Annotated in this window: 65 protein-coding genes and 2 pseudogenes (1 of these 67 cut by a window edge); 31 read left to right on the top strand and 36 right to left on the bottom strand. The window is 69.1% G+C overall.

The window, feature by feature from the left end; translation table 11 throughout:
- Positions 1-98, top strand: a pseudogene (locus ACFY2X_RS42235) (transposase); the annotation flags it as partial.
- A gap of 301 nt (positions 99-399) precedes the next feature.
- On the opposite strand, the gene ACFY2X_RS42240 reads toward ACFY2X_RS42235, so the two are convergent.
- Positions 400-987 (bottom strand): DinB family protein, encoded by a 588-nt coding sequence (locus ACFY2X_RS42240; protein ID WP_389949456.1) that lies wholly within the window; start codon positions 985-987, stop codon positions 400-402.
- Positions 988-1461: 474 nt separating this feature from the next.
- Here ACFY2X_RS42240 and ACFY2X_RS42245 point away from each other — a divergent pair, with 474 nt between their 5' ends.
- Positions 1462-1998, top strand: coding sequence for an IS5 family transposase (locus ACFY2X_RS42245; protein WP_389949458.1), 537 nt, complete (start codon positions 1462-1464; stop codon positions 1996-1998).
- Between the two features lie 74 nt (positions 1999-2072).
- Entirely contained in the window at positions 2073-2432 is a 360-nt protein-coding gene (locus ACFY2X_RS42250) for a zinc ribbon domain-containing protein (protein ID WP_389949461.1), read from the top strand.
- A 381-nt stretch (positions 2433-2813) separates the two neighbouring features.
- Here ACFY2X_RS42250 and ACFY2X_RS42255 read toward each other — a convergent pair whose 3' ends face one another.
- Positions 2814-3296: a MarR family winged helix-turn-helix transcriptional regulator gene (locus ACFY2X_RS42255; protein WP_389949464.1), complete on the bottom strand. Its 483-nt coding sequence runs from the start codon at positions 3294-3296 to the stop codon at positions 2814-2816.
- Between the two features lie 59 nt (positions 3297-3355).
- Between ACFY2X_RS42255 and ACFY2X_RS42260 the strand changes: the two genes are divergently transcribed.
- On the top strand, positions 3356-3733 hold the full coding sequence (locus ACFY2X_RS42260) for a cupin domain-containing protein (RefSeq protein WP_389949466.1): 378 nt from the start codon (positions 3356-3358) through the stop codon (positions 3731-3733).
- Positions 3734-4227: 494 nt separating this feature from the next.
- Here the strand turns inward: ACFY2X_RS42260 and ACFY2X_RS42265 are convergent, their stop codons facing one another.
- The 4 genes from ACFY2X_RS42265 to ACFY2X_RS42280 all read right to left on the bottom strand — a co-directional run bounded on the left by ACFY2X_RS42265 (position 4228) and on the right by ACFY2X_RS42280 (position 6801).
- Positions 4228-4380, bottom strand: coding sequence for a hypothetical protein (locus tag ACFY2X_RS42265; protein ID WP_389949469.1), 153 nt, complete (start codon positions 4378-4380; stop codon positions 4228-4230).
- Positions 4380-4562: a hypothetical protein gene (locus ACFY2X_RS42270; RefSeq protein WP_389949471.1), complete on the bottom strand. Its 183-nt coding sequence runs from the start codon at positions 4560-4562 to the stop codon at positions 4380-4382. The genes ACFY2X_RS42265 and ACFY2X_RS42270 overlap by 1 nt, the downstream gene beginning before the upstream one ends.
- Positions 4563-4869: 307 nt before the next feature.
- Positions 4870-5520: a hypothetical protein gene (locus ACFY2X_RS42275; protein WP_389949474.1), complete on the bottom strand. Its 651-nt coding sequence runs from the start codon at positions 5518-5520 to the stop codon at positions 4870-4872.
- Positions 5521-5676: 156 nt separating this feature from the next.
- Positions 5677-6801: a hypothetical protein gene (locus tag ACFY2X_RS42280; protein WP_389949477.1), complete on the bottom strand. Its 1125-nt coding sequence runs from the start codon at positions 6799-6801 to the stop codon at positions 5677-5679.
- A gap of 355 nt (positions 6802-7156) precedes the next feature.
- On the opposite strand from ACFY2X_RS42280, the gene ACFY2X_RS42285 reads away from it, so the two are divergent.
- The 3 genes from ACFY2X_RS42285 (at position 7157) to ACFY2X_RS42295 (ending at position 8925) form a co-directional block, all read left to right on the top strand.
- Positions 7157-7864 (top strand): hypothetical protein, encoded by a 708-nt coding sequence (locus ACFY2X_RS42285; protein ID WP_389949480.1) that lies wholly within the window; start codon positions 7157-7159, stop codon positions 7862-7864.
- Positions 7865-8134: 270 nt separating this feature from the next.
- Positions 8135-8326 (top strand): hypothetical protein, encoded by a 192-nt coding sequence (locus tag ACFY2X_RS42290; RefSeq protein WP_389949482.1) that lies wholly within the window; start codon positions 8135-8137, stop codon positions 8324-8326.
- Positions 8327-8547: 221 nt separating this feature from the next.
- Entirely contained in the window at positions 8548-8925 is a 378-nt protein-coding gene (locus tag ACFY2X_RS42295; protein ID WP_389949667.1) for a DUF4158 domain-containing protein, read from the top strand.
- Here the strand turns inward: ACFY2X_RS42295 and ACFY2X_RS42300 are convergent.
- Positions 8889-8984, bottom strand: a pseudogene (locus tag ACFY2X_RS42300) (IS5/IS1182 family transposase); the annotation flags it as partial. The gene ACFY2X_RS42295 and the pseudogene ACFY2X_RS42300 sit on opposite strands and share 37 nt — an antisense overlap.
- Positions 8985-9083: 99 nt before the next feature.
- Positions 9084-10058, bottom strand: coding sequence for a LysR family transcriptional regulator (locus tag ACFY2X_RS42305; RefSeq protein WP_389949485.1), 975 nt, complete (start codon positions 10056-10058; stop codon positions 9084-9086).
- A gap of 113 nt (positions 10059-10171) precedes the next feature.
- Here ACFY2X_RS42305 and ACFY2X_RS42310 point away from each other — a divergent pair, with 113 nt between their 5' ends.
- The gene (locus tag ACFY2X_RS42310; RefSeq protein ID WP_389949488.1) at positions 10172-11065 is read left to right on the top strand and encodes an NAD(P)H-binding protein; all 894 of its coding nucleotides are present in this window, start codon (positions 10172-10174) and stop codon (positions 11063-11065) included.
- Between the two features lie 70 nt (positions 11066-11135).
- Positions 11136-11519, top strand: a complete 384-nt coding sequence (locus ACFY2X_RS42315) for a darcynin family protein (RefSeq protein WP_389949491.1) — start codon at positions 11136-11138, stop codon at positions 11517-11519.
- 242 nt (positions 11520-11761) lie between these two features.
- Here the strand turns inward: ACFY2X_RS42315 and ACFY2X_RS42320 are convergent, their stop codons facing one another.
- Both ACFY2X_RS42320 and ACFY2X_RS42325 read right to left on the bottom strand, forming a co-directional pair.
- Complete coding sequence (locus ACFY2X_RS42320) at positions 11762-12622, bottom strand: CU044_5270 family protein (protein ID WP_389949494.1); 861 nt, start codon at positions 12620-12622, stop codon at positions 11762-11764.
- Positions 12615-13187, bottom strand: coding sequence for an RNA polymerase sigma factor (locus ACFY2X_RS42325; RefSeq protein ID WP_389949497.1), 573 nt, complete (start codon positions 13185-13187; stop codon positions 12615-12617). Before ACFY2X_RS42325 ends, ACFY2X_RS42320 begins: the two co-directional genes overlap by 8 nt.
- Before the next feature lie 422 nt (positions 13188-13609).
- On the opposite strand from ACFY2X_RS42325, the gene ACFY2X_RS42330 reads away from it, so the two are divergent.
- On the top strand, positions 13610-14368 hold the full coding sequence (locus ACFY2X_RS42330) for a hypothetical protein (protein ID WP_389949499.1): 759 nt from the start codon (positions 13610-13612) through the stop codon (positions 14366-14368).
- 115 nt (positions 14369-14483) lie between these two features.
- Here ACFY2X_RS42330 and ACFY2X_RS42335 read toward each other — a convergent pair whose 3' ends face one another.
- The 6 genes from ACFY2X_RS42335 to ACFY2X_RS42360 all read right to left on the bottom strand — a co-directional run bounded on the left by ACFY2X_RS42335 (position 14484) and on the right by ACFY2X_RS42360 (position 21256).
- On the bottom strand, positions 14484-15392 hold the full coding sequence (locus ACFY2X_RS42335) for an aldo/keto reductase (protein ID WP_389949502.1): 909 nt from the start codon (positions 15390-15392) through the stop codon (positions 14484-14486).
- A 652-nt stretch (positions 15393-16044) separates the two neighbouring features.
- Entirely contained in the window at positions 16045-16977 is a 933-nt protein-coding gene (locus ACFY2X_RS42340; RefSeq protein WP_389949504.1) for an MBL fold metallo-hydrolase, read from the bottom strand.
- 23 nt (positions 16978-17000) lie between these two features.
- Complete coding sequence (locus tag ACFY2X_RS42345; protein ID WP_389949507.1) at positions 17001-17666, bottom strand: TetR/AcrR family transcriptional regulator; 666 nt, start codon at positions 17664-17666, stop codon at positions 17001-17003.
- Between the two features lie 95 nt (positions 17667-17761).
- Positions 17762-19102: an FAD-dependent oxidoreductase gene (locus ACFY2X_RS42350; RefSeq protein WP_389949510.1), complete on the bottom strand. Its 1341-nt coding sequence runs from the start codon at positions 19100-19102 to the stop codon at positions 17762-17764.
- Positions 19099-19704 (bottom strand): PadR family transcriptional regulator, encoded by a 606-nt coding sequence (locus ACFY2X_RS42355; protein ID WP_389949513.1) that lies wholly within the window; start codon positions 19702-19704, stop codon positions 19099-19101. The genes ACFY2X_RS42350 and ACFY2X_RS42355 overlap by 4 nt, the downstream gene beginning before the upstream one ends.
- A gap of 145 nt (positions 19705-19849) precedes the next feature.
- Positions 19850-21256 carry a PLP-dependent aminotransferase family protein gene (locus tag ACFY2X_RS42360; protein ID WP_389949516.1) on the bottom strand — a complete coding sequence of 469 codons (1407 nt, stop codon included), beginning with the start codon at positions 21254-21256 and terminating at the stop codon, positions 19850-19852.
- Between the two features lie 104 nt (positions 21257-21360).
- On the opposite strand from ACFY2X_RS42360, the gene ACFY2X_RS42365 reads away from it, so the two are divergent.
- The gene (locus tag ACFY2X_RS42365) at positions 21361-22107 is read left to right on the top strand and encodes a metallophosphoesterase (protein WP_389949518.1); all 747 of its coding nucleotides are present in this window, start codon (positions 21361-21363) and stop codon (positions 22105-22107) included.
- The gene (locus ACFY2X_RS42370) at positions 22097-22747 is read left to right on the top strand and encodes an HAD family hydrolase (RefSeq protein ID WP_389949521.1); all 651 of its coding nucleotides are present in this window, start codon (positions 22097-22099) and stop codon (positions 22745-22747) included. Before ACFY2X_RS42365 ends, ACFY2X_RS42370 begins: the two co-directional genes overlap by 11 nt.
- 246 nt (positions 22748-22993) lie before the next feature.
- Here ACFY2X_RS42370 and ACFY2X_RS42375 read toward each other — a convergent pair whose 3' ends face one another.
- Positions 22994-23647, bottom strand: a complete 654-nt coding sequence (locus ACFY2X_RS42375) for a TetR/AcrR family transcriptional regulator (RefSeq protein ID WP_389949523.1) — start codon at positions 23645-23647, stop codon at positions 22994-22996.
- Between the two features lie 74 nt (positions 23648-23721).
- On the opposite strand from ACFY2X_RS42375, the gene ACFY2X_RS42380 reads away from it, so the two are divergent.
- The 5 genes from ACFY2X_RS42380 to ACFY2X_RS42400 all read left to right on the top strand — a co-directional run bounded on the left by ACFY2X_RS42380 (position 23722) and on the right by ACFY2X_RS42400 (position 27288).
- On the top strand, positions 23722-24501 hold the full coding sequence (locus ACFY2X_RS42380) for an ABC transporter ATP-binding protein (protein WP_389949524.1): 780 nt from the start codon (positions 23722-23724) through the stop codon (positions 24499-24501).
- 15 nt (positions 24502-24516) lie between these two features.
- Complete coding sequence (locus ACFY2X_RS42385) at positions 24517-25269, top strand: ABC transporter permease (protein WP_389949527.1); 753 nt, start codon at positions 24517-24519, stop codon at positions 25267-25269.
- A gap of 149 nt (positions 25270-25418) precedes the next feature.
- A complete protein-coding gene (locus ACFY2X_RS42390; protein WP_389949530.1) occupies positions 25419-26141 on the top strand; it encodes a CPBP family intramembrane glutamic endopeptidase in 723 nt (240 codons plus the stop codon).
- Positions 26142-26155: 14 nt separating this feature from the next.
- On the top strand, positions 26156-26533 hold the full coding sequence (locus ACFY2X_RS42395) for a PadR family transcriptional regulator (RefSeq protein WP_389949532.1): 378 nt from the start codon (positions 26156-26158) through the stop codon (positions 26531-26533).
- Positions 26530-27288, top strand: a complete 759-nt coding sequence (locus ACFY2X_RS42400; protein ID WP_389949535.1) for a hypothetical protein — start codon at positions 26530-26532, stop codon at positions 27286-27288. The genes ACFY2X_RS42395 and ACFY2X_RS42400 overlap by 4 nt, the downstream gene beginning before the upstream one ends.
- A gap of 101 nt (positions 27289-27389) precedes the next feature.
- Here ACFY2X_RS42400 and ACFY2X_RS42405 read toward each other — a convergent pair whose 3' ends face one another.
- Complete coding sequence (locus tag ACFY2X_RS42405; protein ID WP_389949537.1) at positions 27390-28160, bottom strand: isocitrate lyase/phosphoenolpyruvate mutase family protein; 771 nt, start codon at positions 28158-28160, stop codon at positions 27390-27392.
- Positions 28160-29014, bottom strand: coding sequence for a cytochrome P450 (locus ACFY2X_RS42410; RefSeq protein ID WP_389949540.1), 855 nt, complete (start codon positions 29012-29014; stop codon positions 28160-28162). Before ACFY2X_RS42410 ends, ACFY2X_RS42405 begins: the two co-directional genes overlap by 1 nt.
- Positions 29015-29079: 65 nt before the next feature.
- Between ACFY2X_RS42410 and ACFY2X_RS42415 the strand changes: the two genes are divergently transcribed.
- A complete protein-coding gene (locus ACFY2X_RS42415; protein ID WP_389949543.1) occupies positions 29080-29823 on the top strand; it encodes an ArsR/SmtB family transcription factor in 744 nt (247 codons plus the stop codon).
- Here ACFY2X_RS42415 and ACFY2X_RS42420 read toward each other — a convergent pair.
- Both ACFY2X_RS42420 and ACFY2X_RS42425 read right to left on the bottom strand, forming a co-directional pair.
- On the bottom strand, positions 29798-32017 hold the full coding sequence (locus ACFY2X_RS42420; protein WP_389949545.1) for an ATP-dependent RecD-like DNA helicase: 2220 nt from the start codon (positions 32015-32017) through the stop codon (positions 29798-29800). The genes ACFY2X_RS42415 and ACFY2X_RS42420 overlap by 26 nt on opposite strands.
- 73 nt (positions 32018-32090) lie before the next feature.
- Positions 32091-32768, bottom strand: coding sequence for a hypothetical protein (locus ACFY2X_RS42425; protein WP_389949547.1), 678 nt, complete (start codon positions 32766-32768; stop codon positions 32091-32093).
- 412 nt (positions 32769-33180) lie between these two features.
- On the opposite strand from ACFY2X_RS42425, the gene ACFY2X_RS42430 reads away from it, so the two are divergent.
- Positions 33181-34731 carry a hypothetical protein gene (locus ACFY2X_RS42430; protein WP_389949550.1) on the top strand — a complete coding sequence of 517 codons (1551 nt, stop codon included), beginning with the start codon at positions 33181-33183 and terminating at the stop codon, positions 34729-34731.
- Between the two features lie 82 nt (positions 34732-34813).
- On the opposite strand, the gene ACFY2X_RS42435 is transcribed toward ACFY2X_RS42430, so the two are convergent.
- The 6 genes from ACFY2X_RS42435 to ACFY2X_RS42460 all read right to left on the bottom strand — a co-directional run bounded on the left by ACFY2X_RS42435 (position 34814) and on the right by ACFY2X_RS42460 (position 39888).
- Entirely contained in the window at positions 34814-35380 is a 567-nt protein-coding gene (locus ACFY2X_RS42435) for a hypothetical protein (protein ID WP_389949556.1), read from the bottom strand.
- Between the two features lie 50 nt (positions 35381-35430).
- Entirely contained in the window at positions 35431-36249 is an 819-nt protein-coding gene (locus ACFY2X_RS42440; protein WP_389949559.1) for a 2OG-Fe(II) oxygenase, read from the bottom strand.
- Positions 36246-36872 carry a methylated-DNA--[protein]-cysteine S-methyltransferase gene (locus ACFY2X_RS42445; RefSeq protein ID WP_389949562.1) on the bottom strand — a complete coding sequence of 209 codons (627 nt, stop codon included), beginning with the start codon at positions 36870-36872 and terminating at the stop codon, positions 36246-36248. The genes ACFY2X_RS42440 and ACFY2X_RS42445 overlap by 4 nt, the downstream gene beginning before the upstream one ends.
- On the bottom strand, positions 36869-37354 hold the full coding sequence (locus ACFY2X_RS42450) for an RNA polymerase sigma factor (protein ID WP_389949564.1): 486 nt from the start codon (positions 37352-37354) through the stop codon (positions 36869-36871). The genes ACFY2X_RS42445 and ACFY2X_RS42450 overlap by 4 nt, the downstream gene beginning before the upstream one ends.
- A gap of 138 nt (positions 37355-37492) precedes the next feature.
- Positions 37493-38938 (bottom strand): MDR family MFS transporter, encoded by a 1446-nt coding sequence (locus ACFY2X_RS42455; protein WP_389949566.1) that lies wholly within the window; start codon positions 38936-38938, stop codon positions 37493-37495.
- Positions 38939-38943: 5 nt separating this feature from the next.
- On the bottom strand, positions 38944-39888 hold the full coding sequence (locus ACFY2X_RS42460) for an FAD-dependent oxidoreductase (protein WP_389949569.1): 945 nt from the start codon (positions 39886-39888) through the stop codon (positions 38944-38946).
- Between the two features lie 62 nt (positions 39889-39950).
- Between ACFY2X_RS42460 and ACFY2X_RS42465 the strand changes: the two genes are divergently transcribed.
- The gene (locus tag ACFY2X_RS42465; RefSeq protein WP_389949572.1) at positions 39951-40379 is read left to right on the top strand and encodes a MerR family transcriptional regulator; all 429 of its coding nucleotides are present in this window, start codon (positions 39951-39953) and stop codon (positions 40377-40379) included.
- A 144-nt stretch (positions 40380-40523) separates the two neighbouring features.
- Here the strand turns inward: ACFY2X_RS42465 and ACFY2X_RS42470 are convergent, their stop codons facing one another.
- Entirely contained in the window at positions 40524-41066 is a 543-nt protein-coding gene (locus ACFY2X_RS42470; protein ID WP_389949575.1) for a MarR family winged helix-turn-helix transcriptional regulator, read from the bottom strand.
- On the opposite strand from ACFY2X_RS42470, the gene ACFY2X_RS42475 reads away from it, so the two are divergent.
- Entirely contained in the window at positions 41001-42290 is a 1290-nt protein-coding gene (locus ACFY2X_RS42475; RefSeq protein ID WP_389949578.1) for an FAD-binding oxidoreductase, read from the top strand. The genes ACFY2X_RS42470 and ACFY2X_RS42475 overlap by 66 nt on opposite strands.
- Positions 42291-42441: 151 nt before the next feature.
- Here ACFY2X_RS42475 and ACFY2X_RS42480 read toward each other — a convergent pair whose 3' ends face one another.
- Positions 42442-42939, bottom strand: coding sequence for a methylated-DNA--[protein]-cysteine S-methyltransferase (locus ACFY2X_RS42480; protein WP_389949580.1), 498 nt, complete (start codon positions 42937-42939; stop codon positions 42442-42444).
- A 326-nt stretch (positions 42940-43265) separates the two neighbouring features.
- Positions 43266-43670: a VOC family protein gene (locus ACFY2X_RS42485; protein WP_389949582.1), complete on the bottom strand. Its 405-nt coding sequence runs from the start codon at positions 43668-43670 to the stop codon at positions 43266-43268.
- Positions 43671-43734: 64 nt separating this feature from the next.
- On the opposite strand from ACFY2X_RS42485, the gene ACFY2X_RS42490 reads away from it, so the two are divergent.
- Positions 43735-44205 carry a MarR family winged helix-turn-helix transcriptional regulator gene (locus ACFY2X_RS42490; RefSeq protein ID WP_389949585.1) on the top strand — a complete coding sequence of 157 codons (471 nt, stop codon included), beginning with the start codon at positions 43735-43737 and terminating at the stop codon, positions 44203-44205.
- A 94-nt stretch (positions 44206-44299) separates the two neighbouring features.
- Here the strand turns inward: ACFY2X_RS42490 and ACFY2X_RS42495 are convergent, their stop codons facing one another.
- On the bottom strand, positions 44300-45253 hold the full coding sequence (locus ACFY2X_RS42495; protein ID WP_389949588.1) for a zinc-binding alcohol dehydrogenase family protein: 954 nt from the start codon (positions 45251-45253) through the stop codon (positions 44300-44302).
- Positions 45254-45332: 79 nt separating this feature from the next.
- On the opposite strand from ACFY2X_RS42495, the gene ACFY2X_RS42500 reads away from it, so the two are divergent.
- A complete protein-coding gene (locus ACFY2X_RS42500; protein ID WP_389949591.1) occupies positions 45333-45926 on the top strand; it encodes a TetR/AcrR family transcriptional regulator in 594 nt (197 codons plus the stop codon).
- 28 nt (positions 45927-45954) lie between these two features.
- On the opposite strand, the gene ACFY2X_RS42505 is transcribed toward ACFY2X_RS42500, so the two are convergent.
- The 4 genes from ACFY2X_RS42505 to ACFY2X_RS42520 all read right to left on the bottom strand — a co-directional run bounded on the left by ACFY2X_RS42505 (position 45955) and on the right by ACFY2X_RS42520 (position 48207).
- On the bottom strand, positions 45955-46344 hold the full coding sequence (locus ACFY2X_RS42505; protein ID WP_389949593.1) for a hypothetical protein: 390 nt from the start codon (positions 46342-46344) through the stop codon (positions 45955-45957).
- Entirely contained in the window at positions 46341-46505 is a 165-nt protein-coding gene (locus ACFY2X_RS42510) for a hypothetical protein (protein ID WP_389949596.1), read from the bottom strand. Before ACFY2X_RS42510 ends, ACFY2X_RS42505 begins: the two co-directional genes overlap by 4 nt.
- A gap of 7 nt (positions 46506-46512) precedes the next feature.
- Positions 46513-47403, bottom strand: a complete 891-nt coding sequence (locus tag ACFY2X_RS42515; RefSeq protein WP_389949598.1) for a pentapeptide repeat-containing protein — start codon at positions 47401-47403, stop codon at positions 46513-46515.
- Positions 47404-47643: 240 nt separating this feature from the next.
- Positions 47644-48207 (bottom strand): TetR/AcrR family transcriptional regulator, encoded by a 564-nt coding sequence (locus ACFY2X_RS42520; protein WP_389949601.1) that lies wholly within the window; start codon positions 48205-48207, stop codon positions 47644-47646.
- Positions 48208-48299: 92 nt separating this feature from the next.
- On the opposite strand from ACFY2X_RS42520, the gene ACFY2X_RS42525 reads away from it, so the two are divergent.
- From ACFY2X_RS42525 to ACFY2X_RS42535, 3 genes are all read left to right on the top strand, one after another.
- Entirely contained in the window at positions 48300-48563 is a 264-nt protein-coding gene (locus ACFY2X_RS42525) for a hypothetical protein (RefSeq protein ID WP_389949603.1), read from the top strand.
- A 56-nt stretch (positions 48564-48619) separates the two neighbouring features.
- Complete coding sequence (locus tag ACFY2X_RS42530) at positions 48620-48985, top strand: nuclear transport factor 2 family protein (RefSeq protein WP_389949605.1); 366 nt, start codon at positions 48620-48622, stop codon at positions 48983-48985.
- A gap of 307 nt (positions 48986-49292) precedes the next feature.
- Positions 49293-50450: an erythromycin esterase family protein gene (locus tag ACFY2X_RS42535; RefSeq protein WP_389949608.1), complete on the top strand. Its 1158-nt coding sequence runs from the start codon at positions 49293-49295 to the stop codon at positions 50448-50450.
- A 61-nt stretch (positions 50451-50511) separates the two neighbouring features.
- Here ACFY2X_RS42535 and ACFY2X_RS42540 read toward each other — a convergent pair whose 3' ends face one another.
- The gene (locus ACFY2X_RS42540) at positions 50512-50970 is read right to left on the bottom strand and encodes a hypothetical protein (RefSeq protein WP_389949610.1); all 459 of its coding nucleotides are present in this window, start codon (positions 50968-50970) and stop codon (positions 50512-50514) included.
- Positions 50971-51053: 83 nt separating this feature from the next.
- Here ACFY2X_RS42540 and ACFY2X_RS42545 point away from each other — a divergent pair, with 83 nt between their 5' ends.
- From ACFY2X_RS42545 to ACFY2X_RS42565, 5 genes are all read left to right on the top strand, one after another.
- Positions 51054-51176: a hypothetical protein gene (locus tag ACFY2X_RS42545; RefSeq protein ID WP_389949612.1), complete on the top strand. Its 123-nt coding sequence runs from the start codon at positions 51054-51056 to the stop codon at positions 51174-51176.
- Positions 51177-51224: 48 nt separating this feature from the next.
- Complete coding sequence (locus tag ACFY2X_RS42550; protein ID WP_389949615.1) at positions 51225-51380, top strand: hypothetical protein; 156 nt, start codon at positions 51225-51227, stop codon at positions 51378-51380.
- 119 nt (positions 51381-51499) lie between these two features.
- Positions 51500-51883, top strand: a complete 384-nt coding sequence (locus tag ACFY2X_RS42555; RefSeq protein ID WP_389949617.1) for an ArsR/SmtB family transcription factor — start codon at positions 51500-51502, stop codon at positions 51881-51883.
- Positions 51883-52509, top strand: a complete 627-nt coding sequence (locus ACFY2X_RS42560; protein WP_389949620.1) for a cation diffusion facilitator family transporter — start codon at positions 51883-51885, stop codon at positions 52507-52509. Before ACFY2X_RS42555 ends, ACFY2X_RS42560 begins: the two co-directional genes overlap by 1 nt.
- A 47-nt stretch (positions 52510-52556) precedes the next feature.
- Positions 52557-53332: the 5' portion of a hypothetical protein gene (locus ACFY2X_RS42565; protein ID WP_389949623.1), read on the top strand. It continues 253 nt past the right edge of the window; 776 of the gene's 1029 nt are visible here — the first part of the coding sequence; it begins with the start codon at positions 52557-52559; the stop codon falls past the right edge of the window.

Below are 53332 nucleotides of genomic sequence, written 5' to 3' on the forward strand. Positions count from 1 at the left end.
CCGAGAAGTACTGCCGCCGCCTGATCGTGGACGCCACCCGCTACGTGGTCGACAACGGCTGCAAGTGGCGCAATCTGCCCGCCGACTTCCCGCCCTTTATGTGGAATCAAGGCGGCGTCGTCAAGGCATGAATCTCGCTGAGTCGATCGTTATCTAGGATTGGAGGACCCTTCCAGCAGGTCAGAGGACGATGATCTCTTCTTTCACGTAGGCCAAGTTGACCGAACGCAGCCCGGACCCAGGAAGAACCGAGCGTGCGGAGAGCGCCTCGAGGTCGTTAAGGAGGTCGTTAAGGGCGCGTCGCAGCGCTTCGACCTTTGGCGTTTAAGTGATCTTGCTGGTGGGGGGGAGGTGAACCGTGGCCCCGCCCTTGGCGGGGCCACGGTGGCACGATTGTGGTTAAGCCTTGATTGATGCGGCCGCCCTGGCGGCCAGTTCGATCTTCGCGCAGTAGGCTGCACGGGCTTCCTCGTCGATCTGCTCCTCGTATTCGGGGCGCAACCCGGTCCGGCCATCGAGGCCCTCGCGCAGGATGTCGGCGTGCCCGGAATGCCGGGTGGACTCGCCGAGGACATGGACCATGATGGCGAACAGGTTCGTGTGCCAGGCCGGCGTTGACTCCGGCCACCACGGCACGTGGCCGGGGGCGTCGAGGGGAAGCTCGTTGATCGTCGCGTCCGAGTGTTCCCACGTGCGCCGGTAGAACCCGATGATCTGTTCGCGGGTCTCGTCCTCGGTCGCCCAGTGGCTGCCGTCGGAGTCCTGCCACCGGGGCAGCGGTTCCGGGGAAGGGCGGTCGAAGACCTCGCCGAAGTACCTGGCCTCAACGGTAGCCACGTGTTTGACCAGGCCGAGGAGGTTGGTCCCGGTCGCTGTCAAAGGTCGGCGGGCGTCGTATTCGGACAAGCCGTCGAGTTTCCAGAGCAGCGCCTTGCGGTCCCGCCGCAGTCTCTCGTGCAGGTTGTCTTTCGCGAAATCGTCGATCATGGGTCACGATTCTGTCAGGCTGCGCCGGGGGGCTCAGGTTGCGAGCTGCCTGGCGTCGGCTCCGCCAGCTATCGCTCACAGCCACACTGCTTGCCGAGGTCCTCGCAGCGATCGTCGCAGAGGACGGGATCACGCTCCCCGCGCTGCCGGAGATTCGTGATCAGTGAAGATCACTGCCCGGGACTGAGTGCCCGTGTGCAGGCTGATCCCTGAGCCCGCTGCATGAGGCGGCAAATGGGCAAAATGGTGACGTAGCACGGATCTTCAGCGACATAGAGCGACCTTCCGGTAGCAACGGCGGCGATCGAAGCCCCATCGCCAACCGGAAGGCCTGCCGCCGTTGTACGCCACCGCTCCCGCCGCTGTCTCCCACAACGAAGAAACTGCCTGCTCATGCGTGGCCTGCCGGTACGGTCACGGAGCCGACCATCAGGCCCGGACCCGCGGCTACACCACCGACATGACCGACGCCGAATGGCAGGAGGACGCCAGGCCGAACCCAGCGCGGGGATCATCGATTCCCAGTCGGTACGGGCGGCCGAGAGCGTCGCCACCACCTCCCGCGGATACGACGCGGCCAAGAAAGTGCAGGGCACCAAGCGGCACGTCATCGTAGACACCCTGGGCCTGCTGCTGGTCGTCATCGTCACCGCCGCCAGCGTCCAGGACCGCGACGGCGCCAAGCCCGCGCTGGAACGCCTGCGCGACTGGTACGAGCGGATCGCGCTGATCTGGGCCGACAGCGCCTACGCGGGCAAGCTTGTCACCTGGGCCAAGAAGCACGTCCGGCTCACCCCGGAGATCGTCAAACGCAGCGACGACGTCAGCGGCTTCGTGGTCCTGCCCCGCAGGTGGGTGGTGGAGAGGACGCTGTCGTGGATCTCCCAGCGCAGGCGGTGTGTACGTGACTATGAACGGTTATCCGAGCACCACGAGGCCATGGCCCTGGGGGCGATGATCATCCTCATGGGACGACGGCTCACGCGATCCGCCTATCCCAAGTCGCCCTGACGATCAGTTTGTACACGGGCACTTATGGATGCCACGCGTGGGGATCTGGGCTGCGATCCGGCCTGGACCGGGTCGTGAAAGCCAACCCCGCGTACACGAGCCAGCGGTGCCCGGCGTGCGGGATCGCAGACCGTAAGTCGCGTCAGAGCCAAGCCGACTTTTGGTGCCGGTCCTGCGGATGCGCCGCCAACGCGGACGTGAACGCGGCCAGAAACATTCGACAGGCGGCGGGGCATGCCGCCTCTGCGCGGGAAGGGCCACAGGATGCCGGGCCGGTGCACCGCGAACCTCAACCGATGCGCCTTCGCCCACGCGCGTGCCGATCGTCGCCGTCAGTTGGGGACCTTTCGGCTTACCGGCCCGGTGACAGCCACGCTGGCGCCGAGAATGTGCCGGCCCCTGGTCGCAGACCTTGCGGGCGGCCTGGCTGCTGATGAACCAACCCAGTGTGGTTCTGTTGGCGGGAAGTGGCCGCGCTTGTTCGCGGGTTCTGACCGCACGGGGTGGCCAGAGCTGTGATCAATATTTGTGAGAAGTGACCGCACTACGTCTGGCGTGGCGGAGCCCGTGGCCTGTGTATGCGCGGAGCGAGGCGGTGAGATCCTATTCATCTGGCCGGGTAGAAGGCGCCGTCCAACGCTTGAAGACCCTCAAACGGCAAATGTACGGACGCGCCATCCTCGACCTCCTCCGAAAACGAGCCATCCTGACCGCCTGACCCACACCAGAGCGGCCCCGAGGATCACCAAGCCCGCTCGGTTGTGGTCGGGGAAAGCCCCGGCCGGGGACCGGACTGGTGCCGTTCAAAGGGCTCGTTACGGTGCGTTGAACCACTGCGGGGTGTCGAGGTGGAACGCGTCGGGTGGCGTGACCTTGCGCAGGTCCTCCACCATGGCCCGCAGCCGGTCCTCGCCGATGGTCTCGGCCCACTGGTCGCGCAGGTCCTCGAAGATCTGCTCCGACCGCTCGAGCGCGTCGTAGGCGTGCGGGGTCAGCGTGTAGGTCTTACGGCGCGCATCGTCGGGATCGTGCCCGGGCCGTAGGTAGCCGAGACCCTCCAGCATGTCGATGGTCTTGCCCGCCGCTTGCTTGGAGACGCCCAGCGCCCGGCCCAGGTCGGCGGCCGTGGTCCCGTACCGGCCGCCGGCCCGCATGATGGCCTGGAAGACGAACCCGTGCATGGGCCGCATCTGTGGATGGCCCTGCCGGGCGAGTTCCTCGTGCAGTTCGTCGATGAGCACCCGAAACCCCAGCAGCAGCCGCAGCGGCAGTTCAAAGCCCTGTAGATCGCTTGACAAGATAGACAACCTCATTAACCATATAGACAACGACCTTGTCTATACTAGGGATGTGAACCGTGACGCTCGTCCGTCATGCCGAAAGCCGCCGATCTGAGACCCCGAACGCCGTCATGACCACCCTCGCCTCGCCGACTCTGGGCAGTGCGCGATCCTCTATCTGGCGCACCGAGGTCAAGCCCGACGTGAAGGGCCCCGTCCACATCTTCGACGTCGAACAGATCTGGACCTTCCTCGAGGGGGAGGCAACCATCGAACTCGACGGCGAAACCTCCACTGCGGGCCCCGGCGACACGGCCGTCCTGCCCGCCCACGCCACCCGCCGGCTCACCGCCGGCCCTCAGGGCTACACCGCCATCGTCACGGCTCCCGCCGGCGCTCACGCCTGGATCCCCGGCGACACCGGCAACAAGGTCACACCCCCCTGGATCGCCTGACCGGCAGCCTCCGAGATTACGGCCAGTAAATCCTCCACGAAAGTTGAATATGAACTTTTCATCGCATATACGGCGAAAGGCCCGCCTGATCCTTTTCTCCGCGTGGAGGAGCGTGGCGAGCCTGGGTGACACGTCCGGTCCCGGCACATGGCAGCGCAACGCGACGCCCGGCAGAGGGGTCCGGATTGTTCGATCACACTCAACAGTCAGGAGTCGGACCGCGCAACCGATTCGGCACACTCCGAGATTGCTCACCTTCGGCGACTGAAGCATTACACAATGAGAGGTTCGAGGAACCCCGCTCCCCACCTGCGCAAAACACCTTCCGAACTGCACCGATACGCCTCCCATGGCCACGGCGTCACCGCCGGAAGCACTCCAGCGACATGAACCGTCGGTGACGACCAGAGCAAGAATCTGGCTTCCCGAGCGGACAACCCCTGCGGGGTCCCCGTAGCAAACGGCGAAAATCCAACGCATCTATCTCTGACCGGTCACAGCCAGCCACGGCGCGCGGCTTGGACACCGGCCTGGAAGCGTGTGGTCGCGCCGAGGGTACGCTGAAGTGCCGAGACGCGCCGGACGACGGTGCGCCGGCCGAGCCCGAGGCGGCGGGCGATGGCCTCGTCAGTGGCGCCGCTGGCCATCAGAGTGAGGATCTGACGGTCACGGTCGTCCAGGGAAGCAGGTCGTCGTCGCGGATGAGGAACTTGATCGGAGGGTCGGTGAGGATGCGGGCCTGCTCCCCCGCCGCGATCTCGCGGACCATGACGGGCGCCGCGATCGGATCGTCGAAGGCTGCTTCGTAATAGAGGGTGCGATATGTCACGGGTGTAGCTCTTCCGCAGTGACTTGTTGATCTGCCTTTCTCGTCGTGATTGCTGGATCGCGGGACCGGCTTTTACTCGTGGGTGCCAGCATGTGAGGCGCTGGTAGCTGTGCTGATGGCCCTCGTTCCTGCGGGGACTGGCGGGTGGTGGTCAGCCGCTGTAGGACCAGGCTCAGAGGCATACAGCGCTCGATCGCCGCTGGTGTCAACCGCGTGTCGGCGGCGTCTTGGTCGCCAACTGGGCGATTCCGTCTCGAACGTCAGTGCCACTATGTTCACCGCGTGTCATATCCCGGCGGCTCGCGACTCATCGAGTGCTTCGGAAGCTCTGGGCCCAGCGGCGAAGTTCGGTGGCGGCCTCGTCGCGGGTGAGGGAGCCACGTTCCAGGTGAACCTCCTGGAGATGCCGGATCGCGGTCCCCACCATTGGCGAGGGCGGAATGTCGAGCATCTGCATCACCGTTCTGCCGTCGAGTACGACGGGAACATCGTCACGCCTGGTGTACCTGTCACGTTCGGCGGCGGCACGGGCATCGGCCTCTTCCTGGGCACGGCCCGCGGCCTCCCACACGTCGTAGTTGGCGGCGTCCAGGGCATGTAGGCCCGCCCAGCGCCACCCCTCCATGTCGCGTTCCTGCCCAAAGCCGACCGTGTCGAAGAGGTCCAACGCACCCGCTCTGACCACTCCGAGGCGCGCGAGCACGGCGTTGATCGGCCAGTCCTCGTGTGGCAGTCCGATCCGGATCGATGCGTACTCGGGACCCCAGCTCTGACGGCCGTTCTCCCACAGGGCAGCGGCCTGGCTGCCGTTACCACCCCAGAAGTCCGCTTCCACGTAAGCGATATGGCCGCCGCGTGACCAGTCCTTCAGTCTCTCGGCGAACCCCGGGGACATGAGCATGAACGGCCCGCTCTCCCGCCGCGCGTCGGTCAGCTCGTTGAAAATCTCGTCAGTCACCGGTAGCAGCCCCAGGCGTTGCCGGAGGGGCGCCACCACAGCCCGTGGCACATCGTCCGAAAGGGAGCGGAGATGGTCAAAATCACCGACAACACCGTGGAGCACATAGGACATGCCCGCACCCTAGATCGGGCAGCGGCACACAATCACTACATTTCATGGGCCGGACGTCGCGGTGTCGACCACCTCCAACGGGTGGGCAACTCGCATTGAGTCACTGCGTTTCAAGCTGTGAGGGTGTGCTTCTCCTGGTGGCGGGTTTGGTGAACGCGGTGTTGTTCGCGGTCGAGGTGATAGGTCCAGTACGCGTCCAGGTCGCCGTTGGAGATCACCGGCGCGTAGCTTCAAAATCGCTTCAGCGCCGGCCAGCCCCCACCTTGCGCCGGTGATCTCCAGCCGGTCGCCGACCAGGTGCCTGGCTGTGCCCTCGACCACGCCGGTGGCAATCGGCCAGCCCTGTTTCAGGGCGTGGTCGTAACGCAGGTAATCGCGGTGGCGGGACAGGTAACGGACGGTGGTCTCCAATCCGCCGCGCCGGTCGGTGGGAACAGCAGCGGCCCGGTCGTTCATGTCGTCGATGACCTGATCGATGTTCCCGGCCAGCAGACCCAGCGCCCAGGCGGCGACGCATTGTTCAGCGGCAGGGTCGTCGGCGGCGTGCAGGCAGCGTGCCCCGCGCCAGCAGTACTCCAGGACGTGGATCAGGTCGCAGACGATATTGATGGTCACGCTGCGGCGGGCGGCCTCGGTGTGCAGCAGTCGAATCTGGTGCGGGTCACCGTCAACCAGCACCACCCAGGTCCGGGCATGCACGCTGTCGCGGGAATCGGCCTGGTCGAACGCCGCCCTGATCACCTGGCCCGCCGGGGCGATGACCGATCCGTATCCATTTCTCGCTCGCGCGGGGTCCGGCTCGCACCGGTCGTCCGCAGTTCGCGGCTGCGGGACGCAAGCGGCGTAGAAGGCGTCGACGTCGACGGCAGCGGCGACCACCTGGTCCTCGATCTGCCGCTTGCCGATCACCTGCCCGCAGCGCGCGGTGATGGCCGCGTGCGCGGCGTCGAACGAGCCGCGCACCGCTTCGATCACCGCCAGTTTCGCCAGCCCGGCCGAGTGTCGCACCGCCGGTAACGACAGCACCGCATCCGCGGGATAGAGGTTGCCGGCGTTCGGGGCGCGCCAGGCGCATCGGGTGACCCTCACCGTTTCGACCATGGTGGCCAGCAGGCGGTGATGCCCGCTTTCCACCCGCCGTCGCACCACGCCGTCGGCCCCGGTCACGGTCAGGGCCACTCCATCGTGGCGGGCGCGTTGCACCTGCTGCCGCTCCCGTAATGCTCGCAGGTCCAACGGTAGAAGAGGCCCCCGAACCTGACCAGGCCCTCAACACTCCAGGTCACTCAATCCCCCTGAAGATGAGCCACCTGTCTCGTCCATGTCTACGGCAAGCTCGACACGGCCATAGAAAGATCCTGATATGGAGAGAGCCCGAAATGGCATGAACAGCGTAAGCGATCATGGAGCACCGGTCCGCTTGTTCGATGCGCGGCAGCGGCGAGATGTGTGGCTTCCACCCCCGGCTTATGGGCCGATCGTGGTGCGTTTCACTCCCCGCGGGGCCAGCGGACTGCATTCGGTGGACGACGAACGCGGGATCGTGTTCGCGGAGGTGTTGTGCCGCTTGCTGGCCTGGAAGGGATACCAGGTCCAGACCCAGGGCAAGCCCTTTAGGGGTGGACCTGGCGACGCGAACTGTCCTGCGGCGGCAAGGAGAAACAGTTCGTGCATCGACGTGCTGAGCTCGGACGGGAACTCCCGGGCGTGTGGGGAACCCAATGGCCTGCTGTGTCACGTGCTGGTCGGCCCCGCCCGAGCCGGCGGCCCATGTATGTCCATACGGCATCCCGAACACGACAATCCCACCCTGGCCATGCTCTCGCGGAATGGGCTCATCGAGGACTTCCGATTCGCCATGCTGTCGGCTGGACACTACCGGCGCCCACGCGGTTTCTGGTGCGGCGGCATTCACAGCGGCTCTTGCTTCAGCGACGCGCGCACCACCCGACGCCGCTTTGAACACCTTGTTGAACAAGCGGAGCCGCTGCCCGGGGCGCAGTTCTATGCCAAAGCCGTTGGGCTGATGCGCGCTTCCAGCCCGGGAAGGCGCCACCTCACCCTCGTGGACCAGGCCATCAGCGATGATCTCCACACAACCCGTGCGCTCCACGCGCTATACGCGGCGCTGCGTCGAGGCAGGATCTCCAACAGCGAACGGGCCGTCTTGGCAGCCACGGCATACCTGTTCACGCCATTGCGAGGAAACGAAACGCCCCTCGTAGCCTGAACAACGCACTCACTCCAAAAGAGCCGCACCCATCGCCAGACCTCGCCGATCAGGAACAACAGTCGCTCATGATCCACTGAATGTGGGTTTTGACCTTATGTGGGCTGGACGCGTTGATGGCCCGGCGAGCGAAGGGCCGGTCACAAGCACACGATCCAACACGTACAGTCGGGCCGCGCCACGACCACCCAGCCGGCAGGCCACACATAAGCGACCTCCGGACGCCGGACGATTGCCTCATCAAATCAGGCGTCCCCGTGAAGGACCGCCTTGGCTAACCGAGCGTCCCCGCGGACGATCGTCTCGATCGAGTTGCCCGCCCACGCCACCCGCGAGACGCACGGCTGTCAGCTCGTCGGACCCGGCTGTCTCGACGAGCTGACGCTCTACCTCATCCTCCAGCGCATCACCGCACATGGCCCGGCCAAGGCCACGAGTCGGCATGCGCCGTGGAATTTGTGAAGGCGCCGCTTGGGTGGCGCCTTTACAAATTCCACGCTAGTGGTTGCACATCTCAAGAGGAGAGGCGCCCGGAGTGAGGTAGGTCCCGGTCATCATTCCCGTGTTGTAGGTGCAGGCATAGGCGGGGGTGGGGCCTATCGCGCTGACGATGCCTGCAGATAGGGCTAGAGAAGCAACGGTGACGGCAAGTCTTTTCGTTCTGGGCATACGAGTCCTTCCTGCTGTACGGCAAGCGCGACCAGACCCGCTCCGACCGTCTGGCCGAGATCGCCAAGTATCTGGAGTGGAAGAGTGCTCCGGCTGGAAGCCAGGCGATGAATGAGCTGGAGCAGTTCCTGCTGGACCGGGCGATAAAGCACGACTCGCCGACGCTGCTGTTCAACCTGGCCCGCGAGTATCTGATGGCGGCCAAGGTGATCCGGCCCGGCCCGCTGGTTGTGGCCAAGATGGTCGGCACCGCGCGCCGGGGCGCCTCCGATCTGACCTCGCAGCTGGTGGGGCACCTGCTGACGGAGGAGCTCCGCGCCGATTTGGAGCGGATGCTGGTGGTGGATGCAGGGCTGGGGATGACGGCCTTGATACAGCGTTTGCGCAGGTAGGCGCAGTTGGCGCGGGAGGAGGACGCCTTGTCTGCGGCGACCGCGCCGGGCCGAGTACGGGCCTGCCGACGGGTTTGCCGGGCTTTCTCCTGCTCGCGCGCGGCCTCCTCTAGGGCCTGCATGATCTCCTCGTCAACGAGCATCCCGGCGGCGTCGTACTACTCGGGGCCGATCGCGTCCGCCGCGGTGATCTCAGAAGCTGCTGCCGGTGTGCAGAGAGTCCGGCGGACGGTGTTGCGGAGCCAGCGGTGGGCTCCGTCGGCTGTGTGTCGGGGGTGCCAGGCCATGCCGATGGCCAGTGGTGGCAGTTCCAGGGGGATGTCGAGGAGGTGCAGTCCGAGGGCGCCGGCGTCGTGGGTGAGGGGCGAGGGGGTAGCGCCGGGGGGTGCGGCGGGTACGAGGCAGACGATGTCGCTGCGGGCGGCGAGGGTCATCGCGGCCAGGTGACTGGGGAGGACGACGCTGACCCGCCGGTGGAGGTTCTGCTCGGCCAGGGCGGTGTCGAGGGGGCCGGTGAACCGGCCGCGGCGGCTGACCGCGACGTGTTGGGCGGCAGCAAGCCGGGCTGGGGTCAATGGCCCTTCGGTGAGCGGATGGCCGGGCCGGACGGCCGCCACCATTCGGAGACTGACCAGTTCTTCGATCTGGGTTTCGGGGTCCACGTGGTCGATGGATCCGATCTCCAGGTCGATCCGGCCGTCGCGCAGGGCGGGTCCGGCCTCCAGTTCTTCGGCCCGGATCCGGAACGAGACCCCCGGCGCCTCCCGCTGGGCCAGTTGTAGCAGTCCGGGGGCCAGTGCCGCGCCGACCAGGTCGGCGGCTTGGAGGGTGAAGGTGTTGCGGAGGCTGGCGGGGTCGACGCTTGCGCCAGGGCTGAGCAGCGCTCCGAGGCTGCGTACCACTGTGGCGGCCTCCTCGCGCAGGGCTTGGGCGCGTGGGGTGGGAACCATGGTCTGTCCGGCCCGGACGAGGAGGGGGTCCTGGAGGATGCGGCGCAGACGGGCGAGGGTGCGGCTCATGGCGGCGGGCGAGGTCTGCAGACGTGCGGCGGCGCGGGTCACGCTGTGCTCGGCCAGCAGAGCATCCAGCGCGATGGCGAGGTTGGCGTCGATGACCGGATCCGGGCTGCTCACCAGCATTATTCCATTTCAGTCAATGATTCCGTGCTGAAGTTCCCATTGTGGCAGCACGGAGATCCTCAGCAGGATGAGGGGCGTACCGAACCAGCACGACCTACGAGGTTTTCATGATCGTCATTACTGCTCCCACCGGGAACATCGGCCGTCACCTGCTCTCCCGGCTCCTGGAGTCCGCCCCCGCCGCAGGCGAGGAACTGCGCGTGATCGTGCGCGATCCCGCCCGGCTTCCGGACGCGGCGCGCGGACGCGTCGAGGTGGTCACCGGCTCGCACGCAGAAGCCGAGGTCCTCGACCGGGCCTTCGAGGGTGCGGACGCCGTCTTCTGGCTCGTCCCCCCGGACGCCTCCCTGACCCCGCAGGACGCCTACAGCGGTTTCACCCGCCCCGCCGTCAACGCGCTCGCCGCCCACGGCGTTGGCCATGTCGTCGGCGTCTCCGCGCTCGGCCGCGGCACCCCGCTCGCCGACCGGGCCGGCCTCGTCACCGCCTCCCTCGCCATGGACGACCTCATCGCCGACGCCGGCGTCGCCTACCGGGCCCTGGCCAGCGCGTCCTTCTTCGAGAACCTCCTGGAGGAGACCGACTCGATCCGCGAGAAGGGCGTCTTCACCGACTCCGCCGACGCCGACCGAAAGGCCCCCTTCGTCGCTGTCGCCGACATCGCGGCCGTCGCCGCCGGCCTGCTGCTGGACCGCTCGTGGACCGGCACCGGCAGTGTCCCGGTCCTCGGGCCGCAGGACCTGTCCCCCAACGACCTGGCCCGCATCATGACCGAACAGCTCGGTCTCCCCGTCCGCTACGAACGCCAGCCGCTCGACGAGCTGTACACCACCCTCGTCGGCCACGGCCTCAACGAGGCATTCGTCCAGGGCATGGTCGACATGAAGCGGGCCAAGGACGAGGGCCTCGACGCCGGCATCGCCCGCACCCCGGACACCGCCTCCCCCACCAGCTTCGAGCAGTGGTGCGCCCAGACCCTCAAGCCCGCCGTCCTCTCCTGAAGTCCGGCACCCAGCGCCGGAACACATAGAGCCCGGCGAACCGGCCACCTGCCACTTTGGAGGCACCCTGATGCCCGCTGAAAAAACCGAACCGCCTGAAAAGACCGAACCGCCGGTCACGGCGTTCATACTGGTCAAGACCACACCCGAGTGGCTCGCCCTGACCGTCCAGGAACGCGTGGACGCCTTCACCACCCAGGTCCTGCCGGCCATCGAGGCCAAGACCGCCGGCGTCCGGTCACGCTTCTACGACACGGAGTTCTACTCCGCGCGCGTCACCGACGTCTGGGTGTGGGAAGCCGAAGACCACCACGCCTACCAGCTCCTCATCGACGCACTGCGCGAAACCCCGTTCTGGGACCGCTACTTCGAGGTCATCGACCTCCTGGTCGGCACCGAGAACGGCTACGCCCGAACCTACGGCCTCGAACCCGTCGCCACCATCACCACCTGACACACCGCCCACCCGCGCAGCTGGGCCGATGCCCTCTGACTGGTTGCGGCCAGAGGGCAGGTGATACCTCCAGCTCTGCACGCCCCATCGAGGGGCAACGCACTGCCGGCTGGCGTGAGGCACTCATCGAACTCGATATCGCCTATCCGGTCAGCCCTGTGGGACAGATGCAGCGGCACCTACACCAGAAGGCGGTCCACGGTGTAGGTGCCGGCACCGGAGCCCCGGCCAGGGCCGGCGGGTCAGTCGGGCAGTTGGTCGGTCCACTCGGTGGCGATCGTGACGGGACCGCTGGAGTGCGCGGTGCCTCCGGTGAGCGGCGCCCAGACGGAGGTGTTCCGGAGCTGTCCGGTCTCCGGGTCGATGGTGAGCGTTTCCTGACCGTCGAGCACCGGCACCTGGAGCCGCCGTCCGCCGTCGGCATCGCCGAGGTCCTGGACACCGGGTCGGGCGGCGAGTGCCCGATAGGCGGCGGCGCGAACCTCGGGTGAGACCGGGGCCTCGCTGATCAGTGACAGGAGGGTTTCCATGGTGGCGCCTTCCTGCTGTTCATCGCTCAGCCTGCCGGCGCTGGTGCGCAGATCGCCGTCCGCGACCGCCGACTTCAGCTTCTCGTACAGGCCGTTCTCGTCGGTGGGGAGCTGCCGCAGCGCCTCGAAGGTCATCTGCAGAGGTCCTATCGCGAACGGCTGGGGCTTGTCGGCGAACTGTGTCAGCTTGCCTTCGCCCTTGAGCCCTTCCCCCTTCAGCCAGAACTGACCGTCTTTCTTGTACCAGTACTCCTGCTGCGGCTTACCCTCCTGGGTGATGGTGATGTGCCAGTACGTCCCTGCCCCCTCGGGGGCGCGTTCCGCAGTGGTGGCCGCGACGAGGAGGACGTCTCGCGCGCCAGAGGCCGAGGGGGAGTTCCCGACGTGGCCGGGAACGATCACCAGAGCGGCTGCGACGGCCGCGGCGGCCGCGGGTACCAACACCCATCGAAGTCCGACCCTGGGGGTACGGCGGCGCATGCTGTGGCGAAGCTCCTGCCGGCGCCGGGCGACCACGTCGGGCGACGGGTCCGGCTTGGCGAGCAATGCCCGAATCTCGTGCAGGTCATCCATGATTGTCCTCCTGGGCCATCGTCTTGTGGATCTTCTTGCGGGCGCGGCTGAGCCGGGAGCCGACAGTGCCGTAGGAGATACCGAGCGCTTCGGCGACTTCGTGGTGCGTCAGGTCGGCCAGGCTGACCAGCAGCACGACGTCACGCTCACCCCTGTTGAGCGCGGCCAACGCCCTCGCCAGACCAGGTCTCATGTGCTGGGCGGCCACCGAGTCGACCACGCGAGCCTCGTGGCTGCCGACAGATGGCTCAAGACCTGCCTTGGCCAGCGCCCGGTAGTGACGTGCCTCTTTGCGCCGGTGGCGGGCGATCAGGTTCGTGGCGATGCCGAACAGCCACGGCCGCAGCCCTCCGCGAGCGGTATCAAAGCGCTCGCGATCGCGGAAGGCCAGGCAGAAGGTCTCCGCCGCGATGTCCTCCCCGGCCTGGGTATCCAGTCGGCCGGCCGCATACAGGTATACGTCGCGGAAGTAACGGTCGTAGACGGCCGTGAACTCCTCCGCGTCCAGCCGGAAGCCGGCGACGAGCTCATCGTCGCCCGCTTGCCCGCGTGTCTCGGTCGTCACGTTTGGTCATCCTCCTGCGGTTGGCTGTCGCCCTCTCTTCGCCGCACCCGCGTCGGCCTTTCCCGCTTTCCGGGTACGGCCCTGCCGGTGAACTTCCCGGCTGGGCGAGGGCCGCCGATTGTGAAGGGCGGGCGCGTGATCCCCGGGATGACGTGCCCGCGTTCCCCCAATCCGCGCCCGCGGCTGCTATCGCGATCAGGGCCGCTGGACCCGGTTCATGCCGCCGACATTGTCCGGCCGTGGGGTGCCCCGGCCTCAGACCACGGGAGGTCAGACTCCGGTCCGATGCGCCGTGAGCATGTCCTGTGCGAGGCTCCTGCCCGTGATCGACGTGAGAGAGCCGGTCAAACGCCACGTGGGCACTCTCGCGGTCGGCTGGTTGTCCTTCCAGGTGGGGCGGCAGATCGAGAAAGGAAGCGAAGATGGCCTCGAAGCGGCGGTGGGCGGGCCGAGGTGGGGGCAGGTCCCGGCGGGCCCGGATGTGGCTGCTCGCCGTGCTCGTGGCTCTGCCGGTGGCAGCGGTCACCGTCGTGGCGGTGGCCTTTCCCTCGGTCGCCGCCACGACCTGCCCCGCGTGTTACGGGCTGGAGCGGCTGGCTCCGGACGTCTATGCGGAACCGGGCCTGACGGCATCACAGAGACGGCAGGTCATCTCGGTGGTGGAGGAGGCGAACCGGCGTGTCCGCGACTTCTACGGCGGCAGAAAGACCTCTCCCCGCATCCTCGCCTGCCTCACCGGCGGCTGTTACCGGTGGATCGGCGGAGGCGGGGAACGAGGCATCGCCGTGCTGAACCACGCGGTGATGCTGTCGCCCGGCGGCCTGGACCCGGTCATCGCCTCCCACGAGATGTCGCACGTCGAACTGCACGCCCGCCTGGACTCAGGGGGCGACGAGGTGCCGCAGTGGTTCGACGAGGGCCTGGCCGTCCTGGTCTCCGGCGATCCGCGCTACCTCGCACCGGAGACGGCGCCTGACCGCTGTGTGGTGAGCACGGAGGAGGCTCTTCCGGTGACTTTGGACGCCTGGCTGCGGGCGGCCGGCGCCGACAAACGGACCTATGCCAAGGCGGCGTGCCGGGTGAGCGGATGGGTGACGGCGAACGGCGGACCGCACGCCGTGCCGGATCTCATTCAGCGCCTGAACGCGGGCGAGAAGTTCGACACCATCACGAAGATGTGAGCGCTGTCTCAGGCCCCGGCCGCGTGGTCGCGCCACAAGCCCCCGGCGTCGGTTGGGGGTGCAGATGCCGGCCGGTGACCGGGAGCGGTGGAAACGTCTCCGGCCGGCATCTGCCCTACTCGCTGTCCTGATGAAGAGACGAAAGGCGTGCCATTTCGTCATCTGAGAGCCGCAGTACGCCCGCGGCCACGTTGGCAACCAGGTGATCCGGGTTGCCGGTGCCGGGGATGGCCAGCACATGCGGCCCCTGGCCGAGGGTCCACGCCAGCCGGACCTGCGCAGGCGTCACATCGTGTGCGCGTGCGACGGCGAGCACTGTTTCGCTGTCGGTCGCGCTCGCACCTGCCTCGCCCCCGGCACCGGCGATCGCAAAGAACGGCACAAAGGCGACGGCCTGCTCGCCGCAGGTCCTCAGGAACTCCTGCTGCCTGGCTGACGCGCCGACACCGTAGGAGTTCTGCACGCAGACCACCGGCGCGATGGCCTGAGCCTCGGCCAGATGCTCGGGCGTGGCATTGGATATCCCCAGGTGGCGTATGAGCCCGGTGTCGCGCAGGTCGGCCAGTACGCCGAAATGCTCGGCAATCGAGCCGTTTTTCCGGCTTGGCGGGATGCGCAGGTTCACAACGTCCAGGTGGTCACGGCCCAACTGGCGCAGGTTCTCCTCGACCTGGCCGCGCAACTGCTCCGGCGTGGCCCACCACCACTCCCCTGACGGGTCCCGTCCCGGCCAGACCTTGGTGGCGATGACCAGGTCGTCCGGGTACGGCGCCAGCGCCCGGTTGATCAGCTCGTTGGCCGAACGCAGCGACGAGAAGTAGAAAGAGGCCGTGTCGATGTGATTGACGCCCAGCTCGACCGCGCGCCGGAGCACGCTGATCGCCCGTTCGCGGTTGCTCGGCGTGCCCAGGTCGAAAGCGGCACTGCCCGTGAGGCGCATCGCGCCGAACCCGACGCGATTGACCGTCAGGTCGCCGAGCTTCCAGGTGCCCGCGGCCGCCGCGGTGCTGGTGTGCGGGGTCATGATCTGCCACGCTCCGTGCGGAATTCGGACAGGTCATGGCAGGACATCAACCGAAGACGCTCCGCCATGAGGCGATCGGCACCTTGTGTGAGGTGTACACGTATGTCTGGCATGAATCTCCTCGGCGAGAAAGGCGGATGGCGTGGATCGCATGCCCAGGTCGCCGATCAGGACCGCAGCCTCGGCAGAGGGGCCCACCCGCATCGGGGGCGCGGCGACCACGGGCACGAAAAAGCCTCCTTGGCGGATGGAATCCGAACCAAGAAGGCCTGAATGATGATGGAGATCGTATCAGGGCCCCGGGTTTGGTCAGGGCATCGAGGACGTGGGCGCAGGGAGACCGGGCCGGGCCGGTGTTCAGCTGGGGCAGGTTCGCGGTTCCATACCGCTGCTCAGTCAGCTACACCGTGGACGGATCATCCCGGAGCACAGCAACCACACGCAGAAATGGGTCTCGTTCTCTTCGGATGAGACGATCAAGCTGAACTCGTACACATGCCAGGGGGCGTGACGGTTTCCCCGCGACGAGTTCGGCGTTCGCCGGCGTGACAGCGCCATTCCGCCCGGCCGTACCCTGGTACGGGCCCGTGCTGCGTCCTGCGGCGGGTCGAATCCACTGGGCCGGCGCCGCGTTTCCTACCAACGCCTTCAGCTATCGCGCGACGCCCTGCAACCACCGGTGGGTGAGCAGGATGTTCAACCGGTGCAGGGAACGCTGCAGGGCGATGACCTGGTCAGCGCCGGGGAAGCCCGGCGGGATCTCCAGCGCGTCTCGCAGCGGGATTTCCTCCAGCATGCGCTCGACCGGCTCGCCCTCCTCGATCCGGGTGCTCACGGCGCCGGCCAGTCGTTCCAGGTAGGTGACCAGCCAGCTGATCGCGGGCTCTGCCTCGGCGCGGAAGCCGTGGCCGGGGATGACGGTGTCGAGCGCAAGGCTCGCCTTCATGGCCCGGAGCGTGCGGCCGTAGGCGAGCGGGTCGCCGACCAGGAGCATCGGCGTGGTGCCCGCCGGTCCCAGGAGGTTTCCCGTCCAGGCGACCTTGGCGTCAGGAACGTAGACGACCGTGTCGCCCGAGCCGTTGCCCGGGCCGAAGTGCCACAGCTGCACGACGCGTCCGCCCAGGTCGATCTCGCAGAATCGGTCGAACACCACGTCGGGGGTGCGCCATGCGACGACCTCGTCCAGGACATGGCCGTCGCCGTACATGCTGTCGGTACGGATGCGCTTCTCGCCGGCCAGGTCGGTCATGGCGGCCTTGTTGATCCGCGACGAGAAAATCGTGACGTCGTCGGCGAAGGCCGTGTTCCCGAAGGTGTGGTCGCCGTGGTAGGTGGTGTTGGCCAGGTAGCGGATCGGTTTGTCGGTGAGGTTCGCGGCCACGTCCTGGATATGCCGGCCGACTCCAGGGGTGACGCCCGAGTCGATCACCAGGGCCGCCTTCTCCCCGATGACCAGGCCGTTGTTGTCCTTGGGCATCTGGTTGGCCATCAGCGCGTACACCCCGTCGGCGAGCTGGTCGGGGTAGAGCTCCAGGCCGACCGGGCTGAGGTTGGGGGCGATGTAGCCTGGTGGCCGCTCGGTCATTTCGTGTATGACGGGTAGCATCATCAATCCTTTCCGGTTGAGGTGACGCAGATCAGGAAGAACGACACGTGGTCGTCGACCCACTGATGGGCCGCGGCGATGTCGGCGTCGGTGGCTTCCGGCCGCAGGAACACGAACCTGGGCACCTGCAGCGGGGCGAACAGCTCCCACACCAGCTGACGAGCGGGCACGTCGGAGCGGACCAGGCCCGCGGCCTGCCACCGCTGGAACGGCCCTTCCAGCCGGTCCCGCGCGTCCTCGATGGCCCGGGCCAGGCCGCCGAGCCCGTCCGCGCCGGTCCCTTCGCGTAGCAGCACCTCGGCGAACAGGCGCACGCGCCGGCTCGACCATCGACCGAAGACGTGCTTCACCAGATTCGGCACCGCCTGGTGCGGCCCGGCCGCCACCAGCGCCTCCTCGTCGATGTGCAGGGCGTCCAGCGACGGCGGCCCCGCCTCCGCGAACAGCGCGTCGTAGATTCCCTGCTTGCCGGAGAAGTGGGCGTATATCGCGCTGTCGCGGACCCCTACGGCCTCGGCGATCTGCCTGATCGTCGTCGCGGCATAGCCCTGCCGGGCGAACAGCTCCAGCGCCGCCTCCAGCAGCCGCTCGCTGGTGGCCGCGCCTTCGCTCTTCGGCGGCCGGCCGCGCCGCCGAGGTGACGGATCGGCGGTGCTTCCTGATCTCATGCCAATATTTAATAAGCGCTCATTAATTTAGTCAAGACGCCGATCCATGAAGGAGCGGCACCGTCCGCTTCTCTCACGCCTGGCCTGGTGCGGCGCTAGAAGTCGTCGCGGTCGGCGCCCCGATAGCGTGCCTGAGCCTCGGCCATGCGCCGCTTCACCGGCGGCAGATGGTTCACGACGCGCATGCCCGTGCGCATCACGGCCAGCATGAGCCGGCCGAGCACCGGCCGGTGGATCGGGTCGTCGCCGCTCATCTGCTGCCGGGACTTCACGACGGCGTCGAAGCCGTACTCGATCATCTTTGTCTCGTAGCCGCGGACGGCCTCCAGCAAGCCCTTCTCGCCGTCACGGACGGCCACGAGGTTGCGGCGCAGGAGGGCGGCGTCGCGCAGCGCGGTGTTGGCGCCCACTCCACGTCCCGGGGTCATGGTGTGGATGGCGTCGCCGAGAAGGGTGACGTTGCTGGTCTCCCACTGCGGGATCGGCACGGAGGTCCGGATGGAGAGTGGGAAGCACGTCGTGGGATCGGTCATCGCGAACAGCTTGCGCAGGTTGGGATGCCAGCGACCGGTCAGCTCCGTCACCATCCGGTGCAGCTCGGGGCCTTTCCTGCTCAGCACGTCAGCCGGAAGGTTGCGCGTCGCCCCGGCGAAGCCCCACATGATGTAGTCGCGGGTGTTGTCGAAGTTCAGCCCCGGCCAGGCGGCCAGCAGCTCGGCGTCGTCGCCGCCGATGCCGTTCTTCAACTCGCCCGCGTGGTCCCACTTGAACTCCATGACGTGCAGGACGCAGTTGTATCCGCCGGGCGCGAAGACCATGGAGACGCCCTCGATGACCTTTGGCGGGAGCAGTCTCCTGGTCTCCTCCGTCAGCAGGAGCTTGCCCGTGACGCCTACCAGGCCCGAGTCCTCCAGCCTGGCGTGCGGGAGATACTGCCGCCGCACCCGGGAGTTGGAGCCGTCGGCCGCGACGAGCAGGTCACCGGTGGCCGTGGTGCCGTCCTCGAAGTGCGCCGTGACCGTGCCGTCGTCCTCGTGGGTGTATCGGGTGAAGACCTTGCCGAAGTGCACCACGTCTTCCATGCCGGTCAGCAGCACCTGCCGCATGGTCATCCGGCTGACCGACTTCTCGCTCTTCAGGGGGTCGGTGCTGACCGGGCCGCTGTCAAGCGAGAGCATCTCGGTGAGCCGCTCGGTCAACATGTTGCCGTAGCGTGGGGCGCGAGCGCAGGTGGCGACGAAGGTGTCGAAAAGATCTTTGGGCAGGCACGCGTGCAGTGCCCGGTTGCCGTCCGGATCGATGCCGACGCGATAGCCCTGCAGGCCGTCCCGTCTCGTGCGGTCGCGCTCGTACACGGCGACGTCGATGCCCGACTGCTTGAGTCCGTGCGCCAGGCACAGCCCGCCGGTTCCGGCCCCGATGACGATTACTTTCACGATGATCCTTCTTCCATGCGTTCCCGCAGTTCTTGCTGGGACCAGCGCAGACGTCCCGTGCGCAGGTCATCGACGAGTGCGCCCACCCAGTCCCGCTCGGTTGCGGTCATGGCCCGCAGGTATTCCTGTTCGACCAGGGCCACGCGCGGCAGGCCCTCTCCCGTGTAGGCGGCGAGTTCCTCGTCCATGCGGGCCACCGCCGCCGTCAGGTGCGCGTGGCGCTTCTCCAGCTCGGCCTGGACCTCGCCGGGGTCGAGCAGCGGCAGCAGTGAGACTGCAGCGGGGAACTCTGGGAACTCGCGCTTGGGAGAGGACAGCATCTCCCTCAACCACTGGCGGGAGACCTCGCGGCCGGTGTCCGACAGCGCGTACACGGTTCGCTCGGGGCGCAGCCGCTCGCGCTCGGTCTCATGGACCACGATCAGTCCTTCTCTGACCAGCCGGTCGATGGTCTTGTACAGCGTCGCCCGGGAGCCGACGTTGATGACCTGGTCTTTGCCCCACTGCTTGATGACCTGCTGCATGCGATACGGGTGCATGGGCTCACTGGTGAGCAGCGCCAGTACGGCCAGAGCCAGCGGGGAACGGTGATACTCGCTCATAGTCTCCAGCATATTAGTTTCCTGGAGACTATGTATAGACCGATTGGCATCGCGAACGCCTGCCGCTGCGGGGGCCTCGGCGGTCGCCGGGAGTTGAACGGGGTGCCGTACGTCAAGACGGTCCGCCAGGTGGCGGACACGTCCGCTAGGAGGACAGCGCTGAGGCCAGAGCCACGGACAGGGCGTTAAGGGCGGCCGGGTACGCGCGCTCCGGCGGCGCCGCGAAGCCGATCAGGAGGCCCTCCGGGGATCCGGCGGGATCATGGTGGAGTTCGGCGAGACCGCGCAGCGCGATGCCGTGCCCGGCGCAGTGGTCCAGGAGTTCCCGCTCGGTCGGGCCGGCGGCGGGGATGGTGACGAGGGTGTGCAGCCCCGCGGGAACACCGTGGGCGGTGAGCCCCGCGATCATGGCGATGCGGTCGAGCAGAAGCGTGCGGCGGCGCCCGTAGCGCAGCCGGGTGGCGCGGATGTGACGGTCATAGGCATAAGTGGTGATCAGGTCGGCCAGGACCAGCTGGTTGAGGGTCTCGGTGTACTGGTCGGCCTCCTGCTTGGCCAGGACGACCTCCTGGAGCAGATGAGGCGGCAGGACCATCCAGGCCAGCCGCAGCGCGGGGCCGAGGGTCTTGGAGGCGGTGCCGCAGTAGACGGTGTGGCCGGGGGCCAGTCCCTGCAGAGCGCCGATGGGCTGCCGGTCGTAGCGGAACTCGCCGTCGTAGTCGTCCTCGACGAGCAGGCCGCCGGTGTCGCGGGCCCACGCGCACAGGGCCTGACGGCGGCTGGAATGCAGGGGGACGCCTGTCGGGTAGTGATGGGCGGGGGTGAGGAACACCGCCGAGGCGTCCGGCGCCAACGTCTCGACGCGGGCGCCGTGCGCATCGACCGGCAGGGCGACGGTGGTGAGCCCGGCGCGATGGATGACGTTCCTGAAGTGGTTGTGGCCGGGGTCTTCGACGGCCACCGTCCTGGCGTCGCGCGCGCCCAGCACGGCGGCGAGCAACCCCACGCTCTGGTAGTAGCCGGAGGTGATCACGATGCGATCGGGTGGGGCGATCACGCCGCGAGTGCGGCCGAGATAGTCGGCCAGCGCGCGGCGGAGTTCGATGCGGCCCTGCGGGTCTCCGGCCGCGAAGACCTCCGGCTGGGCGCCGGTGAGGACCCGGCGGGTGGACGCGAGCCAGGCGCGGGTCGGGAAGACGCTGACGTCCGGCTGTCCGGGACGAAGGTCGTAGCGGGCAGGCGGTGGCGTGGGGGCGGGCTGCGCGGCGGCCGGGGCGGAGCGCACCGGCAGCTCGGCCACCGTGGTGCCGGAGCCTGGGCGGGTGACCAGGAAACCCTCCGCGACCAGCTGGTCATAGGCGGCGGTGACGGTGCCGCGTGAGAGGCCGAGTTCACGGGCCAGCTCTCGGGTGGACGGCATGGGCGTCCTCGCGGGCAGTCGCCCCTCCCGGATGGCCGAGCGCAGGGCGGACTCCAGACCGGCCCGCCGCTTGGTGCCGGGTTCGATGCGGAGGTAGAGGTCGATCCCCGAACTGGCCCAAGAAAACGGCATAGAACTGGATCTTATCCATGATCCGGTTCCTCTCTAGACTCTGAGCACGTCAGCCCGGACGGGCGACGTCCCTCCTGTTCCATCCCGAAGGGACGCCCATATTGATGGTGATCGCCCACCTCAGCGACACGCACATCGACGACGGTGACCGCAGCATCGAGCGCACGGCAGCCGTCATGCGATACCTCGAAAACCTCCCCTACGACCTGGACGCGATCCTGATCACCGGGGACATCGCCGACCACGGCTCGCCCGCCGAGTACGAACTCGCCCGCGAGCTGTTCGTCTCCCGGCACCCGGTCCTGATGTGCCCGGGCAACCACGACGACCGCGCCGCGTTCCGCGAGCACCTGCTCGGGGAAGCGCCGTCGACCACGCCGATCAACCAGTCACTCCGCGCCGGCGACGCCGTCGTCGCGCTCTGCGACTCCTCGGTGCCGGGCAAGGACGAGGGCCTTCTGGAGGAGGCGACCACGGCGTGGCTGGCGGACCTGCTCGCCCGCACTCCGAGCACGACGCCGGTGCTGGTCGGGTTCCATCACCCGCCTGCCCTGCTGCACGAGCCCTTCATCGACGGCATCCGCCAGTTCGGGGCCGAACGGGTGGCGGCACTCGCGGACCGCCACGACAACATCGTGGCCTTCCTGTCCGGGCACGCGCACACGGCGGCGGTCACCACCTTCGCCGGGCGTCCCCTGCTGGTGGCACCCGGTGTGGTGTCCACGCTTCGTCTGCCCTGGGAGGACCGCGCCCACCCCAAGGACATCGTTCACCTGGACCAGCCACCCGCGCTCGCCTTCCACGTCCTGGACGACATGCGCTTGACCACCCATTACCGCAATGTCGTATAGCTTGGTGATCTTCGACAACGACGGGGTGCTGGTGGACAGCGAGCCCACGGCACATCGGGTGATGTCCGGCTACCTCACCGAGCTGGGGTATCCGACGACCCTGGACGAGTCCTTGCACCACTTCCTGGGAAACGCCGGGCGCAATGTGCACCGGGTGATCGCCGAACGGTACGGGGGCAGCCTGCCGGACGACTTCGCCACTCGGTGCCACGAGCGCGTCTTCGCCGCCTTCCGGCAGGGCCTGGCCGCCACGCCGGGTGCCGCCGAGGTCCTGGCCGAGTTACGCCGTCGCGGTATCCGCTACTGCCTCGCCTCCTCCTCCGACCACGCGTGGATCGAACTCGCCCTCGACCGGGCGGGGCTGAGCGGCCTGCTCCCCCGCGACGTGGTCTTCAGCGCCGAGGACGTCGGAGGCACGGGCAAGCCGGCGCCCGACGTCTTCCTGCACGCCGCGGCGACGCTCGGCGTCACCCCGCGCGACTGCCTGGTGGTCGAGGACAGTCCCAACGGGATCCTGGCCGCCCGCGCGGCAGGCATGGACGTGCTCGGCTACACCGCCCTGACACCGGCGGAGCGGCTCATCGGCGCGGGCGCCACCAACGTGATCTCCTCCCTGTCCGAGATCCTCGGCCATCTCTGAGAGGCCGTCGCGGACGTTGGCGCCGGCACGTTCGAGGACCGCCGGCAGCCGGCCGTCGAAGGGGCGCTCGGCGATGGGCAACTCGTGCAGCATGCGCAGCGTCCGGCATGCGCAGCGTCCGGCCCAGGACGGCGCCTATGTCGGCGGGCGCGGCGGCTTCCAGGCACGCGGGCGAGAGATGCGCCATAAGCGGGCGGCTTGCTCGTCATCAGGAGGGCGCTGAGCCCGGCGAACTTGCCCGAGTCGTCACCCTGAACTCGGCCGGCCCTCTCGGACAGCATAGGTGAGGACACGTTCGCCGAGCAGGTCCTCGACGACATCGAGGAGCTCCAGCACGGCCTCGGCGATCGCCTCGGGACTCTCCCCCGCCGCGGTGCGCTTGCCGATCTCGCCGTAGATCAGCGAGTGAAAGCAGCCGAGCTGAAAGGCCACCACGCGGGGCAGCGGGTCGTCCGGCGCGGCCCCGGTCTCCTCGGCGAGTTCGACGGCGAGCGCGTCGGTCATCTGCTGGCCGAGGTCCCCCAGCCGGGCGGTGAGCGTGGGGGCGGCCCGCATCATCTCGAAGACCCGGCCGAAGCCCTCGGTCAGCCCCAGCTTGCGGTCGCGGCGGTGCACCTCGTCACGCAGGTGGGCCAGCACCGCCCGTGCGGCGGACTCTCCGGGCGGGCGGTGCCGCACGATGTCGGCCAGCCGCCGTGGCGACGCCTCCTCCGGCGGCAGGACCAGGTCCTCCTTCGCCTGGAAGTAGTTGTAGACGGTGTTCACGGACACCTCGGCCGCCTCGGCGACCTCGGCGATCGTGACGTGCTCGAAGCCCCGCTCCACGAACAGGCCGGTGGCCACCTCGGAGATGCGCCGCCGCGTCTGCCGCTTCTTGCGTTCCCTCAGCCCCTCTGTCATGGCCAAAAGTCTAACCGAACAGCAAATTTTAAGTGGATTGCAATTTTGCAGTGCATTGTGTTTTTATCCGCAGTATGTCTTCACCAGTCATCCGCACCCAGGGGCTCACCCGGACGTTCCATCTCAGGGGCGGTCCGGTGCACGCGGTCCGAGGTATCGACCTGACCGTCGATCGCGGCGAGATCCTCGGCTTCCTCGGACCGAACGGGGCCGGGAAAACCACGACCATGCGCATGCTCGTCACCCTCCTGCCGCCCACCGGCGGCCGAGCGGAGATCGCCGGACATGACCTGCTCCGCGACCCGCTCGCCGTACGCCGGCGGATCGGCTACGTCGCCCAGTCCGGCGGCCTGGATCCCGCCTGCGGGGTGCGCGAAGAGTTGATCACGCAGGGGCGGCTGCACCGGCTGTCCAAGACCGAGGCGCGCGAGCGCGCCGAGGAACTGGCCCGCGACCTCGCGCTGGCAGACCTGATGGACCGTCCCACCGTCGCGCTCTCCGGCGGCCAGCGCCGTCGGCTCGAGATCGCCCTCGGCCTGGTCAACCGGCCCGAGGTGCTCTTCCTCGACGAGCCGACCACCGGGCTCGACCCCGGCAGCCGCGCCGAGCTGTGGAACCTGGTCCGGCACATCCGCGCCGAGTTCGGCACCACGGTGTTCCTCACCACGCACTACCTGGACGAGGCCGACGCGCTCGCCGACCGCATCGTCGTCGTGGACGCCGGGACGGTCGTCGCCGAGGGCTCCCCCACCGACCTCAAGAACCGCCATGCGGGCGATCCCGCCGCCAGCCTCCAGGACGCCTTCCTCGCCATCACCGGCCGGACCACGGCCGGCGAGCCCATCGCCATCTGACCTTCTGGATCTCCCATGACTCTGCTCACCGACACCGGTGTCATCTTCGCCCGGTACCTGCGCGCGACGCTTCGCTCGAAGACCAATCTCCTGTTCGGCATGCTCCAGCCACTGCTCTTCCTGGCGCTTTTCGGGCCGCTTCTGACCAGGCTCGACCTGGGCCTGGACGGCTCCTCCTGGCAGGCCCTGGTGCCTGGCGTACTCGTTCAGCTCGCCCTGCTCGGCGGTTCCTTCGTGGGGCTCGGCCTGCTGATGGACCGCAACCTCGGCGTCATCGACCGTATGCGGGTCACCCCGGTGCACCCCCTGGCGATGCTGCTCGGCCGTGTCCTGCGCGATGTGGTCCAGCTTCTGGCGCAGTCCGTCCTGCTCATTCTTCTCGGCGTCGCCTTCGGACTGCGTGCCCCGCTCACCGGGATCCTGATCGGCCTGCTGTTCATCGCCGCGCTCGCGGCGGCCCTGTCCGCCCTCTCCTATGGGCTGGCCATGAACATCGCGACGCCACCGGAGTTCGCCGCCATCGCCAACACGGCCGGGATGCCGCTCATGCTGCTGTCCGGCCTGCTGCTCCCGATGAGTCTCGCCCCCGGCTGGCTGAACGGCGCCTCCCTGGTCGTCCCGTTCCGCTACACGGTCGACGCCGTACGCCAGGTGTTCCTGGGCCATTACACCAACGGCGTCGTCGCCGTCGGTGTCGCCGTCACCCTGGCCACGGCGGCCCTCTGCCTGTTCGGCGGCGCCCGTCTCTTCCACCGCTCGAAGGACTAGCCCGATCCTCCAGCCCCGGCGTCCGGCCATGTGGCTGGGGTCGAAGGGGGCAGCCCGGAGCCGTCCCACATGCTCTCACCGCAATCTAGATTGCATACCTAACTAGGTTGTTCTACGGTTTAGGTAGCAGAGCACCCATGGAGGCTTCCATGTCATTCACCCCCTTGTCGCTCGTCCTGGTGGTCGTTCTCGTCGGCTACCTGGCCGTCGCCGCCCCCCTGATCGGCAAGCGCACATACGACCGGCTGGCCCGCATCCGCGACCAAGACCCCACGGCCTATCGCCGGATGTTCATGCTCTGGAGCGGCGAACTGTGGGTGCTGGCCGCCGCGGCACTGCTCATCGTCGCCGTGGAACCGAGCCTCGACGCCGCGAGCATCGGCCTGGTGATCAAGGAGCCGCTGAGCAACACGCTCGGCACGATCGTCGGCTTCCTGGTCGCCGCCACGGCGGGCGTGCTGGTCTTCCGGTGGCTGGCCGCCAAGGGCAAATCCGTCCCCGGCCAACAGGCCGTCCACCACCTGCTGCCGCGCACCGCGGCCGAGCGCTGGTACGCCGCGGGCCTGTCGGTGACCGCCGGCGTCACCGAGGAGATCATCTACCGGGGCCTGCTCATCGCGGTCGGCACGGGCGCGCTCGGCCTGAGCAAGGAGCTCGCGGCCTTCGGCGCGCTGGCGGTGTTCGTCGTCGGCCACCTCTACCAGGGCTGGCGCGGCATGCTCGCGGTCGCCCTGATCGGCTTCGGCCTGACCTCGCTCTACCTGAGGAGCGGCAGCCTGCTCCTGCCGATCCTGCTGCACGCGCTGATCGACCTTCGCGGCCTGGTGTTCACCCCGCAGCCGCGACGTGAGCTAGTCGGCCACGCGGGCTAGATAGGATCGCCAGCATGACGGGCGACCGACGCGCGAGCTGGCTCAAGGGCGTGCTCGACCTGCTGGTTCTCGCCAGCCTGACCGCTGGCGAGAACTATGGTTACGAGATCGCCAAAGACCTCGCCGCGTCGGGCCTCGGCCAGATCAAGGGCGGCACCCTCTACCCGGTGCTCAACCGGCTGGAGGAGGCGGGGCTGGTCACCGCCGAGTTCCGGGTGACCGAGCGCGGACCTGGCCGCCGCTACTACCGGCTCACCGACCAGGGCAGGCAGACGCTCGCCGAGCAGGGTGGGCTCTGGCTGGGCTTCGACGAGGCGGTGCGCGCCGTGCTGGCCAAGGGTCTCGCCGAGGCACCTCAGCCCGCGGGTTCGCGCGAAGGGAAACTCCGATGAGCGGCCACGCTGACGAGACCGCCGGAGGTTACTTCGACGAACTCGCCGTAGTTCTGACCGAGGCGGGCATGCCCGCCGACCGGGTCAGGGCCACGCTCGACGACCTCGCCGGCTACCTCGCCGAGAGCGGCGGCGATCCAGAGGAGGAGTTCGGCCCGGTGGCCGAGCTGGCCCGGGAACTGGCCGTCACCCCGGCGCCGCCCGCCGCGGACGCCCGCACCTGGTGCTGGACCGCCGACCTGTTCCACGACGTCAAGATGCTCAACGAGTACGGCGCCCAGGGCTGGGAGGTCGACAGGGTCGATGTGAAGGGCCTGTTCGTCAGCACCCGCGACCCCGAGCGCCCTCAGCAGTGGGAATATCGGAGGGAGCTGGTTCCGTCCGGCCGCCGCCAGAGCGTGCTCGACCTGCTCGCCCCCGACGGCTGGGAGCCGTGCGGCAGATGGGTGTGCTTCGAGTACTTCAAGCGGCCCAGGGCCGCCAGCGTAGGGCCCGCCGCGGAGCTGGCCGCTCCGCCGCGAACGCCGAGGCGCAACATCTTCCTCAGCCCGAAGTTCTACGCTTTGATCGCCGCCGTGCTGATGCTGACGGCGACGGTCTCGGTGCCGCTGCTACGAGTCACCAAAGCAGAGTTCGACGACTTCGACGGCAGCCTCGACACCATCTTGGGCCTGCTCACCGGAGCGGCCGTGGGCGTGCTGGTCGCGGTGGCCGTGATGTGGCTGGCTGCCCGAAGGCTCGGCAAGAGGGGCTGAACGCGAGCACGGAGTCCCGCCCGGTGCCTACTGCCGTCCTGCTGCCTCGGCGACCTGACGAGACCCCGGTCCACGCGGCAGAGTAGTCACCCGCTGTGACATCAGATACGCCAGAGCACCTCAACTTGCTCGTAGGACGGAATGTCGCCCGCGACGGGGCCGCCGTCGGCCACCCCCAGCGCCGTGGTGACGGCCGCCCGCAGCGCGGCCCGAAACAGCAGCGAGCCGTAGCTGATCCGCCGTACGCCCAGATCCGCCAGCCTCGCCACCGGCACCCCCGGCTGAATGAGCACGTTCAGCGGCACCACTGTCGCGCCGACCAGCGTCTCCAGGTCCCGTTCGGCGGTCGCGCCCGGCACGAACACCCCGTCGGCCCCCGCGTCGGCATACGCCTTCACCCGCCGTACGGCGGTGGCCAGGGCATCGGGAGCGCCCAGCCAGAACGGATCGGTGCGCGCGTTGACGAACAGGTCCGGAACCCGCTGCTTGATCACGCTGACCAGCTCCACCTGCTCGGCCGTCTCCGCCAGGTGGTGGCCCCGCCCATCCTCGATGTTGATCCCCGCGATCCCCGCGGCGGCCAGCTCCCCGGCCAGCTCGGCCACCTCGCCGGGCGAACCGCCGAACCCTGCCTCGATGTCGACCGTGACCGGGATGCCGAGCCGCGCAATGCTGTGGGCCAGGGCCACGGTCTCGGCCCGTGTCGCCTGTTCGGCATCCGGTTTGCCGGCAGCCGCCGCCACTCCCAGGCTCGTGGTCCCCACGGCCGCGAACCCGGCCGCCGCCAGCGCCGCGGCCGAGGCGTGATCCCACGCGTTCGGCAGCAGCAATGGCTTCTCCCCGTGATGCAGGGCCGTGAATCGTTCGAACATCACCCTCTCACCGCTTCCACCACTCCGGCCGCCAGCGCCAGCGCGACCGTTTGCCCCGGACAGGGCCGTAGCCCCGCCCCGAAAGTCAGGTGTTCCTGAGCGCGACCGGGCCGGAAACGGTCAGGATCGTCGAACACCTCCGGATCCCGGTTGGCCGCCGCCACGTCCAGCACCACGACCCCCGGCTCCGCTCCCGGAACCGCACCACCGCCCGCGGCCTCCGGTCGCGCCGCGGTACGGCGCAGCACCCGCACGGGCGGATCGTGCCGCAGCGTCTCGGCCAGCAGATCCTCCACCGGGCAGGGCGCGGCATCGGCCGCCAGCGCGTTGCGAATCAGCCCGGCCGTCGAGTCGCAAGCCTGGGCGAGCAGCCCGGCCAGTACGGCCAGCCGCTCCGGCTCCGGGTCGCCCAGCAGCCGCGACAGCCGTACCAGGCTTTCATCGGCCGCCACGATGTCCTGCTCGGACGGAAGGGGTGAAGCCGGGGAAGGCAGATAGACCGGCGCGATCGCCGCGACCGCCCGTGCCGCTCGCCGGACGTCCTCGGCGCGGACACCGAACGCGAGGGCCAGCACCTGCACCGGGACCAGCTCGGCCTCCCGAGGGTGTGAGGACGCCAGCCGGAACGCCTCGGCGCGCAGCACCCGCGTGTCCAGACCGGCGAGCACCTCCACCGCCGCGGCTCTGCGCGCGGCGTGCACGGGACCGTCGGCGAAACGGCTGACCGCGCCGCGCAGCCAGGCCACGGTCAGGGCGAAAGGAGGGCGGGGCGCGGGGACGACGGTCAGATCGGGGTCGGACAGCATTGCGCGCACCTCGTCGTGGTGGCTCACGACCCGGGGTTGGGAAGTCATGCCGTGAACGCTAGAGGCGGGACGCTTCGGTGCCGGCCGAAGTGTCGGCGGTCCATCATGGACAGATGACATCCACGACGCCGATTCCGCTGGCCACGCTGGCCGGACTGCTCGCCGACAGCACCCGCGCGCAATTCTGCCTGGCTCTGCTGGACGGGCGGGCCTGGACCGCCGGAGAGCTGGCCAAGCACGCCGGGGTCGCCGCCTCCACGGCCAGCGAGCACCTGTCACAGCTGGTGGAGGGAGGGCTGCTGGCCGAGGAACGCCAGGGGCGGCACCGCTACGTGCGCCTCGCCGGACCACGGGTGGCCCAGCTGATCGAGGACATGACCGCCCACGCCGACCGCGCCCACGCCCGCCCGCCGACGCTGCGCGCCGCCAGCGCCGCCAAGGCGATGGCGGCCGCCCGGACCTGCTACGACCATCTGGCGGGGCGGCTCGGCGTGACGATCACCGACGCGCTCACCACGCGAGGGCTGCTGCGCCAGGACACCGGCTTCGCGCTCAGCGACGACGGGCTGGCCTGGTTCGAGGCGGAGCTGCGGGCGACGCTGCCGCCTGCCACAGGCAAGCGTCCCCTGGCCCGGCCCTGCCTGGACTGGACCGAACGCCGCCATCACCTGGCGGGCACCGCCGGGGCCGTGCTGTGCGCGACCCTCCTGGAACGAGGGTGGGTCAGCAGGATCGGCTCCGGGCGCGCGCTTCGCGTCACCGAGCCCGGCCGCGAGGCCCTGGCCGGGCTGCTCGGCCTCGACGACCTTGTAGGCGAGCTCAGCGGCGAGGTCACGGCGAGCGCAGCCGGTGGGTGAGGCTGGTGTGGCGGCGCCCGGCGCCCCGGGTCCGCACCGCCTGCGCCAGCGCCCGCCGTGAGCCGACGATGACGACGAGCTTCTTGGCCCGGGTGATCGCGGTGTAGAGCAGGTTGCGCTGCAGCATCATCCACGCGCTGGTCGCCAGCGGGATGACCACCGCCGGGTATTCGCTGCCCTGGGAGCGGTGGATGGAGACCGCGTAGGCGTGGGCCAGCTCGTCCAGCTCGTCGAAGGCGTAGTCGACGTTCTCGTCCTCGTCGGTCAGCACGGTCAGCTTGTGATCGTCGGGCTTGATGTCGACCACCAGGCCCACGGTGCCGTTGAACACCCCCGCCGCGCCCTTCTCGTAGTTGTTGCGCAGCTGGGTGACCTTGTCGCCGACCCGGAACACCCGCCCTCCGTAGCGGCGCTCGGGCATGTTCTCCCGGGAGGGGGTCAGCGACTCCTGCAACGCGATGTTGAGGTTGCCCGCCCCCGCCGCGCCCCGGTGCATCGGCGCCAGCACCTGGACGTCCCGGCGCGGATTGAGACCGAACTTGCGCGGGATCCGGTTGGTCACCACGTCCACGGTCAGCGCCGCGATCTCCTCCGGCTCCTCGCACGGGAACAGGAAGAAGTCGGTCATCCCCTCCAGCGCCGGGGACAGGCCGTTGTTGACCCGGTGGGCGTTGGTGACCACGCCCGACTCCTGCGCCTGGCGGAAGATGTGTGTCAGCCGTACCCGGGGGATCTCCTCCTCGGCGGCCAGCAGGTCCCGCAGCACCTCCCCCGCGCCCACCGAGGGCAGCTGGTCCACATCCCCCACGAACAGCAGGTGCGTGCCCGGGGCGACGGCCTTGACCAGCTTGTTGGCCAGCAGCAGATCCAGCATCGAGGCCTCGTCCACCACCACCAGGTCGGCGTCCAGGGGATTGTCGCGGTCGAAGGTCGCGTCCCCGCCCGGCCGCAGCTGCAGCAGCCGGTGCACGGTGGTGGCCTCGTGACCGGTCAGCTCCGCGAGCCTCTTGGCCGCCCGGCCGGTGGGCGCGGCCAGAATCACCTTGGCCTTCTTGGCCCGGGCCAGGGTGACGATGGAACGCACGGTGAAGCTCTTGCCGCAGCCGGGGCCGCCGGTCAGCACCGCCACCTTCTCGGTCAACGCCAGCCGTACGGCCTGAGCCTGCTCGGCGGCGAGCTCGGCACCGGTCTGCTTGCGAAGCCACGCGAGGGCCACGTCCCAGTCGACGGACCCGAAGACGCCCAGCCGGTCGTGCCCGGAGCGCAGCAACCCGCGCAGCGAACCCGCCAGAGACAGCTCGGCGCGGTGGAAGGGAACCAGGTAGACGGCGGGAACGGTGCCGTCGCCGACCGGGACCTCCTCGCGCACCACGCCCTCTTCGGCGACGAGCTCCTCCAGGCACTGTACGGTCAGCTCGGCCGGGACCTCCAGGATCTTCACCGCGTCGCCGACGAGGTTGGGCGCGGGCAGGTAGCAGTGGCCGTCGTCGGCGGCCTGGGACAGGGTGTAGCGCAGTCCCGCCTTGACCCGCTCGGGGCTGTCATGGGGGATGCCGACGGCCTGGGCGATGGTGTCGGCGGTCTTGAAGCCGATTCCCCACACGTCGTCGGCCAGCCGGTACGGCTCGCTCTTGACGACCGAGATCGAGGCGTCGCCGTACTGTTTGAAGATCCGCACCGCGATGGAGGTGGACACCCCGACCCCCTGCAGGAAGATCATCACTTCCTTGATGACCTTCTGCTCCTCCCAGGCGGCGGCGATCATCTTGGTCCGCTTGGGGCCGAGCCCGGGGACCTCGACCAGCCGCTCGGGGGTGGTCTCGATGATCTCGAGGGTGTCGACGCCGAAGTGGTCCACGATCCGCTCGGCCATCTTCGGCCCGATGCCCTTGATCAGCCCGGAGCCGAGATAGCGCTGGATGCCCTGGACGGTCGCGGGCAGCACGGTGGCGTAGGACCACACCTCGAACTGCTTGCCGTAGCGCGGATGGGAGGTCCACCGCCCTGTCAGCCGCAGCGACTCACCGGGCTGGGCGCCCAGCAGCGGCCCGACCACGGTCAGCAGCTCGCTGCCCGAGCGCTCGGTGGCCACCCTGGCGATGGTGTATCCGGTTTCCTCGTTGGCGTAGGTGATGCGCTCAAGCACGGCTTCCAGCACGGTGCCGGGAGGACGTTGCGCCGGAGGAGTGGTCATGCCGGGTATTGTGCCGCAGATCGGGGCTGTCTTCCTCCCGACCCCACGGCCCGTCTCCAGCCGCCTGCCGTGATCACAGCGGGCGGATCGTCTCACCGATCTGGTCGAACAGCTGCTGCCTGTCGTCCTTGTCGGTGCTGAGCGTGACCGTGCAGGTCGTGTCCGAGGTCGGTACGTAGAACTGCGTGCCCTTGACCGTCAAGTTACCGGCCGGGAGCGTGTAGACGATCCGCGCCGCCTCGCTACCGGCGATCCGCACCGGGGCCGCCTCGGAGACCTTGGCGCCGAGCTGCTCCAGCTCCTTCGAGGCGGAGCCGATCAGCTGCTCGATCGAGGAGCTCGCGCCGGACTGGCAGTAGGCGTTGAGGTTGGTGGTGAACCTGTGGGGCGATGTCTTCATCGACTCGGGGTCGAACGCCCAGATGGCGTTGTTGGCCGCCAGGATCTGCAGGCTCTCCTTGGCGCGCTTCATCGCCTCCCCCGACAGGCCGCTGCGCCTCAGGCCCTCGTCGAGGTCGTCCTTGGTCAGGTCGAGCGCGACCCATTCGCGGGGGACGGCGACGGTGAGCCCGTTGGCCTCGCTGCCGACTCGTTTGAAGTCGTCGGCCGGGGCGGTGGGCTGGCTGGGTTCCCCCGTGGGAGTGCTCGCGACCTTGATGAGGCCGCCGATGACGGAGCCGCTGCTCCCGCAGGCCGTGGCCAGCGTCAGGCACAGCACGCTCGCGGCCACGATGTAGTAGCGCTTGGACACCAGACTGCCCTCCTGTTGGATCTTGCGCGGGCCCGGTGCCGATATGGCCCCGGAACCTGCCGGGCGAAGTGCACCGCAGAGGACCTCCTATGCCGGAGTCGTCTTTCTTTCCGGTGGCATGTGGCGAACCGGTCATGACACCTGGTGTTCTCTCATGGCCGCATGCCCGCCTGGCCGGTCATGGCAGCGGAGCGGGGCGCCGGATGAGCCCCGCATGATCCTATTTTCGCAGGTGGGCGTCGGGTGCCTGGCGGGCGGGGTTCTGCCAGGCACCTTCGGCCCGCGCCACCGGTGGTGGCCGGCCCGAACATTCCGGGTCTTCCCAGCGTCGAAACAGGGCGGTATGACAAGGGCGGCGCCGGAGGTGCCGGGGGCGGCGTCAGTCACCGGACGTTTCAACGGGGAGATCATCATGACCGTGCGAGTGATCATCGAGGCAGTCGGCCAGGCGGGGCTCTCGGCCGAGCGGATGCGGCAGGTGGCGGGGACCCACCCCGCCGTTCTCGCTCACCTGGAGACCACCGACGCCCAGCGACTGATCGTGGGAGCCGCCACTGCCCTCGGACACGACCCGGACGAGCGGGCGCAGTTCCGGGCGAGCGTGTTCGACCCGCTCTCCAACCGGGGAGTGGAGCTGCGTGGCACCCTTGACCGGCCCGAGGAGGCGCAGGTGTCACCCAGCGCCTACCGGCCCAATCCCCGGCCGGAGGAGCTCAGGGCCGCCGCGGCGATCCTGCGGGCCGACGAAGGCTTCCCCGAGGGGAGCGATGTGCTGATCTACCAGCCGATGCCGCCGCTGGCCGACCTGGAGAACCCCGACGGCACCACCACCCGCCGCCCCACCCTGGGCGTCTACGACCCCGCCGGCACGCCCAGGCACCAGATCGTCGCCGTCGACGTCGCCGCCGGCAGCATCGACTGGTCCCCGGCGGGGGTGAGCGTCGCGATGCACCCGGGCGACTGCGAGTCCCATCTGCCCGAGGGGGTCGAGAGCCTGCGCGATCGCGGAGGGCCGGACCAGGTACGGCTGCGCGTGGTCGACGGCACCACCGAGCTGTGGAACATGATCGTGGTACGGCCCCGCGCGTCGGCGCCCAGCGACCCCGGCGACGGCTCGGGGGTGGAGCTGCGGGAGGTGCGCTACCGGGGCAGGCTCGTGCTGCGTCAGGCACACGTGCCGATCCTCAACGTCCAGTACGAGGAGGACGGCGTCACCTTCCGCGACTGGCAGAACCAGGAGACCCGCTTTTCGGCCACCGGCACCGACCCGGTGGGCTGGGGCTGGCGGATCTGCACGCAGCCGCCCAGGACCATCCTGGAGCGGCCCGACAACGACGCCGGCAACTTTCAGGGCGTGGCTTTCCACTACGCCGACGGTGAGCTGCGGATCGTCAGCGAGCTGGCCGCCGGCTGGTACCGGTACGTGTCGGAGTGGCGTCTGGCCGAAGACGGCACGATCAGGCCGCGCTTCGGCTTCGCCGGGGTGCGCAACCCCCGCACCTGCATGCGTCACCGCCACCACGTCTACTGGCGCTTCGACTTCGACGTCGAGGGGTCGGCGAACGACGTGATCGAGCAGTTCAACGACACCGGCTCGACCATCCCCGAGTCGGTGCCGATCGTGCAGGAGGTCGCCCGCAAGCGGCGCCATCCCGCCCGGTTCTGGCAGGTGACCGACAAGTCCAGCGGCCGCGGCTACCAGATCCACCCCGGCGAGCACGACAACACCAGCGACCCCTACGGCGTCGCCGACCTGTGGTTCCTGCGCCACCACCCGGCCGAGCTGTACGACGGCAACCCCGGCACCGACAACCGGGCGATGCTGAACCGGTTCGTCAACGGGGAGAGCGTCAGCGGCACCAACGTCGTCGTCTGGTACGCCGGGCACTTCCGGCACGACCAGAACGAGCCCGGTGAGCACCAGGGGCACATCGTCGGCCCGGACCTGATCCCGGTCCGCTGATCCGGTGGGGGCGGGCGTGGCCGCCCCCACCGTTTCCCTCACTGTTTCCCCGCCACGGGCCCCTGCCGGGTGGCCCGCTCCGTCATCGGAAGCTCTCGTCCTGACGCGGGTAGTAGGTGATCAGGCCGCGGCCGATCCGCCACACGCCGCCGTCCGCCGACGCCCCGCACATGCCGTCCAGCGTCCCGGGCCCGGCCAGTTCCACGACGCGCACGTCGCCGACGCAGGCCAGCCCGTACGTCCGCCGCGGGTCCCAGCCGGTGCTGTGCCGGAGCCGGCGGCTCATCTGCGCCCAGCCCAGCGCCGCACCGGTCACCACCCACGCGTCGGGGTCGCCCGCGGCGAAACGCCGTGCCGGGCGCAGCCAGGACGCCGCCTCCTCGGGCCAGTCGACGACCGCCAGCACGTTCCCGCCCGCCGACTCCCATGACCGGGCGAACGCCCATGCCGCGTCCCGGAACACGGTGTCGCGCCCGTGACCGATCGTGATCGTCTCGATCCGCGGCCGGGCCTCGGCGAGCAGATCTGTCAGTGCCGCCAGCTCCGCGGGGGTGGGCCGGGACGGTTGCACCGGGACGGCCGTCCCGGTGCCGAGGGCGCGGCGGATCAGGGGTGAGCGCGACCGGCCGGTTTCCCTCGTCACGATCATGTCGGGTTCCTCCTCGCGTCGTGTTCGGGCCGTGGTGTCGTGGGACGCCTTCAGGAGGCGTCGTGGAACACCAGGCCCAGGGTGTGGCGGATCCCCCGGCGCACAGTGCTGACCCCGTGCCGCACCGGGGAGGCCGACCAGCCGCGTGCGGACTCCACCGGCCGGTCACGGGTGGTGAAGACCAGGGCGTGGCCCTGCCTCAGCAGCGTCGCCGTTCCCCGGGACTGGGCCCGAGGCCGCTGCTCGACCAGCAGGAACTCCCCGCCGTCGTGATCCACGCCGGGCTCGTCCAGCCCGATGACGACCTGAAGCGGGAACACCAGGTCCCCGTACAGGTCCCGGTGCAGCGCGTTCCAGTCTCCGGCCCGGTAGCGCAGCAGGATCGGTGTCGGCTTGACCTGACCCGCCGCGTGGCACATCGCCAGCCATTCGTCCAGGCTGTCGGGCCATGGCGCGGGCCTGCCCAGCTTGCGGGCCCAGTCGCGGGCGATCGGCAGAAGGCGGGGATAGAACGCCTCGCGCAGCTCGGCCACCAGTTCGGGGAACGGGCTGGCGAAGTAGCGGTACTGCCCGGACCCGAACCGGTAGCGGGCCATGTCGATGGTGGAGCGGAAGCGCCCGGTCTGCTCGTACAGCCCGGAGATGCTCGCGCATTCGGCGCGGCTCAGGATCTGCGGCGTCATCGCGCACCCGTAGGCGTTGACCTCCTCGGTCATGGATCGCCAGTCGACCTGGCCCACCCGGGTGGCGGGGCCGGCCGTCAGATCCACCTCGGTCCCCTCCCCCTCCGCGGCCATGACCTTGATGGCCTCCGTGGCCTCGGTGGCCCAGGGAAGCGGTGTGTTGCCGTCCAGGTTCATGCTTCTCATGCCGCGGCCTCCAGGCTCAGCAGGGTCTTCTTGGCCTCGACGCCGCCGACGTACTGGCCGATGCTCCCGTCGCTGCGCACCACGCGATGGCAGGGCACGACGACCGGCAGGGGGTTGGTCGCGCAGGCCGTGCCGACGGCGCGCACCGCCTTCGGGCTGCCGGCGGCGGCGGCGACGGCCGCGTAGCTGGCGGTCGTGCCGTAGCCGATCTCGGTCAGATGGGACAGGACGGTACGGCGGAAGCCGTTCGAGAGCCGGAAGTCCAGCGGAAGGTCGAACAGGTTGCGCCGGCCGGCGAAATACTCCTCGATCTCCCTGGCGGCCGGATCCAGCCGGGCCGGGGCGCGCAGCACCCGGGGGCTGACGCTGCCCGCGAGCTCCTCCAGGACCTTGTCATGGTCCTCGCGGTCGTAAGCCACGCGGACCAGCCCCTTCTCGGTCGCGGCCAGCAGCAGCGTGCCGACGGGGGTGTCAAGGGTGCGGTAGGCGACGTCGAGGATCCCGGCCTCGTTCGCGGCCAGCGCGAGACGGGCATGCAGGCGGCGAAGGGTTTCCTCGTCGATACCGGGGAGTTCGGCGAACAGGTCGCCGGCGTCATCGGGGATCCGGCGTGCGGTCATCATCGGGCTTCTCCTTTCCGGTAGGTCTTTCGCAGTGCGGCGATGCCGTCGGCGGCCGCCCTTCTGGCCGCGTCCGCGCTTCCCCCCACCACCTCGGCCACCTCCGCGTACGGCAGGCCCGCCAGGTAGTGGTAGGCGATGGTCTCGCGTTGCTTGAGCGGCAGGTCCTTGAGCGCTGCGAACAGGTCGGACTCCCAGCCGCCGGGCACCCCGTCCCCGCTCGGCACCTCCGGCAGGTCATCGGTGGGCACCGCCCGCCGGGACTCGGCGCGCAACTGGTCGATGGACTTGCGGTGGGCGATCGTGACCAGCCACGCTTCGACGTTGCTGTCAGGGCGAAGGTCCGGATAGGCCTGCATCGCCGACAGGAACGTCTCCGACCAGGCGTCCTCGGCAGCGGCCGTGTGACCCAGGACGGCGCGGCACACGCGCAGCACCGTCGGCCCGTACCGGGCCACGATCACTTCGAAGGGTTGCTGTCTCACATCAGGTAAACGTCATGGACCGGCCGGATGTGAGATGCCCATCCCAAAAAAGTTGTTCTTGCCCGGGCCGACGGGACGTCTCCCGGCTGAGCAGGAACTTTCCGCCGGCCAGGCGGCAGGCCGTCCGCCGGTGAGAAATCAGCCTGACCGGCCGGAGGCTCCTGATACGGGGTGATTGACCGTCCGAGGCAGCAAGGCCATCAGCGTCGTCAGGATGACGGCGGCCGGTATGCCCCAGAAGAGGATGTCGGGAATGGCCGCGGCGGTCGCCTCCGGACTCGGGGTGTGGCCCTGGAGCTCTCGGGCGAGGAGGTTGCCGAAGACCGCCACGCCGAGCGAGAGGCCCAGCCCGCGGACGGACATGGCGGCGGAGGTGGTCGCGGCCAGATCCGCAGGGGAGGCAGCGTTCTGCGCGACCACCACGAGGTTCTGCATCAGCAGCCCGAAGCCGATGCCCAGCACGCCGATCTCCACCGCGAGCAGGGCGTAGGCGGTGCCGGGATCGAGACGGCTCAGCAGTGTGAAGCCCAGCACCACGATCACCGAGCCGGCGAGCAGGTAAGGCTTGAACCGGCCACTGGCACCGATGCGGGCACCGGCGATGGAGGAGACCGCCATGAACGTCAGGACGTACGGATTGAGCGCCAAGCCCGCCTGCGTGGCCCCCATGCCATACACGGCCTGCAGATAGGTGGGCAGGTAGACGATCGATCCGCCGAGCAGCGCGCCGAGCAGCGCGGTGGCGGGAAGCGCGACGCGCAGTGCGGGATCGGCGAACAGCCGCAGCGGCAGCAGCGGGTTCGTCGCGCGTCGTTCCCGCCAGACGAACAGGGCGAGCAGTACGGCGAAGGCTCCGATCAACGTGAGGATCACGCCGGAGGTCCATGTGTAGGCTCGGCCGCCCCATTCGGCCACCAGCAGCAGGTCCACGATCGCGCCCGCGATCAGTACGGCTCCCGCCAGGTCGACCTTGCCGTCCCCGCCGGGTTTGGGCAGCCGCAGCGCGAACGCGGTGAGCACCACGCTGAGCAGGCCGAGCGGCAGGTTGATGTAGAAGATCCAGCGCCAGCCCCAGGCGTCGGTGATCGCGCCGCCGGCGAGCGGGCCGCCCACGCTGGCGAGTGCGAAGACGCCACCGGTGAAACCCTGGACCCTGCTGCGCAGATGCTGCGGGTACAGCTCCGACAGCGCGATCGTGGGCAGCACGAACAGCGCGCCCGCGCCGATTCCCTGCACGGTTCTTGCGATGATCAGCTGGGGCATCGTCTGTGCCAGGCCGCACAGCGCCGAGCCCGCGACGAAGACGGCGATCGCGGTGATGAAGACCGTGCGCCGGCCGAACCGGTCGCTGATACGTCCGTAGAGCGCGCCGGTCGCGGTCGAGGCCAGTACGTAGGAGGTGACGATCCAGCTGATCGCGTCCATGCCGCCCAGGTCGGCGGCGATGTCGGGCAGGGCGATGGCCACCACCGTCTGGTCCAGGACCGACAGCAGCATGCCGATCAGGAGGCCGGCCGTGGCGAGTGGTACGTTGCCCGCCCTCGGCGGTGCGCTGGAGGTGGTCTGCGCGAGATCTGCGGACACGGCGCTCAGCCCCTTTCCTGCGCGAACGGACTGGGCAGGTCGAAGTCGGCGCACAGCAGATCCTGGTCGATGACCGAGCCGGCGACGGTGCCGCTCGCCGCGGCGGCGATCACGGCGGCGAGCGGCACCGGCACGGTGGCCCGCCGCGCCATGTCACCCGCCGCGTACACCCCCGGAACGCTGGTCTGGCCGAACTCGTTCACCTCCACGCACCCGTCGGCGAAGCAGGCGCAGCCGAGGCGGGCGGCCAGGTCAGAGCGCTGGCGCGGCACGTTGACGACGAATGCCGCATCTCTCGCCAGCGGCGGGCCGCTCTCGAAGACGATTTGCTCCAACTGCCCGCCTGTCCCCTCCAGGCGGGCGACGGCCTCACAGCGCACGGTGACACCGTTCGATTCCAGCGTGGCGCGCGACGCCGGGTCGAGCGGTCCGCCGCCGGTGCAGAGCGTGACATCGGCGGCGAAGCGGCTCAGCTGCAGCGCCAGCCGTACCCGGGCCGGGTTTGCGCCGATCACCGCGACCTGCTTGCCGGTGCACTCATAGCCGTGGCAGTAGGGACAGTGGAAGGCGGACCGGCCCCACAGCGCCTCCACCCCGCGCGGGCCGGGAAGCTCGTCGGCCAGCCCGGTGGCCAGCAGGAGCCGCCGCGCCTCCGCCGCACCGCCATGGGACAGTTCCACGCGGAAGCCGTCCCCGTCCAGGACGCGCACGCCGCTGACCGTTCCGGCCCGCACCTCGACCGACGGATAAGCGGCCAGTTCCTCGCGGCCGAGCTCGCGCAGCTCGGCGGGCGGCGTGCCGTCCCGGGTCAGGAAGTTGTGCACTTGCGCGGCTGGGGCGTTGCGACCCTGCCCGGCGTCGAGCAGGAGCACCGTACGGTGGACCCGCCCCAGGGTCAAGGTTGCGGCCATGCCGGCCGGGCCTGCGCCGACTATGACGGCGTCGAACATGTTTGCCTCCGATAAAGCGGTGATCGCTTGACGTGGAGACAACTCTGCAAGTTAATGTCAACATGAAGTCAAGCGAGCACATGCAGATCGGAGAAGTGGCCGAGCGGTTCGATCTCGCACCGCACGTGCTGCGCCACTGGGAGGCCATGGGTCTGCTGACTCCGGCCACCAGGGTGAGCGGCCGCCGCCGCTACACCCGCGACCACCTCGTGCGCGTCCTGACGATCATCCGTGCCAAGGCGGCGGGGATGAGCCTGGAGCAGATCCGGGAGATGCTCAGCGTCCCCGGCCAGGCCGAACGCCAGGCGCTCCTCCGGCGCCACCACGCCGAGCTGGAGCACCGACTCCAGGAGATAACGGCGTCCAAGGCGCTGATCGAGCACCTCATGCAGTGCACGGCCGACGACTTCACCCAGTGCCCCAACTACCGGCGCATAGTGGAAGGCGAGGCCGGACCCCACGACCACCGCGAAGGCGGGTGCGTGACCTGAACAGCACCCCTGCCCCCGATCAAGCCGAGCGCGACGCGGCGGCGCCGGGTGAGCTCTGTAGTACTGACGTGGCCTAACCTCCTCGGGTATATCCGGTGACAAGATCTTTAACGACAGGCCTACTCCCGATCACCGAATGGCACATCAGTTGTGCTTGTCGCCGTGATGATCGACGAGGCGAGTGAGTAGGTCGATCAGGTTCCGCCGGTCGGCCGCGGGCAGCGGGGCGAGGAACTCGTCTTGGGCGGCGGCGAGTAGCCGGTCGAGGTGGGCGAGTTGCCCTCGGCCTGCCGCGGTGATGGTGATGATGTTGCGTCGGCGGTCTTCTGGGTCGGGTGCGCGCTCGAGGAGCTGCCGTTCGGCGAGGTCGTTGACGGTCGCCACCATGTCGCTGCGGTCGATGCCGGTGCGGCGGCCGAGGGCGGCCTGGCTGGCCGGGCCGTACTCCTCCAGCGCGGCGAGCAGGGAGTAGTGGTAGCGCCGAACGCCGGCTTGGGCGCGCCGATCCGGGGGCGCACGCTCTACCCCGGTGACGAGGGCTTTGAGGAGGCCTGCTCCGGCTGGTTGCTGACGGTCGAGCACCGGCCCGCGGCGGTCGTGATCGCCGCCGACGCCGATGACGTGGCCGCCGCCGTCCGGTTCGCGGCGGAGGCGGGACGCCCGGTTGCGGTGCAGTCGACCGGGCACGGCAAGTCGGTGCCTGCGGATGGAGCCGTGTTCATCGCCACCGGGGAGCTGCGCGAGCTGTCGGTGGACCCGCGCGCCGGCACCGCAAGGATCGGAGCCGGGCTGCGGTGGGGTGAGGTGCTCACCGCAGCAGCCGAGCACGGCCTCGTGCCGCTGTGCGGCTCCTCCGGCCAGGTCGGGGTGATGGGCTACCTGACCGGCGGCGGGCTCCCGCTGGCCTGCCGTACGTACGGCTTCGCCGCCGACTACATCCGCTCGCTCGACATCGTCACCGCCGACGGCCTGCTCCGCACCGTCTCGCCCGCCCAGGAGCCCGACCTGTTCTGGGCGGTGCGGGGTGGCAAGGGCAACTTCGGTGTCGTGGTCGCGGCCGAGATCGAGCTGCTGCCGCTGCGCACCATCTACGGTGGTGAGCTTTACTACCCGGGCGAGGACCCCAGGCACGCCGCCCATGTGCTCGGCTCCTACCTGGCCTGGGTCAAGGAGCAGCCCGACGAGATGTCGTCCTCGGTGACGCTGCTGCGCTTCCCCGACGCGCCGCAGCTGCCCGAGGAGTTCCGTGGCCGCTCATTCGTGCAGGTCCGGGTGGTCTACATGGGGAACGAGGAGCAGGGCGCGCGGCTGGTGGAGCCGCTACGTGCGCTCGGCCCGGAGAAGGACACCTGCGGCGCCATGCCGTACACGCAGATCACCGAGATCTACAAGGACCCCAAGAACCCGGTCATGGTGCACCTGCGCAGCGCGTTGTTGCACGAACTGGATGAGGAGGCCGTGGAGGAGCTGGTCTCGTTCATCGACCCGTCGACGCCCGGGGGCCCGTTTCCCGGCATCGAGCTACGTCACCTGGGCGGGGCGCTGAACCGGCCGCCCGGCCGCTCGCACGCGGTCAGCACCCAGGGCGCGGCCTTCCACCTGTGGCTGCGGGTGCCGGCTCCGGCCGAGCAGGCCGATGCGGCGCGCAAGGCCGCCGACGAGGTGCTGGAGCGGCTCCGGCGGTGGGACACCGGCGCCATGCTTCCGGGGTTCCTGTTCGACCACGACTCGGCTCCCGAGCGGGTCAGGCGGGCCTACACCGAGGCGGACTACCGGCGGCTGGCCGCGTTGAAGGCGAAGTACGACCCGAACCGCCTTTTCCGTATCAACCACAACATCCTGCCGTTCGGTAACGGTGAGCGCACCCGATCCTGGACGGCCCAGGACATTGAGGTAAAGATCGACATGTGATTCTCGGCAGAGATGTCGGCGGTAGTGATCGAGCCCGCCGAACTCGCCGGGGTGCAGGCCGTACAGGCTAACGTGGAGCGCCGGGTGCGCCCCGACGTGATGGTGGGCGGTGGCGGCGGCCGGGTTCGCCCGGTGGCTGGTACCCGCCCGCTCAGAAGAGTTGTTCCTGTCCCGTACCGGCGGGACGCTCCAGGTCGAGCAGGAACCTCTTGCGCGCCAGGCCGCCGGAGAATCCGGTGAGGCTGCCGTCGCTGCCGACGACGCGGTGGCAGGGCACCACCACGGCGATGGGGTTCCTGCCGTTGGCCGCGCCCACCGCGCGGATCACCTCGCGCCCGCCGACCGCGTCGGCCAGCTGGGCGTAGGTCCACGTCTGCCCGTACGGGATGCCGGCCACCGTCTGCCAGATCCGGCGCTGGAAGTCGCTGCCGTGCAACCGCGTGGGCAGCGTGAAGTCCTGGCGCCGGCCGGCGAAGTACTCCGCGAGCTGTTCCGTGGCCTCCTCGAATCCGGTGCCGACCCGCGGGCCGAACATGGAGGGGTCCGGCATGTGCCGGTGGTTCTCCATGTAGAGGCCGCTCAGGACCCCGTCGGTCGCGACGAGGGTCAGCGTTCCCATCGGGGAGTCGATCATCGTGTGCGTTCTCATGGCGTCCTCTTCCCCCTCGGTCCGCCGGGCGCGGCCACCCGCGCCCGCACGAAGGCCGGTCCCGCGCTCCGGCGTCGGCCCGGCAGTGGTGACGGGCCCGCGCCGTCGCGCGAGCCCGTCGCGTGAGCGGCACCTCGCGGCCCGTTACCGGCCGGCCCTGGCGGGCGGTTCCTGGACGTGGCCGCCTGGTATTCCCTCACACTTGGTCAACGTTCGGGAACGGGGAATTGTGAGGTCGCCATGGCCGGCTTCGGGGGATCGGCAGGGGCCCGTCGTGGCCGGCCGTGCGGTGGTACGGGTTCGGGACCCCGGCGGGGTCCCGGGGCTCAGTAGGACTGGAGCTCGATGAGGTTGCCCTCGGGGTCGCGCAGATGCGCGGTCCGCATCCCGGGGCCCCATTCCGGGCGGTCGGCGGGCGGCGAGACCGGCTGCCCGCCGTGGCGGAGGCACAGGTCGAAACCGGCGTCCACGTCGTCGACGCGGCTGACGAGCATGGCCCCGTCCTGCGCCGCGGCCGTGGGCGGCAGATCGGTGGTGCCGACCACCGCGGCCATCGCCGCGCGGTCGAACAGCATCAGCACGCCCTCGGTGCCGACGTCCCAGCTCGCGTAGGGGCCGCTCTCGGCGCCCCGGGTGCGGGTCGCGCCGATCAGCTTCGGCAGCACCGCGTCGTAGAACCGGAAGCAGTCGGCGAACCGGCTGACCAGCAGGCGTGGGTGTAGGACGTCCATCGTGAACTCCACTTCATATTCATAGGTGTGCACCCATCATTGGGTTAAACCTACAATGTTTTCCATGAAGGAGACACCGCCCACCCTGACCTCGCTCACGACGTACCTGCTGTCGAAAGCGGGCAAGGCGGCACGGACCCGGCTCGCCGAACGGCTCGCGGGCGACGGCTTTCGCCTGTGGCACATGGCGGTGCTGGCCGCGCTGGCGGACTTCGGTCCGCACGCTCAGCGCGACCTCGCCTCCCGGCTGAGCATCGACCCCAGTGATGTGGTCAAGATCGTCGACGAGCTGGGCGCGGCCGGCTATGCCGAGCGGGCCCGGGACCCGGTGGACCGGCGACGCGTTCTCGTGACCGTCACGTCGGCGGGCCGTACCGCGCTGGACGAGCTCAACGCCAAGGCCTCCGCGGTCCAGGAGGACATCCTGGCGCCCCTCGACGAGCGGGAACGCGCCCTTCTGCACGACCTGCTGTACCGCTGCCTCACTGTCGCGTCAGGCGAAAAGGGATCCGCCAGGGAGAAACCGGCGCCGTGAAACGCCGAAGGCGGGGCGGGCGCAGGCTGCCGGTCCTCCAGCGGACAAGGTGCGGGCCTCCGGGCACCGCCCGGAGGCCCGCACCTTCGCGGCGTTACCGGCTGGGGTCGAGGACGAGCTTGCCTGTTGTTCGGCGGCCGCGGAGGTCTTCGTGTACGCGCCGGACCTCCGACATCGGGTAGTCACCCCCGTGGATCACGCGGAGCTCACCTGCGGCGACCTGTGCCGTCAGCTCCGCGTAAGCCTTGCGGAGGGTCTCCGGCCGGGCGAACGCGTTCATGAGCCAGAAGCCGCTGACGGTGGCGGAGCGCCGTTGCAGCGCGCGCGGCGACACCTTCTCGGGTTCCACCAGGCTGGCCATTCCGTAGAAGGCGAGCCGGCCGAAGGGCGCCAGTGCGGCGATGCTCTGGTCGGTGACACGGCCGCCGGTCATCTCCAGGACCACGTCGACGTGTTCGCCGTTGTTCGCCTCGCACAACGCCGCGGTGAGGTCCTCGGCCGCGGGGTCGACGGCGGCGTCCGCCCCGAGAGACAGCGCGAGCTCGCGTTTCTCGGGCGTGCCGGCCGTGGCGATGACCCGGCCCGCGCCGCTCATCTTGGCCAGCTGTACGGCCAGCGAGCCGACGCCGCCCGCCGCCGCGTGCACGACCACGCTTTCCCCGGGTCGGACATGGCCGGTGTGGTTGATCAGCCACCAGGCGGTCAGCCCCTGGGCGAGTAGCGCGACGGCGGCGACGTCGTCGATTTCCTCGGGCACCGGAAACGCCCTGTCCTCGGGGATCACGGCTTTCTCGGCGTATCCGCCGTTCTCGATCATGGCAGCCAGCCGCCGGCCGTCCGCGGTCCGGCCGACGACCTCGCCTCCCGGCACCAGTGGCAGTGCGGCCGCGGCGATGTAGGCGTTCTCGCGGAGCAGCGTGTCGGCGAAGTTCACCCCGCATCGCGCCACGTCGATGAGGATCTGCCCGGCTCCGGGCCGGGGTTCGGGCACCTCGCGCACGGCCACCACTTCCGGCCCGCCGAACTCGGTGATCTGTACCGCTCTCATCCGCTAATCCTTGGGAATCTCGTACCAGTTGGGACTCCGTACCATAATGGATCGCGTTCGGGAGCGCTAGACTGCTCCGGTGTCCCGACCCACCCTGCGCGCACGCAAGCAGCAGCGAGCCCGTGACGAGATCATCGCGGCCGCCTACGAACTGTTCGCCGAACGTGGCTACGTCGACGTGACGGTCGTGGACATCGCGGAACGGGCCGAAGTCGGCCGGACGACGTTCTTCCGGTACTTCGGCGACAAGCAGGAGGTCGTCTTCGCCGGCGAGCAGGAGTGGCTGGACAATGTCGGCCGCCGGCACCGTGAGCTGCGTCCCGCCGGGCCGCCGTCGCTACCCGAAGCGCTGGCCCTGCTGCGCGACACCACGACGGCCATCTGCACGGAGGCGACGCGGGACGCCGGGCGCTACGTCCTGCGCGAGCGGCTGATCGCGGAGAACCCCGAGCTCGGCGACCGCGCGGCCCGCAAGCAGCGACGCTTCGCCGAGGCCATGAGCGAGATCCTGCGAGAACAGGGCGCGTCGGCCGAAACGGCCGCACTGGCCCCGCAGATCGCGCTGGCCTGCTACAACGCCGGCCGTGAAGTCGCGGCCGGCGACCCGGCCGCACTTGGGCCGAGTGTGGTCGCGGCGTTCGACCGGCTCGGCATCGCCTCGGCCATGAACTGACACGCGTCCGGCCCCTGGCCGGACGGGCTCAGCGACGGTAACGGTAGTGGTAGACCGCTCTGGCGGTGGCGTACGTCTCGAAGCCGGCTTCGCCGTCCTGGTAATCCCACCACGCGTTCTTCAGCCGCGAATCGACGACATTGCATGTGCTGCTGCGGGAATGGCCGCGTTTGATGGGGCCGATATAGATCGTTCCCTTCCCCACGTAGCGTCCATTTACCTCAAGGCGGCAGGTGCCGCCCACCCAGTCGATGTTGTACCGGCCGTTGTTCGTCACTTTGACGCGGATCTCGCAGGCCGATTCACACCATCCGTAGCTGAGCTTGAGCCGTACACCGCCTGCTGCTGCGGCGGCCGCAGGTGCGACAAGCGAGCCGGCGAGCAGAAAACCGCACAAGAACGCAACGAATCGTTTCACGGCACACCTCGAACCAGGAAGCGGTGAATTTCGTCAAGAATCACATGATCTTCGATCTTCTGCAATGAGAAAGACGAGACCGGCACAATCGCAGCGCCCAGTGTTCCGGTTCCCGCGAACGGGCGGCCCATTGCGGTGCCGATGACGCCGAAGGCGAGCACCGCTCGATCACGCGCCGACGACAGGCCCGACCTTTCGGTCACCCGGCGACCAATGCGCCGGGTGAGTGAGCGACGGCGGCAGCCTCGTGCCGGCATCACCCTTCGCCGCGTCGAGCTGGGACTGGATGAGGAAGATGCTCCCGGTGAGATCGGCGCCCCGCAGGTCGGCGTTCCTGAAGTCGGCTCCGATGAGGTCGGCCAGTCTCAGGTCGGCGCCTCTCAGGTCGGCTCCGATGAGGTAAGCCCCTCTCAGGTTGGCGCCCCGCAGGTCGGCGCCCCGCAGGTCGGCCCCGATGAGGTCGGCGCCCCGGCGATCCTTCTTGCGGTCCTTCTTCGAGCCCCGGACCTCGGCCCGCACGAGCTCACTGACGCGCAGCAGCAGGTCGCTGACACCTTGCCGGTGCGCGGCCAGGTTCAGCCCCAGGAGAGCGCCAGGGCTGTCAAGGGTGAGGCGTTCGATCTCGTCGAGCGCGAGGCGGAGCTCGCCGTGCAGCGGGCGAGCCGGTTGCAGCGTCAGCGCCTCGCTCAGGTACCAGAGCAGTTCGTGGAGCTGCCGCATGACCGCGAACACCTCGAACATCTGCTTCGCGGTTCGAGGGGCCCGCCGCCAGTCTTGCCCGCCGAAGGTGACCTGGGAGACCTTCTGACCCGCGCCGAAGCAGTCAAAAACGGTGCATCCCGAAAAGCCCCGCTTCCTGAGGTCGCGATGGATGCCGCAGCGGAAGTCCTGCCGCAGGTTGGGACATGCCTGCCCGGCGGGCTTGTCGATCGCGAAGTCGGCCGAGGCCGCGAAGGCCGGCGCGACACAGCACAGCGCGAAGCAGCGCTCGCAGTCGGCCCGCAGGTCGCCGTGGCTTCCGTCAGGGAAGGGCTCTGCGTGTTCGCGTCGCTCGGACAAGGTGGGCTGCTCCTGCTTGCGGGCTGAGAGCACGGCTTTTCGGCGTGCTCAGGCTGAGGCTTGCTCTCTCCGGGTGACCACCGCCGGACCGGCCGCTCCGGCTTCGGGTGGGGCCGGGCGGCTCACGCGATGGCCCGCCCGGATCGAGTGCCGTCGAGGTCGGTAAAGCGTACCGCCCGGTCTCGCTCACCCGCCAAACCGAGCACCGTACGTTATTCGCCGCCGCGGGTGAGCAGGAGGTCACGGCTGGGGCGCGCGATCGAGGACGAGTTCCGCCATCGCGCGCGCGGCCAGGGCGGGATGGGAGTCGGGGCGGGTGACGGCGTGGGCGAGCGCCCCGTCGACGAGCACGAGGAGCTGGTCGGCGCCGAGGCTCGGGTCGGGGTGGCCGTGGCGGGTCAGCTCGGTGGTGAAGAGCTGGTGGAGACCGTCCTTGTAGGCGCGGACCTCCGCATGGGCGGGATGGGCCGGATCGGTGAGAGCGAGCTCGGCCGAGGTGTAGCGGCAGCCGCGAAACGACGGTCGCGTGGTGATCTTCTCCAGCTCGTCGAAGATGGCGAGAACGCGCCGGCGCGGGTCATCGCCGGCCTCGTCCATGACCTGGCGATAGCGGGCCTCGCCGACATCGGCGCGCAGCACCTCGGCGATGAGCCCGTCCTTGCCGCCGAAATGCTGGTAGAGCGAGCGGCGGGCGACGTTGGCCTGCTTGAGGATCGCGTCCACGCCGACGTGCACGCCCTGGGTGTAGGTGAGGTCACGGGCGGCGTCGAGCAGCCGCTCGCGGGGTCCTGGTCTCGTCGTCACGTGTCCGATTCTGGCACGGGGTTGACAGTAGATCAATCGGTCTATCTAATATCCCCTGTATATACCGATCGTTCTATCTATCAGGAGCGGCCATGCCCCGCACGGGCACCCTGCCCACCGTGCTGACCGGCGTTTTCATGACGATCCTCGATTTCTTCATCGTCAACGTGGCCATTCCCGCGACCCGGCAGGTCGGCGGGGCGCTCGGGGTCGGCATCGTCGGCATCGTGTTCTACGACGGCCTATCCGGCGGCGTGACGCAGGCGTTCCAGCACGGGGTGGTCTATCTGATCATGATCACCCTGGCCATCGCGGGACTCGTGCAGCTGCTGCCGCGCACCACGGTCAAGGCGTGACGCGATACCCCACCCACACAACGGAAGAACCAGGAAACCAGGAAAGAGGAAGAACCATGAACGACCTGAACGACTTCGCGCGCCGCTACATCGCCGTGTGGAACGAGCCCGACGCCGATCTGCGGCTCAAGGCGATCACCGAGCTCTTCGCGCCGGATGCCGCCCACTACACGCCGTCGCAGGAGGTCCACGGTCATGCGGAGCTGGAGGTGAGGATCACCACCGCCTACGAGAAATGGGTGAGGCCGGAGGTGTATGTCTTCCGAGCCGTGCCCAACGCCAATGGGCACCACAACACGGTGCGGTTCAACTGGGAGATGGTGACCCAGGCCTCGGGCGAGGTGGACTCCGTCGGCTTCGACTTCATCGTCCTCAACGAGGAGGGGCTGATCAAGAGCGACCACCAGTTCATCGACGGCTGACCTGGCCACGGCCGGGCCACGCCGTACGTCGATGACCGCCCCTTGGCCGGGGCGGCGAGCGGGAGGCCGATCGCCGCCCCGTTCCGGTTGGGGCCGCCGTAGAACTGGCCGGAAATCGGGCGCATATGCCGACGGCGGGCAGGATGCAGGCGTCCTCGCAGTTCGGGATCGCCTGGGTGGACAGGCCGTGCTCGCGCGCCGGGTCCACCGGTCTCATGGATGCATATCGATTGAAGGTTCATCGCGATGAGAGCGGGGATTTCCATGGCAAAGTTTACACCGAATGTTCAACGATACCGTTGAAGGCATGGATATCAAGGACATGGCCCGGCCGCTTGATGGCGCGGGCGTCTCGGCGTTCCTCCGGTCGCTTCCCGCCGAGCCCCTGCTGCTCGGCCTGGGCGAGGCCAGGCACTTCGTGGGGGAGCTGGGCGAGCTGCGCAACGAGATCTTCCGGCATCTGGTCGAGCACGAGGGCTACCGGTCATTCGCCATCGAGAGCGACTGCCTCATGGGCCTCATGGTCGACGACTACATCACCTTGGGCACGGGCACCCTGGATGAGGTCATGGAGCGCGGCTTCAGCCACCGCTTCGGCACGTCCCCGGCCAACCGCGAGCTCGTGCGCTGGATGCGCGCGTACAACCAAGAGCATGATGAAAAGCTCCGATTCTTCGGGTTTGACGCCCCTCTGGAGTATTGGGCGGAGAGCCCGCGTCAGGCGCTCACCGCCCTCTACGCCCTCCTCGACGGCCCGCTCCCCTACACCATGGAAACCCTCGACACGCTGATCGGCCCGGACGACCGGTGGTCGAACGAGGCCGCGGCCATGGATCCGTCCCAGTCGATCGGCCAGTCCGCCGAGGCCCAGCGGCTGCGACTGATCGCCGACGATCTGGTGGCGCTGCTCGACACGCAGGCTCCGCAACTGAGCGCGGAGGACAGGGAGCGGGCGGCACTGTACGGGCGCACCGCCGTCGGCCTGCTCCGCTACCACTACTGGATGGCCGACGCCTCCCCGGCACGGTGGGCCCGGCTGTCGGCCCTGCGGGACGCGATGATGGCCGCCAACCTGCATGCCATCGCCGAGCATGGCCCGGCCCTGGTCTTCGCCCACAATCTCCACCTGCAGCGGAACAAGAGCTCCATGCCGCTCGGCGACCAGCTGCTGGAGTGGTGGAGCGCGGGGGCGATCATCGGGGCACACCTGGGCGACCGGTACGCCTTCCTGGCCTCAGCCTTCGGCACGGCCGGCGACAACACTCCGCCCCCGGACACCGTCGAGGGCATCCTGTCCACGCTCCCGTGGGACCACTCTCTCATCGACGCCCGCCACCTGGCCGAGGCCGTCACGAAGCCCGCCCCGCGCGTTTCTCACGATTTCGCCTATTTCCCGCTGGACCCGGCCCAGCTCGACACGATCGACGGCGTCGTCTTCCTCAAAGAGGCTGTCAAGCTGGATTGACAGGGCGCATGCGTGTCAGCCATGGCTGACACGCATGCGCACCATGGAACCCGGCCGCCACTCAGGCCAGGGCCGAGATCTCGATCCGGGTGTGGTCGGTGGGGGCCACCAGGCAGGAAAGCACGACGTTCCCCCGCTCCAGGCGTTCCCCCGTGGACGAGGTGAGCCGGGCCGTACGCTCGATCTCGTACGGGCTGCCGGCCTGAGGGGTCACGCGGAGCCGCAACAGCCAGATGTAGCGTCCGTTGAGCTTGTTGGACGTCTCTTCGGCCCCCAGGACCATCGCGTTGCACGGCACCGCCGCCGCGCGCTCCTCCGGCGTGAAGGTCTGCAGCCCGGCGGATTCCAGGCTCGCGAAAGAGAGGGAGCCCATGGTAAGCACCCCCGCGCCCAGGAGGAGGATCGTCGCGCTGACGTACGCCCCGACCCGGGTGTGCGGCTTCCGCCTCAACACGAGGAACAGCACCACGGCCACGATCAATGCGATTACGGCGAGTGTCCCGAAAACGATCGATGCCATCGTTCTTCCTCACGCTGATAGGCGGAGCCTGGTGGGCCGGCCTTGTCCGTTCCGATGCCGGTAGTTGAACAGGTGTCGCTTGCATGGCGACTGCAGCCCGCATGATCGCGCTGCTGGTCGCGCAGCACCTCGGCACGACCGGCCACGAAGGAGCCGCCCTTATGGCGGTGACGCTGGCCGCCCTGATCCCCCAGGCCGGGGACTGACTCGGCTACCGCTACGACCTCGGCGACTGCTGAGACCACGACATCGAGGTGGAGAAGATCCACCGGGCGGCCAAGCTGTGGGCCAAGCAGGCCGCGGCGAAGGCCGCGCGGGAGGCGAAGGCGGCGGCGGCCGCCGTGATGGTCGAGGACCCGACGGACCCTTCCGTCCCGGAAAACATCCGCCCCGGAAACAGCCGTTTCTGAGAGCGCGCAGCGGCTGCCTCGGGTCCGTCGTACGCATCCGAGGGGCCCGACCTTGACCGGCGGCCTCAGCCATCCTCTACCTTGCTCATATGAATAGTTCTTCATATGAGCAGGTTTTGGTGTTGGACGATTGTACTGCCCGGGTGGTCGACGCCGACCGAGTCGCCGCCGTGTACGAGCGGATGCCGTCCGCTGCCGATCTGACCGACACGGCCGACGTCTTCGGGCTGCTGTCCGACCCCAACCGGCTGCGGCTGCTGGTCGCGCTGCTGGACGGGGAGCTGTGCGTGTGCGACCTGGCGGCGGTCACCGGGCAGAGTGAGTCGGCCGTCTCTCACGCGCTGCGGCTGCTGCGCGCGCACCGCATCGTCGCCGCACGCCGCTCCGGTCGCATGGCGTACTACCGGCTGGAGGACCCGCACGTGCGCATGCTGCTCGACCTGGCGCTGGCCCACACCGAGCACACCGAGGCCCTGCATCCCGAACGCGATGGGAACGCCTGATGGGCGCCGGGCACGGGCACGGACACGCGGGGAGTCGCCACCGGTGGCGGCTGGCGGTCTCCTTCGTCCTGATAGGCGCCTACTTCGTGGTCGAGCTGGCCTTCGGCCTGATCTCGGGCTCGCTGTCGCTGCTGTCGGACGCCGGGCACATGGCCGCCGACGTGGTCGCCCTCGGCGCCGCGCTGGTCGCCACCAAGATCGCCACCCGCCCCGACACCACCGGCCGCCGCAGCTACGGCTCCTACCGGGCCGAGGTGTTCGCGTCCCTGCTGGCCGTGGTGCTCATGCTCGGCGTCGCGCTCTACGTGGTCGCCGAGGCGCTCGGCCGCATCGGCGGCCCCGCGGAGGTCTCCTCCACCCCGATGCTGGTGGTCGGCGCCATCGGCCTGGCCGTCAACCTGGTCGCCCTGGGTCTGCTGCGCTCCGGCGCGAGCGAGAGCCTCAACGTCAAGGGCGCCTACCTGGAGGTCGTGGCCGACACCGCGGGCTCGGTCGGCGTGATCGTGGCCGGCTGGCTGGTGGCCGCGACCGGGCAGGCGTTCTGGGACACGCTCATCGCATTGGCGCGCCGGGATCGCCTTCGGCGTACGCCTCGCGTAGCGTGTCCAGCCACGCGCCGGCCATGACCGAGAACCGATCATGTCGTTAGGGCATCCAATCGAACATGATCGCTATGAACCGAAGTGTGCGGGCGGCCACGGCGCTGATGTGGTCGATATTGCCGTTCGGAGCCGTCGTGACGGCCCTGAACATCGCCGCCTGCGCCGACGTGGAGGCGGCCGCGAGAAAGGCTCTGTCCCAGAGCCGGGACTACCTCGAGTACGGCATGGGGCACTTCGACACCGTCGCGTGGGGCAGAACACAAGGGGTCGCGGCCTTCTTCGTCCTGGCCGCGGTCCTCATCGGCGCTCTGGCCCGGCTGATTCGGAGACGAGAACGATACAACCTGGTCGCCCTGCTCATGGGGCCACTGAGCCTGGCCTACGTTTTCTGGTTGTGGCACGTCCATGCGAGCAACCCCGTCGCCGACGACGTCCTCTGGCAGATCCAGGAACTCGACTCTGCCCTTTCCCTCACGAGCCACACGCTGCTCCCCCACTGGTACCAGCCTGCCCTGACCGTGACACTCCTGGCGGCCGCCGCCGCCCAGCTGTCGGCCTTGGCTTTGCTGATCTACTCGAAGGCGCTGAGGCGGGTTCAAGCGGACGACGGCTTGTGGCGTGGCAAGGTTCTGGCGCTCACCGGACCCGCGTGCGCGGCAGCGTATGCCGTGGTCAACTTCGCCGGCATCTGGGTGGCAGACCTGGAGGTAGGGCCAGGTGATGTCGACTGGATGATCGTGAACACGTGGACGTGGATCTCGCGGATAGCGCTCACGCTCGGCGTCCTCGGCACGCTCCTGGCCGCCGTCGACATCTCGCTTCTGCTCGGCCGGATCAGGGCGTACAA

The organism is Streptosporangium sp. NPDC000396, assembly GCF_042898655.1.
Lineage (GTDB): Bacteria > Actinomycetota > Actinomycetes > Streptosporangiales > Streptosporangiaceae > Streptosporangium.

Coding starts and splice junctions, on each gene's coding strand:
- ACFY2X_RS42240 (WP_389949456.1), bottom strand. CDS start 987: ATGATCGACGATTTCGCGAAAGACAACCTGCACGAGAGACTGCGGCGG.
- ACFY2X_RS42245 (WP_389949458.1), top strand. CDS start 1,462: ATGGCAGGAGGACGCCAGGCCGAACCCAGCGCGGGGATCATCGATTCC.
- ACFY2X_RS42265 (WP_389949469.1), bottom strand. CDS start 4,380: ATGGCCAGCGGCGCCACTGACGAGGCCATCGCCCGCCGCCTCGGGCTC.
- ACFY2X_RS42310 (WP_389949488.1), top strand. CDS start 10,172: ATGATCGTCATTACTGCTCCCACCGGGAACATCGGCCGTCACCTGCTC.
- ACFY2X_RS42315 (WP_389949491.1), top strand. CDS start 11,136: ATGCCCGCTGAAAAAACCGAACCGCCTGAAAAGACCGAACCGCCGGTC.
- ACFY2X_RS42320 (WP_389949494.1), bottom strand. CDS start 12,622: ATGGATGACCTGCACGAGATTCGGGCATTGCTCGCCAAGCCGGACCCG.
- ACFY2X_RS42330 (WP_389949499.1), top strand. CDS start 13,610: ATGGCCTCGAAGCGGCGGTGGGCGGGCCGAGGTGGGGGCAGGTCCCGG.
- ACFY2X_RS42335 (WP_389949502.1), bottom strand. CDS start 15,392: ATGACCCCGCACACCAGCACCGCGGCGGCCGCGGGCACCTGGAAGCTC.
- ACFY2X_RS42340 (WP_389949504.1), bottom strand. CDS start 16,977: ATGACCGAGCGGCCACCAGGCTACATCGCCCCCAACCTCAGCCCGGTC.
- ACFY2X_RS42345 (WP_389949507.1), bottom strand. CDS start 17,666: ATGAGATCAGGAAGCACCGCCGATCCGTCACCTCGGCGGCGCGGCCGG.
- ACFY2X_RS42355 (WP_389949513.1), bottom strand. CDS start 19,704: ATGAGCGAGTATCACCGTTCCCCGCTGGCTCTGGCCGTACTGGCGCTG.
- ACFY2X_RS42360 (WP_389949516.1), bottom strand. CDS start 21,256: ATGCCGTTTTCTTGGGCCAGTTCGGGGATCGACCTCTACCTCCGCATC.
- ACFY2X_RS42365 (WP_389949518.1), top strand. CDS start 21,361: ATGGTGATCGCCCACCTCAGCGACACGCACATCGACGACGGTGACCGC.
- ACFY2X_RS42370 (WP_389949521.1), top strand. CDS start 22,097: ATGTCGTATAGCTTGGTGATCTTCGACAACGACGGGGTGCTGGTGGAC.
- ACFY2X_RS42375 (WP_389949523.1), bottom strand. CDS start 23,647: ATGACAGAGGGGCTGAGGGAACGCAAGAAGCGGCAGACGCGGCGGCGC.
- ACFY2X_RS42380 (WP_389949524.1), top strand. CDS start 23,722: ATGTCTTCACCAGTCATCCGCACCCAGGGGCTCACCCGGACGTTCCAT.
- ACFY2X_RS42385 (WP_389949527.1), top strand. CDS start 24,517: ATGACTCTGCTCACCGACACCGGTGTCATCTTCGCCCGGTACCTGCGC.
- ACFY2X_RS42390 (WP_389949530.1), top strand. CDS start 25,419: ATGTCATTCACCCCCTTGTCGCTCGTCCTGGTGGTCGTTCTCGTCGGC.
- ACFY2X_RS42395 (WP_389949532.1), top strand. CDS start 26,156: ATGACGGGCGACCGACGCGCGAGCTGGCTCAAGGGCGTGCTCGACCTG.
- ACFY2X_RS42400 (WP_389949535.1), top strand. CDS start 26,530: ATGAGCGGCCACGCTGACGAGACCGCCGGAGGTTACTTCGACGAACTC.
- ACFY2X_RS42405 (WP_389949537.1), bottom strand. CDS start 28,160: ATGTTCGAACGATTCACGGCCCTGCATCACGGGGAGAAGCCATTGCTG.
- ACFY2X_RS42410 (WP_389949540.1), bottom strand. CDS start 29,014: ATGACTTCCCAACCCCGGGTCGTGAGCCACCACGACGAGGTGCGCGCA.
- ACFY2X_RS42415 (WP_389949543.1), top strand. CDS start 29,080: ATGACATCCACGACGCCGATTCCGCTGGCCACGCTGGCCGGACTGCTC.
- ACFY2X_RS42420 (WP_389949545.1), bottom strand. CDS start 32,017: ATGACCACTCCTCCGGCGCAACGTCCTCCCGGCACCGTGCTGGAAGCC.
- ACFY2X_RS42430 (WP_389949550.1), top strand. CDS start 33,181: ATGACCGTGCGAGTGATCATCGAGGCAGTCGGCCAGGCGGGGCTCTCG.
- ACFY2X_RS42435 (WP_389949556.1), bottom strand. CDS start 35,380: ATGATCGTGACGAGGGAAACCGGCCGGTCGCGCTCACCCCTGATCCGC.
- ACFY2X_RS42440 (WP_389949559.1), bottom strand. CDS start 36,249: ATGAGAAGCATGAACCTGGACGGCAACACACCGCTTCCCTGGGCCACC.
- ACFY2X_RS42445 (WP_389949562.1), bottom strand. CDS start 36,872: ATGATGACCGCACGCCGGATCCCCGATGACGCCGGCGACCTGTTCGCC.
- ACFY2X_RS42460 (WP_389949569.1), bottom strand. CDS start 39,888: ATGTTCGACGCCGTCATAGTCGGCGCAGGCCCGGCCGGCATGGCCGCA.
- ACFY2X_RS42465 (WP_389949572.1), top strand. CDS start 39,951: ATGAAGTCAAGCGAGCACATGCAGATCGGAGAAGTGGCCGAGCGGTTC.
- ACFY2X_RS42480 (WP_389949580.1), bottom strand. CDS start 42,939: ATGAGAACGCACACGATGATCGACTCCCCGATGGGAACGCTGACCCTC.
- ACFY2X_RS42485 (WP_389949582.1), bottom strand. CDS start 43,670: ATGGACGTCCTACACCCACGCCTGCTGGTCAGCCGGTTCGCCGACTGC.
- ACFY2X_RS42490 (WP_389949585.1), top strand. CDS start 43,735: ATGAAGGAGACACCGCCCACCCTGACCTCGCTCACGACGTACCTGCTG.
- ACFY2X_RS42495 (WP_389949588.1), bottom strand. CDS start 45,253: ATGAGAGCGGTACAGATCACCGAGTTCGGCGGGCCGGAAGTGGTGGCC.
- ACFY2X_RS42525 (WP_389949603.1), top strand. CDS start 48,300: ATGCCCCGCACGGGCACCCTGCCCACCGTGCTGACCGGCGTTTTCATG.
- ACFY2X_RS42530 (WP_389949605.1), top strand. CDS start 48,620: ATGAACGACCTGAACGACTTCGCGCGCCGCTACATCGCCGTGTGGAAC.
- ACFY2X_RS42535 (WP_389949608.1), top strand. CDS start 49,293: ATGGATATCAAGGACATGGCCCGGCCGCTTGATGGCGCGGGCGTCTCG.
- ACFY2X_RS42540 (WP_389949610.1), bottom strand. CDS start 50,970: ATGGCATCGATCGTTTTCGGGACACTCGCCGTAATCGCATTGATCGTG.
- ACFY2X_RS42545 (WP_389949612.1), top strand. CDS start 51,054: ATGGCGACTGCAGCCCGCATGATCGCGCTGCTGGTCGCGCAGCACCTC.
- ACFY2X_RS42560 (WP_389949620.1), top strand. CDS start 51,883: ATGGGCGCCGGGCACGGGCACGGACACGCGGGGAGTCGCCACCGGTGG.